The sequence below is a fragment of the Martinezella rhizogenes genome (assembly GCF_007002745.1).
In the GTDB taxonomy this organism is placed as follows: domain Bacteria; phylum Pseudomonadota; class Alphaproteobacteria; order Rhizobiales; family Rhizobiaceae; genus Agrobacterium; species Agrobacterium cucumeris.
In genome coordinates this window covers 845,862-903,532 of sequence record NZ_SGNY01000002.1, presented here as the reverse complement: position 1 = coordinate 903,532, position 57,671 = coordinate 845,862, and the positions used below count along the sequence as shown (strand labels likewise).

The following is a 57,671-nucleotide window of genomic DNA, read 5'->3' as shown; positions in this document are numbered from 1 at the left end:
AAGTTGTCCCTTGATGAAATTCATCGCCGGCGAACCGATGAAGCCCGCGACGAAGGGATTGGCGGGCCGGTCATAAAGCTCGAGCGGCGCCCCGCATTGCTCCACCCGTCCGGCATTCATGACTACGATCTTGTCGGCCATGGTCATGGCTTCCACCTGGTCATGCGTGACATAAACGGTGGTGACCCCCAGACGCTGGTGCAATCCCTTGATTTCACCGCGCATCACCACGCGCAATTTGGCATCAAGATTGCTGAGCGGTTCGTCGAACAGAAAAACCTGAGGATTGCGGACGATTGCGCGGCCCATGGCGACACGCTGCCGTTGGCCGCCGGAAAGCTGGCGGGGGAACCGTTCGAGCAATGGCGTCAGCCCCAATATGTCCGCCGCCCAGCTCACCCGCTCGGCAATCTCGGTCTTGCTGCCGCCGCGATGCTCGAGCGAGAAGGCCATGTTCCTGGCCACGCTCATATGCGGATAAAGCGCGTAGTTCTGAAAGACCATGGCGATGTCGCGGTCTTTCGGTTCGATCTCGTTGACGACACGGCTGCTGATCGAGATATCGCCGCTGGTCACGGTTTCAAGGCCTGCGATCATCCGCAGCAGGGTGGATTTGCCGCAGCCCGAAGGGCCGACGAGGACAACGAATTCGCCATCGGCAATATCGATATCGACACCATGGATGGTGGCGAATGCGCCATAGCTTTTCTTGACGGATCTAAGGGTAACGGGTGCCATAGGTCAGCCTTTCGATTAGCCTTTAAGCCCGGTATGGGCGAGGCCTTCGACGAATTGTTTCTGCGCAACGATGAAGACGATGAGTACGGGAATGGCGGTCATCGTTGCGGCGGCAAGCTGGATGTTCCACATCGGTCCGCCATAGGCGTCGGTAAATTGTGTCAATGCCTGGGGCAGGGTGAACTTATCGGGGCTGGAGAGAAAGACTATGGGTTCGAGATAGAGGTTCCAGCTGCCGAGAAATGTGAAGATCGCAACGGCGGCCAGCGCTGGACGGGCAAGCGGCAGGGCAATGGTCCAGAATATCTTGAACCGGCCGAGGCCATCGACCCGGGCGGCTTCCTCCAGTTCCACCGGCAGGGAAATGAAGAACTGGCGCATGATGAAGGTGGCGAAGACCGCCGGCGCACCGAAGATCGGCACCAGGATCAGCGGCCAGTGTGTGTTGATCATGCCCCATTTGAGAAACATCCGGAACAGCGGAACCAGCGTCACTTCTGACGGGATGAGCAACCCCACCAGCACCACCATGAAGATGGCGTTGGCGAAGGGGAACCTGATGCGTGCAAAGGCATATCCGGCCATCGAAGCCACTGCCATGGTGCCGATGGTGACGATTGCGGCGATATAGGCGGAGTTCCAGTATTGCAGCGCGAAGGGCTGTATTCTGAAAACGTCGGAATAGGACGAAAAATCGAAGGCGCGCGGCCAGATATCAGGCGGAAAGGCAAATATCTGGCTGACGGGTTTGACCGACGACGTGACCATCCACCAGGTCGGAAAAACGAAGGGGACAAGCAGCACACAGAGTGTGAAATAGATCAGCGTCTGCGCGCGTGGGCTGAGTTCAGTTTTCATAGAATACGAACTTTCTGCGCAGGTGCCATTGGATGAAGGTGAGCGCGCCGACAATGACCAGCAGGATGATGGAGAGTGTCGAGCCATAACCGAAGAGGTAGAACTGGAAGGCCTGCTGATAGAGGTAATAAACGAGAACCGTCGTGGAAAAGCCCGGCCCGCCCTGTGTGAGGATCATGATCTGCGCAAAGACCTGCAACGCGCCGACAATGGTGACGATGGAGGCGAGCAGGATCGTCGGGCTGATCATCGGCAGGGTGATGCGATAGAATTGCTTGAAGCGCGGCACACCGTCGACGCGCGCGGCTTCAAACAGTTCCCGCGGCACGCCCTGTAGTGCGGCAAGAAACAGGATCATGTTGAGACCAAGGTTCTTGAGCGCCTGCACCACGATGACCGAGATCATTGCCGTCGTGGGGTGGCGCAGCCAGTTGGGCCCCTCGACGCCGATCATTTGCAGGAGGCCGTTGATGCCGCCATTGTTCTGCAGAAGGAAGCTCCACACGATTGTCCAGGCGACCAGCGACACCACGACAGGTGAAAAGAACAGTGTGCGGAACACGGTCATGAAGGCCAGCTTCTGGTTCAGGAGCAACGCAAGCCCCAGCGCCAGGCTCATATTGAGCAGGGCAAGCCCGGCGGAGAACACGGCGGTCACCGCCAGCACTTCGCCTATGGCCGGATCGCTGAGCAGCTTCTGGTAATTGGCGACGCCGGTGAACCGGAACGATCCCGCCAGCACGTTCCACTCATGCAGCGAATACCAGAAGACCAGCACCAGCGGCACGAGCACGAAGACAACGATACCGATGAGTTGCGGCGCTATGAACAGATAACCGGTGGCGGCGTCACGGCGCGCCATGGTCCAGAAACCGCGCCGGGCCTGTGTCTGCGCTGTCTGGAGGGCAAGCGTCATGGCTTTTCTTCCTTCTGCTTTCGCATCCACGGAAAATCGGATGACTACCAAGCCTCAATTGGCCGCCAGCAACGGGTCAAGACGGCCGCAGAGCGCTTGCAGGACAGCCGTGACGTCGGCATCGGGACGCCAGAGACCGTCAAGGCCAGCGCGAACGGTCTGTTGCAGCCGGGCAAAATTGCGGACCTGCTGCGTTGATTGACCGGTGGCGACGCCACGAATGACCACGGCCTCTATCTGTTTACGCGACAGCAATGGGTTGGCGGCTGCGAGGACATCGGCGGTGAGCAGACTCTGCCGTGCTGGCGGGAAAAACCGCGCGAGCTTGGCCACATTAGGCTTGGAGGAGAAAAACGCCAGGAATTCCGCCGCAAGCTTCGGGTTTTTGCCGCTGGCCATGACGCCAATGCCGGCCCGGCCTGTTACGGCATAGTCACCTGCAGGTCCTGTAGGCAACGGCACGAGATCCCAGTCGAACGCCTTGTCGCCTTTCGGCAGCAGCGCTGCGCGGCTGATCTGGGTGGTCGTCATCGCCGCATCCCCGGCAAAAAAGTCGGCAGAAACACCGGGGCCTGGCATGGCTTTTTTCACGAAGATCGCATCGTGGATGAAGCGCATCGCATCAACCATCTCCGGGCTGGCAAAAGCGCAGGACTTTGTATCCTTCGACCAGGGATAGGCATTCCACCCGGTATAGACTTCGGCAAGGTTTTCCCAGGCCTTGTATTCGAAATCACGAATGATCAATCCCTGTTTGCCGGTGGCCGCGACTTTCGCGGCCGTCGCAATGGCATTGTCCCAGTTCCATTCGCCGGCAGCGATCATCTCGGCGGGCGTCTTTGCGCCTGCAGCCCGGATCATGTTGTTGTTGACGAAAACGCCGAAGGGCGATGTCGAGAAGGGATAGAGATATTGTACACCTTCGTAAGACCAGGCGGTGAGTGTTGCCGGGGGGAAGTCGCCCATGTCGTAACCTTCGGTATTGGCAAAGGTTTCGGTAAGGGGATAAAGCGCCCCAGCCGCCATGAAGTCAGGTGCGGTCGTGTCGAAAAGCCAGGCCAGATCGGGAGGGTTTCCACCGGCGATCTGGGTGGTCAGGGTGGTGGCATAACCTTCGTAGGCAAGCGAATCGTAGGTGATCTTGACGCCGGGATGGCTGGCCTCGAACTCATCGGCGATCTCGTTGAAGAGGGCGAGATGGGCTTCGTTGGCGCTCCAGATGGCCATTCGCAATTCCTGCGACAAAGCTGGCGAAACCAGCCCGGATGTGACCAGAAAACCGGTCAATGCAATTTTGACTATACTCCTGCGCATGAATAATCCTCCCAGATTATACGTTTTGGCTAGTAGCCGCGAATATCAGGCCAATGGCGCTCCACCCCTTGGCGTTCGATGTGGGTGTGAAACTCCGCCAGCCGCTTTTCATCGGCATGCACGCCATGCGGGGTCTCGCCCCTGTCAAGGCAATAGGCGGCCAGCATGCCGGCCACTTCGCCGATGTTCCATTCGACCGGATGCAGCCTGTAACAACCATTGGTGATATGCGTCGTGCCGATATTCTTGGATGCCGCCAGCAGGTTCGTTTTGTGGCGGGGAATAAGAGCACCGAGTGGGATTTCGAAAGGGCAGGCACCGACATCGATATAGTTATCGCCGCCCGTCGAGGGGTGCAGGTCGATGCGGTACATACCGATACCGATACTGTCGGGGTAATGCACCGCGCCGCGATCGCCGCGCACGGCAAGCGACAGATCCTGTTCGACCACCGTGGTCAGAGCACGAATGCGACGGCTTTCACGGATATAGGGCGCCATGGCCAGACCATGCTCCGTGCCGGTAATGTCGCCGCGCAGGCGCAGGCCCGGAAAACCCTGACCACCATCCGGGCGGGGCGCTTCGGTCTGCATCCAGTAGAACATGGAATAGGAGAGGCTTGCCGCATCGGCCAGCCGCTCGGCATATTGTTCGGGGGTAACGTCGATGATCGGCGCCTCGAAATAATCGATCATTGGCCAGTTCACGAGGCAGATATCGCTGGCATAGGCGCCGGGCCGAAATGTATGGCGGGCGGCAATGCGGCGGAATATCCACAGGCTCATATCGCCGGCGCTGTGGCGCTGGTCGGCAACGTCGCGTGTTGCGTTGTCGACCGGGTTGGGATCGAAAAAGCGGCGGCTGCGCTCCAGTGTCCGCGGATTGGGCGAGTCCCAGCTCAATAGCGGGCCGCCCCAGAATTCGGGGGCAACCTGACGCCAGTGGTCATGCCGGGCGGGTTTGTCGATGACATGATTGCCGTCAACCTGATCGACGGCGAAACAGATCGAGACGGCCTGCTGATTATGCGGTTGCGCCTCCGCCGGCGCGCTCGGCTCGCCGGTTTCGGATTGGGATTCGAAACCAGTGACATAGTCGGTTGCGGTCAGCGGCAGCAGATCGCCCAGTTCGGTGGCGTCGATGATATAGCGGGCCGAGCAGGAAACGAGATCACCGGTATTGCAATGGCGCAGCGTCACGGCCTGCACGGTATCACCGTCGACCTCTGCTGATATCGGCTCATAGGGCTTGAGGATGGTCAGCTTGCCGCCCGCTGCGTAAGGCGCCAGCATTGCCTCCATCACCGCCAGCGAAACGCGTGGTTCATGGCACAGGCGAGATACGTTGCCGTCTCCGGGGTTGAGCGTCAGATCGGCCCGGGCTGTGTCGGTGAGCGGATAGTGGTCGCGGTAATATTGCCGCACACCCGTGCGCAGGGCGCGATAGCTGGCGGTGATCCCGAACTGTTCCACCCAGCTGTGTTCGTCGGGCGGTACGGCCTGGCTGGTCAGCTGGCCGCCAATCCATTCGAATGCTTCGGTCAGGATAACGCTGCGGCCGTTGCGCAGGGCCCCGAGCGCCGCCGCCACGCCGCCAAGTCCGCCGCCAACCACAAGAATATCTGCATTGTATTCTCTCACGTCAGGTTCTCTTTCCTTGAGTTGGGCCTTGAGTTGGGGAGGCAAGCGTTTCGCCCGCCACGATGTCGCAGCCCAGCAATATCTGCTTTACGGGGCCGGGGGGGCTGGTGAGGGTCTCGACCAGCATGGAAGTCGCCTGCCTGCCCATTTCTTCGCGGGGGATGGCATAGGAGGTGAAGACGCGTTGCAACCGAAGCGTATGCGTGCGGGTGCCGCTGCCCAGCACCACGATGGAAAGATCGGCGGGGACACTCACCCCCTGGGCACGGGCATGATTGTCGAAGACCACCGCTTCGGCCACCTCGGCAAAAAAAACGACGCTTGCTCCGCTGGCGCGAACAGCGGCCAGCTGCTCGGCCGGATCGCCATTTTCACTTTCGTGGGAATAGACCAGCTCCGCCGCGCCCTTGATTGCGGCGAGAAAACCACGCCAGCGATCGCTGATGGATTCCGCCGGACCCGTCGCGCCGATAAAGGCGAAGCGGCGATGGCCAGCGGCAAGTGCTTCTCGGACAAGTGCATGAGTGGCCGTCACATAATCCGCGCCAACATAACGCACGGGCCCGCCGGCATCGTCACGACGACCGACTGCGACGTAAGGATAGTCACCGGCAACCAGCTGGGCCAGCTCATCGCTGTCGAACTGACTGCCCAGAATGAGGCATCCGTCAGCAAGTCGAAGCCGCCCCGTTTCCCCGAAGATACGCTTGCGGCCGTTATCGTCGCGCGCCGCAGCCGTCATCAGCAGAAGGTCGTAGCTCAACCTCTCTGCTTCCTCCTCTATTCCCATCAGGAAAGGCGTGTAGAAATCCGCCTGCGCAATCGGGAAAGCCGGCTGATAGGTGAAAACACCCAGGATCCGGTTGGCGCCCTTGACCATGCTGCGCGCGATGGGGTCCGCCACATAACCGGTGTCGCGAATGGCCTTCAGCACACGCTCGCGCGTTTCAGGCGGAATGCGGCCTTCCGCGGATTTCGCTTCGTTCAGCACGAGCGAAACCGTTGCCTGACTGACCCCCGCGAAGATCGCAATATCACGTTGCGTCACCCGCCTAACCATCGGAACCTCATCTTCAGTCGAATTGCTAATGCGTATTAGCTGCTGATACGTATAAACAGGGTTTGCGAGAGGATGTCAAGAGTGCGGTGTTGAGTGATGATGTGTCAGAGCGAAGCGTGCCATTTGCGTGGAGCCATCAGACATTTTTCAGCCATAGACCTGGTGCTGCCAGCAGAGGCTGCCGAGGATATAAGAAAGATCTGGCGTATCGATGCGCACGATAAGTCCCGGCTCTGGTGCGCAAGGCTTCGCGTATAATCGACGCCCCGGTTAACGGTCATTCGGCCAAAGTCGAAATTTTCAACAGAGCCCGCGCTTGTCGATAACCCCCCGAGCAACGAATCTGACTTCTATTGAAACTTGGTTCTGAGCCATTGATGCAGGGAAGAGGTTCCAGCCAGCAGTGAGCCGCCATCTGCTGGAATGTCGCCCGTGAGGGAGGTAACGAGAGCTCCCGCTTCCTGAGCGATAAGTTTGCCAGCGGCGTAATCGTAATGGCTGAGACCATCTTCGAAGTAGCCGTCGAGCCTTCCGGCCCCGACATAGGCGAGATCAAGTGCTGCCGAGCCAAGTCTCCGGACGCCTGCTGTCTCGTTAGTGATGGAATCCAGAGCTTGGAAGAAGGTGCTGCGGTCGATTGCCTTCAACTGTCCGTGGATCGGCATGGATAGAGAGATGATAGATTCCTCCGGCCGCTTTTCTTCTAACGGAGCCAGTTTTTCGCCGTTCAGCCGGGCACCCAAGCCGCGAATTGCGGTGAACATCTCGCCACGCAATGGGTCCAGGACGACACCCAGCAGCTCGCCTTCGTCGTCGCAGAGGGCGATGCTGAGGGCAAAATAGGGGATCCCCCAGATGAAGTTGCTCGTCCCGTCGAGGGGGTCCACCACCCAGCGACGTTGCGCGTCCGCCTTACGTGCACCGGTTTCTTCACCGACGAAGCCATAGCCCTCGCCCACTGTCGCCAGAACGGTGGCAATCGCCTCCTCGGCGCGAAGATCTGCTTGGGATGCATAATCTCCCAACGCCTTTCGCTGAACACTATCGCCCGAGACAGCGCCAAAATGCTTCTTCAATTCGGCACCTCCAACAAGGGCCGCGGACGACGCGATCTGCATCAGTTCGTCAAGCGACTGGTCCGCCATTATTCATGCTCCCGAAGGTAGAAAGGTAAAGGTCTCGAAATCGACACCGACGCGCGAACCGAGATCGAGCGCTCTGCGTGTTTCCACCGATAAGATTGGCCCGCTGTCAATCCGAAGGCTCTGCGTCCAGGCTTTGCCCATGAAGCGCTTATCTTCCACTCTGGCGTCTACAAGAGCGCTACCGCATTCGCGGATCATCACCTGTTCGGGACGCACCACAAGCGTGCCTTTACCGTGGTGGCTCTTTCCGGTGATAGGGAGCCTTGATCCGTCTGCCATCAGGAAGCCTGTCTCGTCAAAACTGCCCTCCAGAAAGTTCGCGCTGCCGACGAACTCGGCAACGAAACGGTTCGCCGGTCCCGAATAGATGGTTTGAGGGTCTGCAAGCTGCTGCACGACACCATTTTGCATGACGGCAATCCGGTCTGACATTTCCAGGGCTTCTTCCTGATCATGCGTAACGTAGATTGCTGTCAGGCCGAGTGTCTTCTGCAGGCTGCGTAATTCGTGGCGAAGAGCCACGCGAAGGCGCGCATCGAGGTTGGACATCGGCTCATCCATGAGAAGCAGCGGCGGGTTGATGACGAGTGCGCGCGCCAGCGCAATGCGCTGCTGCATGCCACCGCTCATTTCTGCAGGAAAGCGCTTGTCAACACCATGAAGCTCGACTTGTGCCAATGCGGAGTGAACTCTTTCGGCGATTTCGCCTTTAGGAATTTTTCTTAGCTTCAACCCGTAAGCAACATTGTCGAACACAGTCTGGTTCGGCCAGAGCGCGTAGTTCTGGAACACGAAACCGATATTCCTGTCCCAGGCGGGAAGAGTGGTCACGTTTTGGCCGTTAAACAGGATTTTCCCGCCATCAATCGGGTGAAAGCCTGCAAGCGCGCGCAAAAGCGTGGTCTTGCCGCATCCGGATGGCCCAAGCAGCGTGAAGAATTCGCCAGGCCTGATCGTGAAGCTGATGTCTTTCAAGACTGCGTGATTGCCAAAGGTCTTGGAGACGGCATCAATGACGACCTCGCAGCCTTGGGTGGGAGTTTTGGAAGATGAGGTTTCAACCACCGGATTTTCCTCGAATTTGGCCATAGCGGACAATGAAATAGAGCGGGATATAAATGATCAGCATCAGGAGGATTGTTTGCGCTGCCGAGACACCGAAATCGGCGTCCACAAGTGTGTTTTCGAAGATCACCGCCGTCATAGGCTTCCACGGCGGGCGATAAAGAACGATGGTGGAAGACAGCTCAGTGACGATGTGAAGGAAGGTGAGTGTTGCCCCGGTGACCGCGCCCGCAAGCACCAGAGGTGCGGTGATCGTGAGGAACACCCTGAATGGCCGCGCTCCAAGACTGATCGCCGCCTCTTCCAGTGCAGGGTGAACCCGACGCAGGGCAGCCTCTGATGCTTTTACCGTGAAGGGCAGGTTGCGGATGAGATAGGCAAGGACGAGGATAAACCAGGTGCCGGTCAGTTGCAGCGGCGCCTTGTTGAACATCATGATCAGGCCGATACCGAGCACCGTGCCAGGAATGACGTAAGGCATCATGACGGTAAGGCTGAGAACGGGTGCCAAGACTCGATAGCGCTTGCGGATAATGACATAGGCGATCCCCAGGCCGATTGCGCTTGCAGCCAGCGTCCCGGCAATGCCGAGCGACAAGGTCACCCATGCCGGCCCCATGCCGGTGCGCAGCATGGTCGTGTAGTTTGCGAGGGTAAAGTTTGCTCTGGGCAAGCCCACACGCCATTCCATGAAGCTGGAGATCAGTACCGTTAAATGAGGGGTAAATGCCATCAGGAGTGCAAGGATGACTGATCCAAGCACCAATGCCTGGCCAAGAGGCGAGAGTGGTTTGCGCTCCAATGCGCGCGAAGAGACCACGGCAAAACCGCGCCGCGCCAGATAGATTTGCTGTGCCATGAGAAACAAGCTGGAGATGGTGATGAGCACCATCGATCCCGTGGCCGCAAGCGCCGGATTGCGTCCCGCCTCGCTGAGGAAGGACGTGTAGATCAGAACCGGCAGCGCGTTGACATCGAGGCCGATGATGCGCGGCGTTCCGAAATCTGACAGAGCCGCCATCGTTGCGAGATAAAGACCCGTGATGATGCCGGGAAGTGCCAGCGGAATTTCCACCGACATGCGAACGCGTGGGGGCTTGGCGCCAAGGCTTTCTGCCGCTTCGATATGGCCAGCATCGAGACTTTGGAACGAGCTATGGCTGAGGAGAAAGATGATTGGAAAGACCAGCCAGGTGATGACCCAGATGACGCCATGCAAGCCGACAATGGAGACATCGAGGCCGAAGTAGTTTGTCAGAACGCCGTTGCGCCCGAGAAGCAGCCGCCAGGCATACGCGCCCAGAAATGGCGGCGACACAGAGGCCATGGTGACGAGGAAAACGATAGCCGTGCTCCCCGCGACCCGATAACGCGCAACAAGATAGGCGAGAGACACGCCGATTAAGGCGGCCAACCCGGTAGACGTTAGTGCAATCAGCAGACTGTTTATCGTCGCCGAAAGGGTCTCCGAGCGTGTGAAGAAATCTATATAATGAACGGGAGAGAGCGACAACGCCTTGTTTTCAAAGGTGATGTAGGCGTTTACCGCATGGGACAGCAAAACGGTGTTGGACGATTGCGCCTTGATATCCAAGGGCGCTGGAGCCGTTGTGGCGAAAAGCCCGCGCGGCGCCTGTTGCGACAGGGTAAACCGAGCGGAGCCAAGATCGAGTTCAAGCAGCCCGCCTTCGTCCTTGCCAACCAAAATCGGCTGTTGCGACGAGAGGCGAAGCGTTCGGTCGTCCTCGACATCGACAGTCAGGCCGTCCGTCGTATTCAACGATATGACGAGGCCGTCAGGGAGTTTCGCCACGTCGTAGCGGCTGGTCATTTCCGGGACAGATTGCAGTCCATCCCTGTTGTGCAGCAGGGTGAAACGACCGCCCTCTTCCAGAAGGGAGGCAGCAATGACGCGAATTTGCGGGACGATGATCGTCAGGCCGCAAAGCACGAGCGCGACGATGGAAAAGATAAGCCAGTTGTCGCGCAGCGCCTTCATTTCCCGCGAAGCTCCTGGAACCGGGCAACGACTACGGGCCGCGGATCGACCGCGGAAACGATCGTGAGAGAGGACATGTCGGGCAGAGCGGCCGGCGGCGTTACATCCTTGCGGGCAGAACGGCGAACGGTGGCATCGCGGACGATTTCATGTGCAGCCTTACTTCCGAGAAAATCGATGAAGCTCTTGGCGTCGTCGATGTGTTCGGCACCTTTGACAATGGCCTGAGCATCGATCTGCCCGGTAACGGCATCCGACGGATAGACGATATCTATCGGCAGGCCCTGGGCCTTCCACTTGGCGCCGAGATCCTCGTTGATCCAGCCAATTGCCGCTTCTCCATCGCGCACCGCGTTGAATGCGTCATCGGACCCCGGGGCGATGCGCGCGCCCTTGGCCATTTGGCCGACGAAATCCCAGCCGAAATTGCCTGCAAGAGCCGACAGGATGACATAACCTGTACCGGATTTCCCAGGGTCTGGAATAATCAGGCCACCGTCCTTCGCGAAGTCATGCGAGACGAGATCCTTCTGCGTCTTGGGTATCGATTTCGCCTCGACGCGCTTGGTGCTGACGATCAACGGCTGCAGCAGCACCGTGAACGGATGCCAGATGTGATTGGGATCGGTCGTCATCATGTTGGCGTCCGACTTGCTCTCGTACGCCTGGAAAAGCGTGGCATTTTCTTCGAAAGTCTGGGTCGGTCCGCCCCACATTACGTCCGCTGAGGAGTTGCCACCTTCAGCGCGAAGGCGCTCGATGAGCTCGCCTGTCCCGCCGCGCACGACGGTCACCTTGATATCCGGATTTGCCTTGGCGAAAGCATCGAGGATGGGCGCTGATGTTGCCTCCCCATGAGCGGTGTAGACGACCAGCTCTCCGGCATTTGCGACACTGAAGATTGATGCCGACGCAAAAGCGCCAGCCATAATCCGCCGTAAGGTCCATTTCACCATGACTATGTTCCCCTTTTTTAGTCACTGAGAAGAAGGTAGCCAATTAATTCCATTAACCGGATTAAAAATCAAGCCACCCTTTCGTCGAAAACGCATATTGAGATGTGGTATTTTGATATAAACGTTGTTTTCAGCTGTTTCTGTCTGCTTGACGCGTTTGGCGCACCCTGATAAATTCCATTTAATTGATTAAATAGGAATCGGCATCCATGAGCCTGATGGGAAGCAACCACACATATTCGGGCCGTTATAATCGTCGCCTCGTTTTCGATCTTATCCGGTCCGGCGATGGCATCAGCCGGCGGGACCTTGTTGATGTGACGGGTTTGAAGCCGCAAACTATGTCCAATATCTGCAAGGACCTGATCGATCGCTCGCTGGTGGTGGAAACAATCCAACAGGAGGGTGCGCGCGGTGCGCCGCAAAAAAAGTTACGGATTCGCGCCGAAGCAGGTTGTTGCCTGGGCATTCATGTGGATCGCGATGGACTTGTGGGTATCGTCTGCGATCTGGCGGGGCGGGAGCTGGGACGCGAAACCGCATCGGCATCGCTTGAGGATCCATCTGATACAATCCGCGCCATCGCTGACTTGACGCAGCATCTGCGCTCGGTCTCGGTGGACCGTCCTGCCTGGGGCATCGGCATTGCCATGCCGACACTGCAGGAGGCGGAGTTTGAACATCCTGTCGGTCCGCCAGGTTGGGATGCGTGGAACCGCATACCGGTGGCAGAGGCCATCGAAGATGTATGTGGCCTCCCCACCATCATCGAGAATGACGCGACAGCCGCAGCAGTTGCCGAACTGAGGGCCGGCAGTGCGACAGGATTGACGCATTACGCTCATATTTTCGTCGGTTACGGACTTGGTGCCGGCATCATCAATGACAGCATGCCGCTTCAGGGATTTTGGAACAATGCGGGAGAAATCGGTCTGCTTACATGGCCGGCGGAGCTCGCCAACCCGGATGCGGTCGGGCAGACCCCGTTTTCCATCGACGAGCTCGCAGCGATGCTGTCTTGCAAAAGCAGGGAGATTGCGCGGCCTGGCGTGTTAGAGAAACTTTACGCTCAACGCGACAGTATTCTGATGCGGTGGCTAGATCTCAATTCTAGGCGTTTGCGGTTGCTGGTGTCGCTGCTTGAAAACATCATGGACCCGCAGACCATCGTGGTCGGAGGGCATTTTCCTGCAATCCTCACCAATTCCCTGATCGACCGGGCGTACCCCCTTTTGCCCTCCGTCAGCGCCCGAAGCCACCGGGAAATTCCCCGGCTGTGTGCCGGTGCCCTGGGACCGGAGGCCGCCGCCATCGGCGCGGCCATGCTGCCCGTGATTGCCCATGGCAGCCCGGACTTCAGGCGCCTCTCATCCATGCGCGGACGCAGCCAGGCCATCGATTTCGAAAGACGTTTCGATCGAGTCGCCGGAGCACCAACGGATGATGACACTTCGTCCCGATTTATTTAACTCTCGCAGACAGGACTAAAACATGAAAATCGCAGTTGCCGGGCTTGGGTTTCGGCTTGCTAATGTTATTGCCTCGTTCCGCAAGGCCTGCCCCGAACTGGAAATCGTTGGGCTGATGGATCCCCGGCCTGCGGGACTGCCGGACATTCTATCTTCCGGTCTGCCGGAACCGCGCCGCTTCGAGACGGTGGAGACGATGCTGACGCAGACGCGGCCGGATCTTTTCATGGTCGGCTCGCCCAATTTTCTCCATCTGGATCATATCACTGCCGGATTGCGCGCGGGCGTCCGGGTCTTCACAGAAAAGCCAGTGGTGATCGATGAAGACCAGACGATGAGGATGGCACGGCTGCTCGCTGAATATGGCAGTGATAGCGTTATGGTGGGCCTCGTGCTGCGTTACTCTGATCTCTACAGAGATCTGCATGCAGCACAGGCTGAGGGCCACATCGGCGCGATCATCTCGATCGAGGCGTCCGAGCATATCGCACCCTACCACGGCGCGTTCTTCATGCGCGACTGGCGGCGGCATACGCGCTACGCAGGCCCTTTCATCCTGGAAAAATGCTGTCACGATATCGATCTCTATGGCAGTGTCGTTGGGCAGCGGGCGATGGCCGTCGCTAGCTTTGGAGGACGAAAGTCGTTTGTTGCGGAAAACAGGCCGGATAGCCTTTCCGAATTTCAGAAGCAGGAATTCTATAAGAAACCGAGCGGTTGGCTGCAGGGCGATACCGTGTTCGAGAGCGACGGTGATATTATCGATTATCAGACCGCGATCATCGAATATCAGGGCGGGGCGACGATGTCATTTCATACCAACCTCAACGTTCCCGATCAGTTTCGCCGCTTCTGCGTTATCGGCAGCAAAGGAATGGCCGAGGGTGATTTCATCCGCAATCGCTTCGAGGTTCATTCCGCCGTAACGGGCGAAAAGCTTATCGAGCGACGTTACGAAGGGCATGAAAGCGACCACTATGGTGCCGATGACCAGATGGCCTCGGATATCTACCTGCATCTGACAGAGGGCGCACCGCTATCCGTCGGTATCGTCGCGGCTTTGGAGGCTGGGCTCGTGGCAATCAAGATCGATGAGGCACGTCGTGCACGTCGAACCATTGAACTGGTCGAAACCTGGCAGCGCTTCGACGACGCGCTTCTCACCAAGCATACTGCTGCGTTGGGGCAGCGAGGATGACGATGCCAGACCTTTCATCATCCGTCATCATCCGCAACGCCCAACCATCAGATGAGGCGGCAATTCTCGATATTTGCCTGCGCACCTCTGACGGCGGGCAGGATGGCTCACATCTCTACACCGATCCAAGGCTTCCTGGTCTGCTCTGGGCGTTGCCTTACGTCCGTTTCTGCGCAGTCCATGCCTTTGTGCTGACGAAAGATGCAGCCGTCATGGGTTATTGTGTCGCGGCACCCAATACAATCGCTTACGAAGAATGGTTGAAGGTCGAATGGTGGCCGTACCTGAAGAGCGAGCTTCGCGATTTCTGTGCAGAAACAGCAGAAGATGAGGACATTCTGTCCTACATTGAAGGCGCGCCACGAACACCTCCTCAGGTGACAGACCTCTTTCCCGCTCATCTGCATATCAACCTCCTGCCGGAGATTCAGAACGGTGGACATGGATCGGTGCTGCTGCGCCATCAACTGGACGCTCTGGAGAGAGCAGGAGTGACGGGCATCCATCTGGGTGTGAACCAGAAAAATGAGGAGGTCGCCGCCTTTTACGCTAAATTCGGGTTCGTGGAACTCGACAGGAGACCGTCGATCCTGATGGCAAAACGGATAGCGTGATGAAAAAATAGTCCGCGTAGCGGTCGCAGGCGCGGCGGGCTTTCAGAACAACTAACTTCTGGCGGAGATCGAAAGGCTATTATCGGCTAAGGCTTCCTGCAACCAGTTCGGCAGTTGCAGGAAGCCAGTGGAGTTTCACTTCGCGATATGCGATCTCTTCCGAAGAGCGGGGGCGGCTAACCAGTTTATCAGCAGCGATTACGGTCCTTCCGCTGCCTGGAAACAACAACTGACCGGTTGCGCTGTTCAAGCGCACGACAAAAGAGGACATGACCATGGCAACACCCCGGCGACCATCCAATCCGAAAGACGCAGCCGAGGCGCTGTTCAAACCGGCAAAAAAGGTCGCAGCGCCGGCCGTTGAACGGCCTGCAATTCCTAATACCAAGGAGCTTGTATCATTGAAGATCGACAGCGATGTCCTCGCGCATTTTCAGGCGGACGGTCCGGGCTGGCAAGAACGCATAAACGATACCTTGCGAGCCGCAATGAATGTGTCCAATTGAGCTCTTGAATGGGTTCAAACCACCGACCCATTTAGCGAAGCCATTGATACGAAATAACTCCACCGATGTTGATGGTGACCTGAGCCGGCATTGCCAAGTTGTTTGAGCCGGTCATTTGGATTATCGGTCTGGCATGAGGATGCCTGGCGCATTACTCCGGCTGAAGGTTTCGCTTCCCGCGTGAGATCGTCGCCTATGCGGTCTGGGCCACCACCGCTTCAGGCACAGCGCTTCCTGTCGGCCCACGATCAAATCAACACGATCTTCCGCCCCCGTCGCTACACTCCACCCGCCATTTCATACCGTCACGCGCTGGCTGACGCGTTCAGCCTGTGGGATAAGCAAGGCGCTGAAATGATAGTCTGAAACTGGCGACACCGCGTCGCTGGCACCCAACGCCACTCAACGGGCCAATTCCATTTCAGCGCGATCGCCCAGAATGCGAGCTCACTCGTCGATGAATATGGCACGGGCCGGGGTCGCGCCGGTCTCAAGTTGGTGTCGGTTGTGGTCGAACGCCCCCAAAAAGGGTGAAGCGATTTAACCACCGACGACTTATGGAACTCACGGGCAACGTAGCGCTTACCGATCAAAGGTTAGTCTTCCCTTTGTTCAACGCAGCCCAGAGCGGTATAAACTAAGCGAGAATGGCGTTACCTGCGATCTGCTCCGCCGAGCACTTGAGCGCCACGATTTTTTATTTCCGGCTACATCAATCCAAATTTCCGCTGGATCAAATCTTATTTCCATCACCATATGACAGCATCTTTCCGCCCGACGGATATGTATCGTCTATCAGTTAATCAGCATAATCATTATGCTCCAGATGCAGCGATACAGAAGATGTAAATAAAATATCCTCAAAATCGTTTAGAATTACTTTGCACTCGCAGAGCAGCAGGACTGCCATGCCTGGACAGGCTCGCGGCAAATATAGATCCCTGCCAATAATTCCCCAATACAAAAGCCATGAAAGTCGGCCAATGCTTCTTGAATTTAAGAATATTATTCTTGAAATGATCGCCAGAGGCGTGTCGCTTGAAACAACTATTGAGCGCATCTGTTTGGAAATGGAGGCCCGAGTTCCCGGGATATTGTGTGTCATCACCACAGTTAAAGGAGGGGCCCCGTGCGATCTTACATGCCCTTTGTCGGGCATCAACGGTTTGACAGCGATTACTGATCGAGATTTAGAGGATCCTCTCGCTTCGTTCCCACCTTCGGCCCTTGTTCAAGAAGCTTCGACCAAAGCAGAAAACCAAGAGCTTGCATGGATCGATTTAATGGACTTTGTTCCTCCCGTCGGCTTCAAGTCCTGTTGGCCGGCGCCCGTTCTGTCGGGCAACCGTCTCGTGGCGATGGTCAAATTCTACCATTGGGAAAACCGCGATCCAACCGATCTCGAACAAGAGGCGGCAAATGCAAGTGTCCATCTATGCTTGATCGCAATAGAGCGGCACGAACGAGTTTTGGAACGCCAGAGACTGGCATACACTGATTCCTTGACAGGCCTTCCCAATCGCGCACGGTTCAATGAATTTCTAAAAGAGAAATCCATGCAGGAGAACCGCATTTCCGGTATCCTGCTTGCAGATATCGACAATTTGAAATTGGTCAACGATACGTTCGGTCATGCGGCAGGAGATGCCCTTATCCAGCTTGTTGGAAGTCGCATATCAGCGATCATGACAGCCGAAAATACATTCAGACTGGGCGGAGATGAGTTTGCCATCGTCATCTCCGGTGAAGCCCCTATTGATCTCGCAGCTAAGGCCCACAAAATTCTCGTGGCTATCAAGCCGCCGGCAGAGTGCGGTGGACATGTCATCTTTCCGGCGGTGACGCTCGGGGGCGCCTACAGGGAGCATGAATCAGACCTTTCCCAATTGCGTCAAAATGCGGACATTGCGCTTTATCACGCAAAGGAGCGTAGCCGCGGACAATATGTTGAATTTCATCCCGATCTCGGGACTGCGCTCACTCGTCGTACCAGAGACATCCGAGATGTTTCTGTTGCTCTTGTCGAAGATCGAATTGACGTCCACTACCAGCCGATCATTCGTCTCGATACACGTGAGATCGTCGGATTCGAAGCGCTTTGCCGTATGACCACGGCTTCCGGTCAAATCACAGCCGCAGCCAATTTTCACGAAGCAACCAAGGATGCGCACGTGGCTGCTGAACTAACCGAAAGGATGCTCCTACGCGTTGCACAAGATGTCCGCAATTGGCTCGACAGAGGCCTGCCTTTTCAACACGTAGGGATTAATCTGTCAGCTGCCGATTTTCAGAACGGCAATTTGGAGCAAAGATTATGTACAGTGTTCGCAAATGCTGGCGTCCCACTAAAACACATTGTTCTGGAAGTCACCGAGTCCGTTTATCTTAGCCAACGCGACTATGCTATCGCGGAAGAAATCAAAGGACTGAGAACGAAAGGCATGCGGGTCGCTCTCGATGATTTCGGTACGGGCTTCGCGTCCTTGACGCATCTCCTGACCGTTCCCGTCGATATTATCAAGATCGACAAGTCATTCGTGCATCGCATGGTGCCTGGGGATTCGGCTACTTTCATTATTGAAGGACTGGTGGCAATTGCCAAGAATCTCGGCATCGGTGTTGTTGCTGAGGGCATCGAAACTTCCTCACAGGCTGAACAGCTAGTTGCAATGGGATGTGAACTTGGCCAAGGATTTCTTTATTCCAAGGCTGTCAATCGCACAGCCGCGGGTGCACTGATTGAATCGCCCGGTCATAAATAAACGTCTGAGATTTGTTCTCGCGCGCACTGAAATCACCGAGTCTGTCGACCAGACTCACTGAAAATCGTCAGCGCTCTTTCCGCGATCAGCCGGTTTTTTCAACAGGACCGATGAACGGCCCTGCTTTCAATCGTGTCGGTCGCGCAAGCTCGCAAGTCAGCCGAGAGCCCTTTTTCAAGTGCACTTTGCATGTCGAGAAATAGTTCGGCGCGCCAAAAGATAGCACTTATCCGCCAAGTCGGCGAGTGACCGCAGACTTGGATATGTATCCTGAGAGGTGTACCGAACGGGCACGGCCCGTAGGCCGTGCGCATCCCTGCGCATGTTGACGAAGTTAGTCCAGAGAGGTCCCGCTCCGTCAGAAAGGCTTATTTTGTAAGGGCTCACCAGCTGGCTTTGAAACCGACCATCCCGGAAAGGCTATAGCTTTCCCCCAACTTCGCTAAACCGGAGTCGAGTGAAGCTTTGCCATAGATCGCATATCGGTCATCATTCCAAGCGTAGGTTGCGCCCAGTTCGATCCCGCCCCAGAGTCGTTCCTGCCGTGCAACGGTATCTGTTCCGGATATGGTGACCCGTGTTCCCTGAAAAAACTCGTTGCGGACGTTCGTGGCGCCGAAAAAATCCAAATGGGAGACCGTTCCATCTGCCTCTTTCCAGACGCTAGAATATTCAACCGCAGCCCCGAGCCGACCACGAAGACTTTCACCGTCAGAAAACACAACGGCGGCTCCGAATGGATCCGCAAACTCATCGACTTTAACGCTGGTGTAAACTAGCTGCGCCTGTGGGACCAGCGTCCAGTTGTTGCCAATCTTTATGCGTTGCCCAGCTTCCAGACCTATTGCGGCGCCAAAGCTGTTATTGTCACTTGTGAGCGATTGCCCCAACGTATCGGACGCCAAATCACTTTTAAGCCAAGTTGCCTGCGCCCGTCCATCCAGGTAGAATCCGCCGGATCCATACCATGTCAGTGCTGCGCCTGCACCATAACCTTCGCTCGCGATACTGCCTCTGCTTCCGAACGCACCAATCGTTGCAGAACTTTGATCGCGCCGGAGGTTCGCTCCGCCATTAGCGTTCCATGTTTTCCCTCAAGCAAGATGCCATCGACGCCGACCTGAAATGTGGAAGACTCATACTTATAGTCCGCTTCGCTTGCGGAACTAGCCAAAGCATGTCGCCCGCGTCCACCCTCAAGATGAACCCAAAAGCCACTTCTAGCGGTACAGTGGGTCCCATCGGTAGCGCCGAATTCGACATCCTCCGGTGCGTAACATCTGTCAATTCCGGCGAGATTTCCGCCACGCCCAGTTGTTTCATGTTGTTCTAGAGGATTTATCCAAAGACGATTCCGGCCGCTGTTTGACAGATCTGGAAGCTGTGCCATTTCGAGAAGAACCTGCGGGTAGCTTTCGTAAACGGGGACCGTTGGCGCCAGAGATGCCTTTCGGAGGTACCAGTTACCGTCGGCTGCATCACTCCCAACGCCATTGTGATAGAGGCCGTAGGAGTAAGCTCCCAGTACGATCGACTCCGATTCACCGACCCGGGAATCACCAACGAGCGAGAAAACGTTTGCGCCGGAAGCGTCTTTGTTGCGTACTTCGACGAGGAGAATGCCGTTTCCATCTTCTGATGAGCCGTTGCTTTCGCGTCGGGCAATCCTAATCTTGGTCGGACCGCTTGCAACGCGCGTGCTGTCCACGACGAGAACGTCAGCGTATGATTCCGCCGGCTCTCTCGATGCGCCACCGCCATTTGCCACCGCGTTTAGTACGAGGTGACCGCCATCACTGAGGAAAACACCATTGCCCGCGCCTGAATCGGCGGTGGCATTGCCGGTGATGAGGAGCGTATTGCCTGTTGTTGGTCCTGTCAGATCGATCGAGCCCGAATTTTGAAAAGTGCCTAAATTGACGAGCTGACCTTGAACCACGCCAGGTCTATTCAACGAGTAGATATTGGGATCCAATGGGCTCGTGGCTGATTTAGGTTGATAATAGTTGCCTGCGTCGACATTTGTTTCCCCCGTTACCGAGCTCAAATGGACGGTCGCACCGACCTGATTGTGGAAGATGCTGGTGTTGGAGCCAAAATCGGACACAGAGACCCGCTTTGTATCACGCAAACCATCGACATCAGTGTCGGCGAAGTGCCGAATGCTGAAAACACCGTTCTCACCATTGATAAACTGATTGCCGTCGACGCCGGCGTACACAACAAACCCGGTCAGGCTGCCTTGATTGACAACATCCAAATGCCCGTTTGCTGGATGGAATCGCCCCACGTCAACGACGGCACGGTCGGAGCCAGCTTCAATTCGACCGGTGTTAACAAGTTTGCTCAACGTCGCGGAGCCAATTAAAATTCCGGAAGCGGGTCTTTCCGAGGTTGTGCCTATCTCGGTCAAGCCTGGCTGCCATCCGCCGCTCACCGTCGCCTCCCTCCCCACGACAACAGTTGAGGTGGAGGTCGAGGAGTAGGAGGAAATGCCGATACCGAATTGCCCTGAAGAACGAATTTCGCCATCAAAGCGGCCTTCGGACTTGTTTTCCGCCGTTAAATCTACCCCGAAAGATTGATCCCCGGTCACATGGACCGTGGATTTTCCATCCTGGATCATAACGACGTCACCACCACTTGAGCTTTTTATACCATTGGCCAGTGAACCCGCAGTCGTTATGGCTGTCTCTGGGGCGAGACGAACAATTGCCGCGCCTGTCCCTGGCGTTCGAGTTACGATCGCGTGTGATGCATCGCCTTGGGTCGTAATGCGTCCACCCTTGTTAATAGTAACAGTGGCGTCTTGGGAATTGGCTGCGTCATCGATTTTGGAAATGGCACCATAAGCGTAAGCGCCGCTCGTGGTAACGAATGCGCCCGATTCGATCGTCGCCGATCCGAGAGCTTCGTTACTTGCAAGTAGAGCGTCTGCGGCAAAGCCGCTCGTTTGAATAGTCGCACCTTCAGTGGCGATGATGTGAGCCTGTCCAGGATTGGCCGAACCGAGAATGCGAAGAAAAATACCCTGCCCATTTTCTCCCTGAGTTGTAATGGTGCCCTTTGTGATTGCCAGTGCGTCGCCGCTACCCCAATGCTCACCATAGACCCCGCGCCCCATATGTCCCGTGGCGGTTATGGTGCTGTTTTCCCGCTGAAATATGTCGAGATTGGCATGACCAGCCCCGCTTCTGATCGACCCGGAAAGTCCTGCTGCGGAACCTGTATCTGACGAGGGGATCTGCACGTTAATATCAGCGGCCGAAATTATCGAGATATCGCTGTCACTATCTACAAAGACCGCGTCAGAGTTTAGGCCGGATGTGCTAATCGACGTCCCGTAGTCCAAGTCAACTGTTGAGGGGGAGTTCAAAAGCCGCAGTGTTACTCCTCTGTTTCCGTCCCCATCAATCCTGTCAACGGTGACGCCCCGCTCTAGCCTTATCCAGTTTGCCGCGTTTAGGACATAAGTGATACCGTTAGGGTAGGGATTTAGCGACGTGTCGTTACAGGTTACGACGCCCCCAACTGCTGGTCCGCATTCGCCATCGGCAAAGCTGACACTTGTCGTGCCTGCAACTGTAAAAATAACCATGGCAGTTAAAGAGCAATTTCGATGGAAGCCAGTATTAGTCATATTCACCTGCAGTATCTATTATTAATCTTCTTTTACCGGCTGACTCATAACGAAATACAGTTTATGGTTGTGCCTGGCTTGAGCTACAAGAGTTTGCCTTCAGCTGCGGAAGGGTCGTGCATTACAGCTTTACGGACTGGACGAACTGATATCCCAATCGCCGACATGCACCGCTCATAGCATTTGCTGGAGGAAGAATTGGCTGCGTTGCAGGCACATTGTCTACTGCCATATGATGGGGGTACGCCCACCATATTGAATGTTTGGTATGGCCAAGTTGTTTGAGACTGGCGTGTCCGGTATGAAGGCGCCCTGAAATTGCAGATCGCTTTACCCCGCTTGAAGGGGTTTCGTTTCCACGTGAGATTGTCGCTTATGTGGTTGGAATTGCCACGTGGATTGGCGTTGCGTACCAGCGGCGCGGTGTCGCCAGTTTTAGACTGTCATTTCAGCCACATACTCAGCCCACAGGCTGAACGTATCAGCTCGCGCGTGGCGGTATGAAATGGCGGCTGGAATGTAGCGGCGGGGGCGGAAGATCGTGTTGATTTGATCGTGGGCCGACAAGGAGTACTATGCCTGAAGCGGTGTTTTGAACCGACACATGATCTTCTCGCATTTTCGGGTCTGCTGGTAGGAGTTTTGGCCCAGACTGCATAGGCGAGGATCTCACGCGGGAAGCGAAACTCCATCCAGCCGGAGTAATGAGCCAGGATCTTCATGCCGGACCGATAATCAAAATGACCGGCTCAAACAACTTGGCAACGCCTGCTCCCAGATATTCGCCTCAGAACCGAAATGGAAGCGATAGTAAAGTATGGATAGTTGTAAGCTTAACCGCTGGGTTTTATTATAATTAGTCCTATAGTATTCAATAGTAAAGCTAAAATACACGCGTAATGAGGCCGTTATTTCGTTCGCAACTCACGAGGACGTTACAGGGCCGCATATATCAATCCCTATCATATGGTAGTAGTAGATTTACCCGACTAATCAGAATAATAAATCCACGCACTGTAGAGTATGGAATAAATATTACAATACGACCAACGTGCTTTGCGAGTTATAAATGATTGAACTGGATCGTCGGCGGGGACGTTGGAGTTGGACACTAGTTATTTCTCTGAAAAAATGTACGAGGCTGCTTTCTTTCCGGAGCTGTGGGTGCCGCTGCTTGATGAATTGGCGGCGCAGACTGATTCCGGTTTTGGTGGCATCGGAGTATATTGGCCGACTCCAAGGGGTATTACGACCAGTCGCAGGATCCTCCCGGATTATGAAGATTGGCATCAAACTCCCGAAGCCCAAGAGCGATGGACGAGCTATGTTCGCGCTAAAGGGATAATTAATAAAGGTTTCCTTCAGCTCGATCCGTTTGCTGGCGATTGGTCCGATATTGTCGATTTCCAGGAGAGGGTTAAGCGGCATGCCGAACGTGGCTACGGTGTGCAGGCGGGCATGATTGTTGAGTTATTTAACGGCGAAATTATAACGCTCGAATTTACTCGCCGGCTGGGTGAGCCCGGTTACGGTCCGAAAATCATTGCTCAGCTCAACAAACTAAACCAGCCCTTTTCGCAAGCTGCGTTGTTCGCGTCACGTATGTATTTTGAGCGCGTACGTGGAGGAGTAGAGATGCTTAACAGCGTCGGAGTGGCTGCCGCTTTTATCGCTCGCAATAGAGAAATCGTCCTAACAAACGATCTGTTCCACGATAGCCGTCGATATTTTTCCGCGAATTCGTCAGGTCGCCTCGATCTCAAGGGCAGCGATTCCTTGAGGAAGGCCTTCTCCCAGGCGCTGGATGTTTCCATAAGGAAACCCGTGAGCATTCCCATCCCGGCGGACGAAAGTCGTGACGCTGCGGTTATCCAGATGATTCCATTGTATCGAGAAGCGAGACACATATTCGCCGGGCCGGGGACGATAATGATTGTCACGCCAGTTGCAACGACGAGAGGACTTCCCGGTGCGGAATATGTTTCCCGGCTCTTCGGATTGACGCCCGCGGAGGCTCGATTGGCGCTGGCCTTGACATCCGGCCTCTCCCTACGCGACTCGGCTGCGAACCAACGAATAACTTTCGGAACGGCGCGCACTTATCTGAATGCAATTTTCTCAAAAACAGGAACTAGTCAACAGAGCTCATTGGTGAGTCTCTTGAAGAGTGTGCCTTCAAATGAGTTACATAACTCGAACAATGCTTTGCTGCCTTGAAGGCGAGTTTCTGATGAGCGCGCTTTGTGGCGCGCAGGAATGGCCAGAGTCTATGCCGATAAGCTGAATCGGCTCTTTCTTGTTGGGGCGACGGTGCTCTTCTCATCAAGAGCCCAATCAGGTCATCGTGTCTGTCCATGGACCGCATAGCAGCCGGCAAGCATGGCGGGCACAGTCGAGGGGCAGATCGTGCTGCGAACTCGTAAAAGCGCCTGAAATCGGCCCTCGCAACGATTTTTTTGCCCTCTGTGGGTTGTTGCATAAAACTTGATTGTAGTAATCACGTTAAGCGGATGTTGCGATCCGATCCATCATGTGGGTGGGGCAGATGAATCTCAGGGTTGGTACGGTGTGCAATCCGATCAGGACGACGTGGCGTGCGCGGCCAGGGGAGCGAAAGGCGTGACGGATGTGGTCGGTACCGAGGCGCATGATTTTGCCGGCTCGCTCGAAGATGCTGGCATTCTGGAGGAACGGATGGAGATGCAGGGCGATACACGCCGCTGGCGCGAGGTCAGCCCCGGAATGTTCCTCGGCACCACCGATCTTCGCCTCGACACGCCGCTTGCCTATCAGAGTCACACCTTTCCAGCGATCTGCCTCTCCGTCGTACTGGAGGGCTTTGCCACCAACACGACCGAAGGCATCGAGGGTGGATTCTGCCCGGACGAGGTCTGGATCACTTCCACAGGCGAAAGCCGGCCGACGAGCATGACCATCCATGCCGATCAACCGGTTCGCGTGGTGGAGTTATTGCTGACGCCCGCCTGGAGCGAGCATAACCGTGCCGTCATGGATGGCGATCCCACCTATCAGGCCATGCAACGCGCCATGTGCCAGCCGGTGATGATACGCCGCCATTCGCTCGATGCGCGGCTTCGCCAGATAGCCTGGTCCGTGCTGAACCCGCCGGCGCACGGCGCCTTCACCAATGTGCATCTCGATGCCAGTGCCATGAGCCTGCTGAGCATTCTGGCGGAGGCCTTTCGTCCGGCTGAGGTGGCCGCAGTCGCCAACCTCACCGCGAAATCGCTGGAGCGTATGCTGGAAATCCGCCGGCACATCGATGCGAATGCCGCGGCTATCGATTCGCTCGCCGGCCTTGCTGCCCGCTTCGCCATTGGCCAGAGCAAACTCAAGCAGGACTTCCAGCGCGCCTTCGGCATCAGCGCCCGGGAATATCTTCTGGAGCGGCGGCTGCTGATCGGTCGGAACGCTATCCTGCGCGACGGATTGAGCATCGCGGAGGCGGCCTACAAGGCCGGCTACCAGCATCCCGCAAACTTCACTTCGGCCTTCACCCGGCATTTCGGCTATCCACCTAGCCGATTGAAATCTTGAATGATTTAAAACTGGATAATAATCGTAAGCTTTTTGCCGAAACGCATAAGCCAAGCGCCTCGACCCTTCTTACATCCACCGCGATAATCCGCGCCGAACTGGGGTCCGGGGATTGATCATGAAAACTGCCATACGGTTTGCCACGCTTCTGGCAAGCACCAGCCTGCCTGTCATTGCTCTTGCGCAGGAGGCGACGGAAACGACCGTGCTGAAACCGATCATCGTCACGGCGCAGAAGCGCACGGCGGAAAGCAAGGACGTGCCTGCAAGCATCGTGGTGGAGAGCGGTGAGACGCTGGCGCTTCAGAAGACAAAGCGCCGCGATGATGCCATCGCTGCCGCGCCCAATGCTCAGACCGGTGCCGTCACGGCGAAACTCTATACATCCTTCACCGCTATCCGCGGCGTCGGCTCTGCGCTTATCGAGAGCGACCCGTCTGTCGGCGTCTATCTCGATGGTGTCGGCATCGGTAGCGCACAGGCCCATAGCGGCACGTTGCTCGACGTCGACCGTATCGAGATTCTGCGCGGACCGCAGGGTACGCTCTATGGCCGCAACAATATTGCCGGTTCGGTCAACATCATCTCCAACCTGCCTGATCCCGACCGGACCGGCGGCGAACTCGGAGTTGAATATGGTCGCTTCGGCACGGCGACGGCAACCGGCATCTTCAACACGCCGATTGGTGACAATGGCTGGGCAGCGCGCGGCGCCCTTTCGGTCTCGAAGACCGACGGCTCCCTCTATTCAACCATCAATGACGATGATCTCGGCGGCGGCAAGGATGTGCATGGTCGCGTCAGCATTGCCGGCGACCTCACCGATAACCTCGAATTCCTCGGTATCGTCGATATCGAGCGCCAGGTGCTGGACGGCGAGATGCTCGGTATGCCGGAAGCGGATTTCCTCAAGGGCAGGCGGGGAGTTGCTATTGACGATCCGATCCGCATCGAAAGCGATCTCGCGACTGTCTCAGGCCAGTTCACCTACCACCTCGACAATGGCGACAAGATCGTCTCGATCACCGGCTTTCAGAAAAGCGCGGTGGATGTCGGCGGCAACGGCTTTCCGCTCGGATATTTCGCGGCCTATGACGGACTTTTCCAGTCCCTCGGCTTCCCAAATTTCCGCTACCGTGCAGACAATCCGTTCGACGGCAGCTATCGTCAATGGTCGCAGGAAGTGCGTTATGTCTCCGAGGACAACGAGCGCTTTAACTGGGTCGCCGGACTTTATGGCGAGTTCTCGGAGGGTTCGCGCACCTATGGCGCCAACAGCACGTTCACTGGTGGCGCTGCGACGCTTTCGACCCGTGGAGATACGGACACGGTTTCGCTTTCGGGCTTTGCGGACGGAACCTACGCGCTGAACGATCAATGGAAAGTTTTTGGCGGTCTGCGTATCGGCCATGACCGCAAGTCCTTCGACTACGACTTCACCGCCAACAAGACCGCTGAACTGCTTGGCCTGACCGGAACCTTTGCACGCGGTTACAACGCCCGGCTTTCCGAAACCTACGTCACACCACGCATCGGCCTGCAATTTGCGCCGATGGAGGGGTTGAACCTCTATGGCGGTGTCTCGAGCGGATACAAGTCGGGCGGTTTCAACTCCGGCTTCGTCGGCCTTGGTGATGAAGGGGCCTACGATTCGGAAAGCGTAACCAGCTATGAGGTAGGCCTGAAGTCGGCGACACTGGACGACCGGTTGAGGGTCGAGGCTTCATTGTTCTACATCGACTGGCGAGACCAGCAGGTCCAGGGCTTCAATGGGCTGACGGGCGCCACGCCGATTTCGAACGCGCCACAGAGCCAGTCCTTCGGCGGCGAACTCTCCGCCGCGTTCGACATCGACAATCACTGGTCGCTCACGGCCGGCGCTGGTTACGCGGATGCGACTTACAGGGAATACCGCAATGCGCGTGCGCTGGATGGATCGGGTGCGGTGGATGTCAGCGGCAACCAGCAGCAGTTCGTGTCACGCTTCACCGGGTCGGCCGGTCTCTCCTACCAGTGGGAAACGGGCCTTGACGACCTCGTCGGCAAGGTCGGCGTGAACTACCGTTATCGGTCGAGCTACTATTTCGACGTGCAGAACACGATCCAGCAGAAAGGCTATGGCCTCATAGACGCCTATGTCGGACTGGAGAATGACCGTTATGCGGCCTATGTCTTCGCCAAGAACATCGGCGATACCGACTACCGCACGGTCGCCGCAAATCTCGGTGTCGGCACGCTGGTTTCGCCGGGTGACCCGCTGACCTTCGGCGGCAGCTTCAAGATCAAGTTCTGAGCCCAAGATGGCGAAGAATGCATTAGGTGACATGCCCGAAGAGGCCGGGCAGGGAGACGACGTTGCCGGTGGCGGGGCTGCCGGCCATCTCTGGCGACTGACGGAGGGGTATCGTGGCTGGATGGGTATCGTCATCGCGGCGTCGATCCTCTCCGCGGTGCTCGAAACAGCTGTCGCCGTGCTGGTCGCATTGGCGGTGGCGGCGCTCATCGCGGGAGATCGCGACGGCGCGATCTTTTGGTCGGCCGGGCTTCTGGGATCGGTCGTACTGTCCTGCCTCCTGCAGATGGTATCGAACCTGCTATCGCATCGGGTGGCGATCGACGTGCAGGCGCAGACGCGGCTTGCGATAGGCCGGAAACTCTGGTCCACACCGCTCGGTGCTCTCCAGCGCTTCGAGGCTGCCGAAATCCGCCGCACGCTGATGGAGGATGTCGAGCGCATCGAGGATGGCATCGCGCATCTTATCCCCGACCTCGTTGCGGTGATGATCGCCCCGCTCGCTATCGGCATCGCCATGCTGTTCCTCGACTGGCGACTTGCCATTGCAGCATTCCTGCCGGTTCTGGCCGGCTTTATCGCTTTTTCCATGATCCTGAGGCATGACAGAGGGCTGTCCCGCCGGTTTGTCGCGGCGCAAACGGCGGTCGATGCTGCTTTGCAGGAGGCGATCCGCATGGTGCCCGTCATCAAGGCCTATGGTATCGGCCCGGGCGATCTTCGCCGGGCGGAGGCATCTTTCCAGGAAGTGGACGACGTGGTTGGCCGCTGGCTTACCTTCTCCGCGTCCAGCAACAACTGGTTTTTCCTTGCCATCACCTCGACGCTTTTGATCGTTGCGCCACTTGGCCTGTGGCTCCATCCGCTGCCAGACGGCTATTCCGTACTCGTCTTCTTCCTGCTTGCGAGCTTCACCCTTTCCTCGCTTGGCGCGCGGCTGTTCGGCGCGATGGGGCGGCTGCGCATCCAGCAGGCCTCGCTGGCACGCGTTGATGCACTGCTCCGGTTGCCAGACCTGCCGATTATTCAGGATCGACCGCAAAACGGGCAGGATATCCGCTTCGAAAAGCTTGGTTTTGCTTATGAAGATGGTTTCGCGCTGGAGGATATAGACCTGGATATCAAGACCGGTCAAAGCGTGGCGTTTGTTGGTCCGAGCGGTTCCGGAAAGTCGACCCTTGCGCGGCTCCTGCTTCGCTTTTTCGATCCCGATATCGGCCGCATCACGCTCGGCGGCCGCGATATCCGCTCTTTCCCGCAGCATGAACTCGCTCGGCAATTTGCCCCGGTGTTTCAGGAGTCGTTCCTGTTTTCACAAACGATCCGCGCCAATATCGCGCTCGGCCGGCCAGGGGCGACGCAGGACGAGATCGTCGAAGCCGCACGTCTCGCGCAGGCGGATAGTTTCATAATGGCGCTGCCCGAGGGTTACAACACTATCCTCGACCGGGGCGAAGGGCTTTCGGGTGGACAAAAGCAGCGCATCGCGATCGCCCGGGCCATCCTGAAGGACGCGCCGATCCTCGTGCTGGACGAGGCAACGGCCTATCTCGACCCGGATAGCCAGCACGAAATCCAGCAGGCCCTGGATGCGCTGGCAAAAGGCCGGACCGTCATCGCGATCGCCCATCGCCTCTCCTCCGTGTGCGGCTTCGACCATATAGTCTACCTGGAGAACGGCCGCATCATGGAACAGGGCGACCACGACACGCTGCTTGCCCTCGACGGCGCCTATGCCCGGCAATGGCGTTCGCATACTGCTGCCCGATCCTTCGTCCTTGAGAATGGCAGGGTGCGTTGATGGCGGACCGCGATCCTCTCTTGTACCTCGGCATTCGGTTGGATGCGGCTTCGCTCGGGCGTATGCTCGATGGCCTGTTGCTTGTCGCTCAACCGCTTCTTGCCGCGGTTTTCCTGTGGCAGGGTGCTGGTGGAAATTCGGGACGTTCCGCTCTCTGGTGCGCCGGCATCCTGCTCCTGATCTTTACTGCCCGGCGCCTGCTGCTTTGGCCAGCTTTACGAAAGCTCTATGCTGAAGCCTATGGCGGTGGGCTGCGTTTGCGACGGGCGATCCTTGCACACCTGATCCGCATGCCGCTGGGTGCCTTCCGGGCGATCGAAGGCGGCAAGCTTATCCAGGCCGTGTCGGAAGACGTGCTCTGGCTTGAAAACCATGCATCCTATACCCGGCCGGAGATCGCCGCCAATGCAGCAGCACTCTGCGCCTGCCTGATCGGCGCGCTCTTCTTCTGGCCAATCGCTGGTCTTGCAGTTGTTGCCACCATGATTACCGGATTCGTCGTCCTCGTTTTCGCGCAACGCCGGCTGGCCACCGGGTTGGAGCGCCGTGGGCGCAGCCTAGCTGCCGTTTCGCTGGTGATGCAGGAACAGGCGGAAGGTGTTTCGGTGTTGCGCGCCTTCTCAGGTGAAGACGACATAGGGGAAGACTTTGCCCGAAACGTCGCCCAGCTTCGCCATGGCGCCTGGCGCGGCATCCGTCAGATGACGCCGATTGCCATCTTGTTTCGCATGGCGATCGAGCTCTCGGCCGCCATTGCCATGCTCATCGCCGTTTTCACCTTGGGCGAGACGTCGGGCGCCGATACCATTCACAAGGTTGTCGCCTTACTATTGATCGTTTCGGCGATTGTCCCGGCGCGGAACTTCGCAAGCCTCACCGCCATGCTGGTACTCGCCCGCATCGGGCGGCGGAATGTCGATGCCATCTTTGCTGTGCCGGCGCCTGTATCGCATGCCGACAGCCGTCCTGATACCTTCGACATATGCTATGAGAATGTCTCTTTCACACATGGCGGACGGAAGGTGCCGACACTCTCCGGCATCTCCTTTTCGGCAAAGCAGGGGGAGATGGTTGCGCTGATCGGTGCCAACGGCAGTGGCAAGACCACCTGCCTGCAACTTCTCATGCGTTTTTTCGAGCCGGATGACGGGACGATCTTCATCGGCGGTCGGGATATCCGGCAAATCGATGACCAGGTGCTCGCCTCCATGATCGCTCCGGTCTTCCAGGAAACCCTGCTTTTCAACGAGACTATCGCCGACAATATCCGCGTCGGTCGGCCATCCGCGTCCGACGCCGAGGTCGAAGCAGCGGCAAGGGCGGCTGTCGTGCACGACACGATCATGCAATTCGAGAACGGTTATGACACAATGGTCGGCACGCTCGGCGCCCGGCTTTCAGGCGGCGAGCGCCAGCGCATCTGTATCGCTCGGGCAATCCTCAAGGACGCACCGATCATCCTCCTCGACGAAGCGACCTCGGCCGTCGATCCGGAAAACGAGGAGGCGATCCAGCAAGCAATTTCGGCACTTTCCATCGGCCGTACTCTCTTCGTCATCGCTCACAAACTGCCCTCGATCATCGCTGCCGATCGCATCATTCTTCTGGATGCCGGTGCGATGGTGGCGAGTGACACGCACGAAGTCCTCCTGCAAACCTCGCAGGATTACCGCCGGCTTTGGAACCGCTCGACTGTCATGGAGAGCTGGACGATGGCGATACACCAGTAGTTGTTTCAGACGACCGACGAAGCTCGGCCTGCCAGAGTAGAATATCACCGCCCGCCGGCGGACGAGAACGGATTGGCAGACGCGGGCGTGCAAGCCAATGTCACGAGGGGGAAGATGGCGGAACAGGGGATTTCACGGCGCAAGCTCCTTTGTATGCGCGTAGTCATACCCAGGAGAACACCGCAGACGCTATTTAATCCACATCCGTTCCGGGGGAGCCATGGGGGCTGTTGAAATTTCAGCCATGAAGCGGCTCGGTGGGCTCACATCTAATGTTTCGGGAGGCGGAAAAAGGAGCGGAAAATAACTGAGCTCGGCAGCTTGATGAGCGTTCCACCACCATGCCATGTGACTCGGCTCTCATCCCTTGCTTATGGGCGTGTGCATCGGACATACTGACACTCGAACCACAAGGGCCAAGGGCAAGACGAAGCCGGCATTGCATTGCTGGATCGCGGAGCCATGCGAGAAGATTTTACCTCATGAATACGCGATTTCTCGAAACCTTCCTCTGGGCTGCACGGTTGAACAGCTTTTCGGCAGCGGCGGAACGTTTGCACACCACTCAGGCGTCGGTTTCCAACAGGATTGCCGCTCTGGAACGAGAGCTAGGCGTTGTGTTGTTCACCCGCGATGTGCGCTGCGTCAACCTGACGCCGGCTGGTCGTCTGGCGCTGCAGCATGCTGAAAAGATCGTCAACCTGACCGGGGAATTCCGGCAGATCGTGAGCAGTCGTGAGGCGCTGAGAGGTACCGTGCGTATCGGTGCTGCGGATACCATTGTTTATGCCTGGCTGCCGCTTCTTATTCGTCGAATGAACGAACAATATCCCGGTGTCAGCCTGGATCTGACCATCGATACCAGCCTGAAATTATCCCAGCGCATTCAAAATGGTGAAGTGGATGTCGGTTTCATCATGGGACCGGTCATGGCTGCGAACATCTATAATTCGCCGCTCTGTACGTTCGAGTCCTGCTGGGTTGGCGCGGTTGATCTGCCTTTGCCGGAAACAGGTGTCACGCTTGAAGATATCGCGCATTTTCCGCTACTTACCTTCTCGACGGGTTCTCAGCCGCATCAGGCATTGCGTGCGCTGCTCGATGCCCACGGACTGTCTGACAGTCGTATTTATAATTCCAATTCCCTGTCGATCATGACCCGCCTCGTGGCAGCGGCGGTCGGCGTGGGCGCTTTGCCGCGCGTGCTGGTGGACGGCATCATCAAGTCCGGCGAAGCCCGTATCCTCGATATCGCGCCGTCTGTACCGCCCCTGACATTCCACACCGTTTATCAGGAACGTGGCGACAACGCGCTCGCCCGGGCCATTGCCGACATGGCGACGGAAATCGTCAGTGAAACCACCACACAATGGATGACTGTCGCCGCCTAAATTTTGCGCTGCAACACGAAATGATTAATCTATAAGCTTATCTTATGGGTTCCGATAGAGTTTTTCCGTTTGTCATGAAAACCGTTCCCGTTCTTAATTCTCCTCGCAACATGAGAGGAGAGCAACGTGAAAGTCTCACTTGTTCAAATGAATACCCAGAACGACAAGGCAGAAAATCTTAAGGTTGCTGCCGATCTTATCGAAAAGGCAGTCAAGGCGGACAATCCTGACCTTGTTGTTCTTCCAGAATACTTTGCATTTCTTGGGGATAATCCTCAGGAGATGCATGAAAGCGGGGAAGAATTTCCCGATGGCGAGATTTATACGCTGCTTTCGGGGCTCGCCCGAAAGCACGCGATCACGCTGCATGCCGGTTCCATCGTTGAGAAGGAAGGCAACCGTTTCTACAATTCGACGCTCGTTTTTGGTCCTGATGGCAAGCAGATCGCCCGTTACCGCAAGATGCACCTGTTCGACGTCGATACGCCGAACGGCATCAGCTACCGTGAGTCTGACTCCGTCGCCCGCGGCGAAGACGTGGTGACCTATAAGGTTGGCGACCAGACAGTTGGTTGCGGCATCTGCTACGATATCCGCTTCCCGGAACTGTTCCGCGCCCTGCGGGACAGGGGGGCAGACGTGATCGTTCTGCCGGCCGCCTTTACCCTGATGACGGGCAAGGACCATTGGGAAGTGCTGGCCCGCGCCCGCGCCGTCGAAACCCAGACCTATTTTCTGGCTGTCGGCCAGATCGGCACCCATGCGGGCGGCAAAAAGGCCTGCTGGGGGCATTCCATGGTCATCGATCCCTGGGGCCACATCATCACCCAGTGCTCCGACACTGTCGGGACCGCCGGCGCTGCCCTCGACTTCGACTATTCGGCCAAGGTGCGCGCCAACGTGCCGGTGGCAAACCACCACGTGCTCTGATCGGAGAAAGACTTATGTTTATCGTCAATCCAATGCCGGACCAGATCGACGCTGATATCGTCGAACTTCTGGAAAAGGTCGAAGTCGCAACGATCGGCCACGTGCTTCATTCCGGTTTCGTCGATCCGGAAATCCGCGCGGTCCTTCCGGGCAAGCGGGTGGCCGGCACCGCCGTCACCCTGCGCATCCCGAACGCCGATTCGACCATGCTTCACTACCTGACGCAGATTGTGCGTCCGGGCGATATCGTGCTCATTGATCGCTGCGGTGATACCCGCCACGCCTGCTGGGGCGGCGTCATCACCAACACGATGAAAATGGCCGGCGTCAAGGCTGGCGTGGTCGATGGACCGGCGACTGACTTTTCGGAGTTCGTCAAGGTCGATATGCCCATGTGGTGCCGTGGCCCTTCGCCGATCACCACCAAGATCCTTGGCCTTGAAGGGGCGATCAATGTTCCGATCAGCGTCGGTGGCCAGATGATCAATCCGGGCGATGCGATCCTGTGCGATGAAAGCGGCGTTGTCGCCCTTCATCCGAGCCAGGCCCGCGCCATGGCCGAGCGCGCCATCGGCATGCAGGAAGCTGAACTCGTGCTTCTGGAGCGTCTGCGCAACGGCGAGAAGTTGCCGGATATTTCCGGCGCCAACAAGCTCGTTCAGGCCAAGCTGAGCGCCTGACACCGCCTTACGGGTGGCGGACCAGTCCGCCACTCCCAATAATAATAGAGGAGAACAGGACAATGAAGAAATCTATACTTCTGAGCGGGATTCTCATGCTTGGCGCGGCCGCTCTGCCGGCGCACGCCCAGCAGACCGTAACGTTCCTTGGCTATAGCGGCCTTTTCCAGGAGCGTTACACCAAGGCCGTCATCGAGCCTTTCATGGCCGCCAATCCGGATATCAAGGTTGAATATTTCCCGCAGCAGGGTTCCGCCGCCATGCTTGGTTCGCTGCGCGCCCAGAAGGCTGCGCCGCAGGCCGATGTCGCGCTGATGGACGTCTCCGTTGCCAAAACCGGTACGGATGAAGGTCTGTTCGACAAGATCGATGAAAGCGTGACCAAGAACGTCGCCGACCTCTATCCCAACGCCCGCTTTGAAGGCGTGGCCGGCGTTGGTGTGACGTTCGACAATCTTGTGCTCATCTATAATACCGATGCGATCAAGACCGCGCCGGACAGCTGGAACGCTCTGAAGGACAGTGCCCTCAAGGGGAAAGTCGCCATGTTGAGCGCGCCCGATATTGTCGGTATCGGCACGACGATCATCATGGACCACATGAATGGCGGCACTGACTTCATCAAGAATATCGACGCCGGTATCAATGCGATGGCTGAAGTTGCGCCAAACATTCAGACCTGGGAGCCGAAGCCGGAAGTCTATCCGAATGTCGTCAACGGCCAGGTTTCACTGGGCGTGGGCTGGAATGCCCGCAGCCAGGTGAATGCCGATGGCTCCAAGGGCAAGATGAAGGTTGCGCTTCCCAAGGAAGGTACGATCCTCCAGATCAATACGCTCAATCTCGTCAAGGGCGGCCCATCATCGGAGGCCGGACGTAAATTCGTCGATTATGCGCTGAGCCCTGAAGCGCAGGCTGCCTTTACCGCCGCCATGTATTATGCGCCGACCAACACCAAGGCTACCGTTGCCGACGATGTCAGCGAGCGCACGGTCATCAAGGCGATGGACAAGGTTATTCCGGTTGACTGGATCGGGCTTTCAAAGGTCCGCGATCAGATCACACAGGACTGGCGTCGCAAGGTCATTCCGCTCAGCCGCTAGGGCTCTCGTACAGAATGGCAGATCTTCCGCATCACTCATGCGCTGCGGAAGGACAAAACAACACATTCCCTCTGTCGACACTGGGGTCGGCGGAGGGAAGGGTAAGACGGACATGCATTCCCTTTGGCCTGGCATGTCTGCGATACGGGAAACGCCGTGAAACAGCGCAGCGAAGTTCTGCTGCGACTGTATAGATCAAGGGACAGGCCATTTCCGCGCCTAACCGGCCGGACATGTCCTGAAGAAAGGCAAAAAGCCAGAATGGGAACTTCAGACATCATGCAGCCCGGATTCCTCTCGATTCGTTCACTGACCAAGCGCTACGAGACCATGGTCGCCGTAGATGATCTCAACCTCGAGATTCCCAAGGGCGAACTGGTTGCCTTCCTCGGTCCTTCGGGTTGCGGCAAGTCGACATCGCTGCGCATGATTGCCGGCCTCTCTCCCGTCTCCTCAGGTTCGATCTCGATTGGCGGCAAGGACGTGACGCAGCTTGCCCCTTACAAACGTGACATCGGCCTCGTTTTCCAGAGCTACGCGCTTTTCCCTCACATGACGGTTCTCAAGAACGTCATGTTCGGTCTTGAAATGCGCAAGGTGCCGGCTGCCGAGGCCGAACGCCGCGCGCGTGAAGCCATTGCCATGGTGCATCTGGAAGGGCGCGAGGACCGACGTCCCGCCCAGCTTTCCGGCGGCCAGCAACAGCGCGTCGCACTGGCGCGCGCCCTCGTCATCCAGCCCTCCATCCTTTTGTTCGATGAGCCGCTTTCCAATCTCGATGCCAAGCTGCGCGATGAGATGCGCGCCGAAATCCGCCGTATCCAGAAACAGCTCGGCATCACCTCCATCTTCGTCACGCATGATCAGGTCGAGGCGCTCAGCATGTGCGACAAGGTCGCCGTCCTCAACGGCGGGCGCCTAGAACAGCTCGGCACACCGCACGATCTCTATGAGCGCCCGGCGACGGCTTTCGTCGCTTCCTTCGTTGGCCGCACCAACAGGCTGGTGGGCAACGCGGCCGGCGATCGCATCACGGTCGGCGATGCGGTTTTGCGTGCGCCCGGCTCACACGCCGGCAAGATCGACCTTATGGTACGGCCGCATCGCATGGCCATGACGGTTGCTGGCGACGCTTTGCCTGATTTCGATGGAGCGCCGGTCAACCGCATCGCCGGCGAGGTTCGCGATGTCTATTATGCGGGAGATATTCTCCACTACGAGATCGCCGCAGGCGGGCAGATATTGTCCGTGGAACGTGCGACTTCCGGCGGCGAAACACCGGTAGTCGCCGGTAGCGCAGTCAGTCTCGTCTGGCGCGTGGAGGACACGCTGGTTTTCGGAGCAGACCAATGACAGCGTCGGTCATGATCACGGCTCCCGGCAGCCGCACGTCCTCCATGGTGTTTCTCGCCACCCTGCTTCTCGGGCCGATCATCGCGGTCAATGGTCTGGCCTTTGTCATGCCGGTCTTCAATCTGCTTTTGCTTTCCTTCCGCGAAAGCCTCGGCGGCGGCGGTCTCGGGGAAGCCCACACGCTTGAAAACTGGTCGTCCACGCTCACCGACGGTTTTTATATCGAACTGATCGGCCAGAGCATCCTGACCAGCCTCATGATTACGGTTCTGACGCTCATCGCTTCCTATCCAATCGCTCTTTATCTTCACCGGGCGCAGGGCCGCTGGAAGACACTGCTGCTTGTGCTCGTCATTTCGCCGTTGCTCACCTCGGCGGTGGTGCGCACCTATGGCTGGATCGCGATCCTTGCGGATGACGGGCTCATCAACAACATACTCTTCGCCCTGGGTGCTGAAAGCGGCGTGCGTCTGTTGTTCAACAAGGTCGGCGTCGTCATCGGCCTCACCGAAATCCTGATGCCCTATATGATCCTGGCATTGCTCGCCGGTTTCGGCAGGCTTGATCCGCGGGTCGAGGAGGCTGCCGAAACGCTCGGCGCATCGCCCTGGAGGGTGTTCTGGCGGATTATCGTGCCGCTCACCATGCCCGGTGTGGCGCTTGGTTGCCTACTCTCCTTCGTTCTGGCCGTCAGCTCGTTCATCACCCCCAAGCTGCTTGGCGGCGGCCGCGTCTTCCTTCTGGCGACGGAAATCTACGATCAGGCCATTGTGACGCTCAACTGGCCTCTTGCCGCAACGCTTTCGATGATCATCCTCGTGATTTTCGGGGCTGCCCTGGTGCTCTATTCCCGGCTTCTGCGGGCGGTTCTGTAAAGGAGATCGAAGATGGAAGAACGTCCCGTTCCGTTGGCGCTGAAAATTGTCGCCTTTGTCATGTTCCTCTTTCTGCTTGCGCCCGTGGTGCTCGTCGTGCCGATCTCCTTTTCAGCCGACAGCTACATGACCTTTCCGCCTTCCGGCTGGAGCCTGCGCTGGTATATCGAGCTCATGCACAATTCCAAGATGATTGGCGCACTGGGCACCAGTACGCTCCTCGCCGTCATCGTCACGGTGCTGTCGATGCTGATTGCGCTGCCCGCCTCCTACGCCATCGTCCGCATGCGGGTGATCGGTGCAGATGCATTGCTTGCCTTCTTCACTGCGCCCCTGCTTCTGCCGACCATCGTTCTCGGCCTCGCGATCCTGATCGTTTTTGCCGGTGCCGGTCTGCTCGGCACGTTCACCGGCCTGGTAATCGCGCATCTCATCATCGTGCTGCCCTATGCCCTGCGTGTGCTCACCACGTCGCTCGCCGGCCTGCCGCTGATCTTCGAAGAGGCCGCCTCGACGCTCGGAGCATCGCCGTTCACCGTCTTTAGCCGCATCACCATGCCGATGATCGCGCCGGGCGTTGTCGCGACGGCGGCGCTTTCCTTTCTCGTCTCGTTCGATGAGGCCGTGATTTCGCTGTTCCTCACCGGTCCGCGTATCACAACGCTCCCCGTCGCCATGTATCAGCATGTTGAAACCCAGGCTGATCCGCTCGTTGCGGCCATTTCCGTTCTTCTGATCGTGCTGACGCTTGCCGTCGTCCTGATCGTTGACCGAACGGCGGGCCTGACGAAGACTTTTGTCAAATAAAGGCGGCAGGCATATCGAGAAATATTCCTCGTAAGGCTGGTTGAATTCAAAGCGTCGGCGCCAGCTTTGCCGGACTGAAACCAGCACTAATTTCATTCCCGTTGATGAACGCACGCTGCATCGGCGCGATGCGTCACGTCTGTTGATTTCGTTTTTGAACCACGAAGGTAAGGGAAGCCAATGGTCCAGAACCTCTCCACGGAATTCGACGTTGCCGTCATCGGTGCCGGGGTTGTCGGCTGTGCGGTCGCCCGTCGTTTCGCCCTGGCCGGTGCGAAAGTGGTCGTCATCGAGAAGGGTGCTGATATTCTCTCCGGGGCTTCGAAGGCCAACAGCGCCATTCTTCACACCGGCTTCGATGCGCCGGAAGGCAGTCTGGAACTGGAACTGGTAAAGGCGGGTCGGGCGGAATATCTGTCCATCCACGGGCAGATGGGCCTCAGCCTCGTCGAGACCGGTGCACTTGTCTGTGCCTGGAATCCGGATGAGGCGGAGAGACTTTCGGCGATTGCCGAGCAGGGGCGGCGCAACGGCATTGCCGAACTCGACCTGCTCACGGCCCGGCAGGCCCGCGAAACCATGCCCGGCCTGTCCAGCCATCTTGTCGCCGCGCTCGAAGTTTCGGGTGAACACATCATCGATCCGTGGTCCGCGCCGCTGGGTTATCTCACGCAGGCCGTGGGGTTGGGGGCGCAGCTGGTGCGCAATGCCGAAGTCCTCTCCGGTTCGTTCGATGGCGCGTGGCGGATCGAGACGACGGCGGGTCCGATCCTTGCGGCAAGCGTTGTCAACGCCGCAGGGCTGTTTGGTGATGTGGTCGATACGCGGCTGGGGCTTCTCCCCGAATTCACCATCATGCCGCGCAAGGGACAATTCGTCGTTCTCGATAAGGCCGCCCGCCGGCATGTGCCGCGCATCGTCCTGCCCGTTCCCACCGAAATCACCAAGGGCATCGTGGTTTGTCCCACTGCCTTCGGCAATGTTCTCATCGGCCCGACGGCGGAAGAGCAGGATGATCGCGAGCGTGCGACCGTGGAGACGGCGACGCTGCAAGCGCTGCTGAAGCGCGGCGCGGAGATCGTTCCGGCACTGGCCCCCATTTCCGTGACCGCCGTCTATGCCGGCTTGCGGCCGGCGTCTGACAAGAAACATTACCGGATTTCCGCGCGGCCGGACCGGCGGGCGATCACTCTCGGGGGGGTGCGTTCCACGGGCCTCAGCGCTGCGCTCGGGCTGGCGCAGCATGCGTTGACGCTTCACGCGGGTTTCGGCACCCGCTTTGACCTGCCGTCCTCCGTGCCTGAGGTGACGATGCCCAACCTGACCGAAACCTGCGAGCGGGACTGGCAGCGTGCCAATCATGGCGAAATCGTCTGCCATTGCGAACTTGTCACCCGGCGTGAGATCGATGCGACATTTTCCAGTCCGGTGCCCCCGGGCGATTTTGGCGGGCTGCGTCGGCGCACCCGCGCCGGCATGGGGCGCTGTCAGGGGTTTTATTGCAACGCCCGGCTTGCCGCGATGACGGGTGACCGTCTGGCCGTACCGCTTGCGGTCAGTGCGGGAGACGAGCGATGAGTAGCGTGACGCTTTTTCAGCAAGAGCGCGAAGACGTTTCATGTGCCGATGTCATCGTGGTTGGCGGCGGCCCGGCGGGCGTGGCGGCGGCTCTGGAGCTGAAAGCCCGTGGTATTGCGCGTGTGATGATCCTCGAGCGCGAGCCGACCCTTGGCGGCGCGCCCCGGCATTGCTCACACTCGCCTTTCGGCATGCGCGAATTCGGGCGCGTCTATTTCGGCCCGGCCTATGCGAGACGCCTAGAGAGGGAAGCGCAGGATGCCGGTGTCGATATCCGCACCGGTCATTCCGTGGTTGAACTCGGACAGGATGGCGCATTACTGGTCACATCGGCGCGCGGTGTCGAGAGCGTGAAGGCCCGGCGCATCGTGCTGGCCACCGGCGCGCGGGAAAAACCGCGCTCGGTGCTGCTTCTGCCCGGCGACCGGCCGGTGGGTGTGATCACCACCGGCGCGCTGCAATCCTATGTTGCCTTTCATGGCATCATGCCCTTTCGTCGGCCGCTTATCATTGGTTCTGAACTGGTTTCATTCTCTGCGCTTCTGACCTGTCTGGCGCATCGCGCGCGGCCTGTGGCGATGATCGAGCCTGAGCCGGAACCGCTGGCACGGTCGCCTTTCCAATGGTTTCCGCGACTGGTCGGGGTGCCGTTTCATTGTGGTGCAATGCTTATGGACATTCGCGGGCGCGGCCGTGTCGAGGAGGCTGACATCCGGCTGGCGGATGACCGTCTCCTGACTGTCAAGTGCGATGGTATTCTTCTGACCGGGCGGTTCACGCCGGAGGCGGCGCTTTTGAATGCATCCGCAGTCGATGTGGCGGCAGGCAGCGCCGGGCCGATGATCGATCAGGACGGCCGGATGGCTAATCCCATCTTTTTCGCCAGCGGAAACCTGTTGCGGGCCGTGGAAACGGGCGGCTGGTCGTTTCGCGAAGGTAGCCGCGTGGGTGCTGCAGTTGCCGACGATCTCGCCCGCGAACCCTGCGATGACCGGGCCATAGCCGTCACTTTCGCCGACCCGGTCAAACTCGTGGTACCCACCATGCTCCGCAGGGGAGGGCTTGACCGACCAGCTTTTCGCGACTTTCAGCTGCGTTTTACCAAACGTGTTCGAGGCCGGCTTTCTCTCCATCTTGATGGGATGGAAGTGTGGAGCAAGAGCGGCCTGTGGTTACCGGAGCGCCGTGTGCTCGTGCCCATTCCCCGCTCTGCGTTTGAAGCAAGCCAGGTTGCCTTTGATTTTCTGGAGACAAACTGATGCGCATTGCGGCGATCGATCAGGGAACGACATCGACGCGATGCCTTGTGGTCGGCGATGGCATGGCACAGGTCGTCTCCAGCCTGCGTCATGCGCAGTTCTATCCGGCGCCAGGCCATGTGGAGCATGACCCCGAGGAACTGTTGCGCAATATCCGCGCGGTGCTTGCCGCCGCCGGCCCGGTGGATGCCATAGCCATAGCCAATCAGGGCGAGAGTTGCCTGGCGTGGGACGCCGAGAGCGGTGAGGCGCTGTCGCCGGTTATCGTCTGGCAGGATGCCCGCACCGCCGATGCTCTTGCCGCTCTACCGCCATCGGCGGCGGATCGCTCGAAAGAGATTTGCGGTTTGCCGCTCGATCCCTATTTTTCGGCAAGCAAACTGTCCTGGCTGCTCAAGCATAATCCAGCGGTGACGCAGGCAAGGGCGGCCGGACGGTTGCGGCTGGGCACCACCGATGCGTTTTTTCTGGATCGGCTGGCCGGCTGTTTCCGCACCGATCTTGCGACGGCTTCGCGCACCGGGCTGCTTGATCTGGCAACCGGAGGCTGGAGCCCGGAACTCTGCATGCTTCACGGTGTGCCGCTGGATTGCCTGCCCGCCATCGGCCCCGTCGATGGTGGTTTCGGCGCAATCGAGGCAACGCCCGTACGCGTTTCCATCGTTGACCAGCAGGCGGCGCTTTACGGGCATGGTTGCCGCAAACCCGGTGATTGCAAGATAACCTTTGGCACGGGAGCTTTCCTGCTGGCTGTTGCCGGCAACGAGCGCCTGCCAACGGGAGAGCTCTTGCCGACTATTGGCTGGCAGAGGCAAGGCGCGCCGGCCGTTTTCGCTGTCGAGGGAGGGGTCTACGATGCCGGTGCGGCGCTCGAATGGGCGCGAAAGATCGGCCTGTATACCGATAATGGCGAACTCGACGGTTTCGAGGGACCATCCGCCATTCGGCGCGGCCTTGTATGCGTGCCGGCATTTTCGGGTCTTGCGGCGCCCTATTGGGACAGACAGGCCGTGCCGCTGTTCATCGGGATGGAACATGCCACCGAGCGGCGTGACATGGTGCGCGCGCTGCTGGAAGGTATTGCCATGCTGACGGTGCGATTGATAGAGGCGATGCCGGCTGCAACTCCCATCGGTGACACGATCTCCATCGACGGTGGCCTGTCGAATAGTCGGTATTTCGCCCGTTTTCTGGCGGCCGCCAGCGGCCGGACCATCTGTGTGCCGGCCATGCGGGAGTTGACGGCGCTCGGTCTGGCGGAGTTGTGCGGTGTCGACGTCGCCGCCATGCGAAACGATACCGAGATATTCATGCCCGATGGGTCGGTTGATGCCGCAGATCACGATCGTTTCGCACGTGCCGTGGGCAATGCGCGGACTTGGCGAAATGCTTAAAGCTTTCGCGAGGACGACCTTGTCCATCGGTGTGCCCGTCGTGAATTTCCTCTGCCAGACCGAACTGTCGTGTCTTTGAAATGTAAAACGTGCATCATCCCTGCAACCTGGGGAGGATCAGATGCGCCTTGCTGTCTACAACGTTGAAAACCTCTTTGATCGCGCCAAAGCGATGAACCTTGGGAGTTGGGAAGAGGGAAAGCCGGTTCTTGAGCATTTCGCGGCGCTGAACCAATTGCTTGGTCAGGTCGAGTATAGTGACGCAGACAAGGTCGAGATCGCCCGGCTCGTCGTCGAGTTGGGTATGGAGCAGTCCGACACGGGGCCTTTTGTTATCCTTCGCCGAAACCGTGGCGGTTTGCTCAAGCGGCCGACTGCGGGCGGTGTCGTGGTCGTTGCCGATGGCCGGGCCGACTGGGTAGGGTCGCTGGAACTGCGCGATGAGCCGGTCAACGAGCACGCCATGCGCAACACTGCGCGGGTGATGGTCGATCTTGAGGCCGACGTGCTCGGCACCGTCGAAGTCGAGAGCCGCCCGGTGCTTTCCGCCTTCAATCGCGAGATCCTGCCGGCGATCGGCGGCACACCGTTTCGCCACGTAATGGTAATCGACGGCAATGATGAGCGCGGGATCGATGTCGGCATGATGACCCGCAAGGGTTATCCCATCGGTGCCATGCACAGCCATGTCGATGATTGCACACCGAACGGTGAGGCGATCTTTTCGCGCGATTGCCCGGAATATGAAATCACCACGCCCGCCGGCGCTCAGCTTGTCGTCATGGTCAATCACCTCAAGAGCAAGGGGTATGGCGGAAAGGCCAAGTCGGATGCCAAGCGAAAGGCACAGGCAAAGCGTATCGCCGAAATCTACGAGAAACTGATCGAACGGGGCGTCGAATATGTCGCTGTTATCGGTGACTTCAACGACACCCCCGGCAGTGATCCGCTGGAGCCACTTCTTGGCGGCACCTCGTTAAAAGACATCTTCAAGCATGACGCTTTTGATGATGGTGGTTACCCCGGCACCTATGGCGGGTGCACGGCCTCCAACAAGATCGACTATATCCTGCTGTCTCCCGCCCTTTTTGCAAAGGTCAAGGACGGTGGCGTGTTCCGCAAGGGCATGTGGCCGGGTGTTCGGCCGAAGAAGTGGGAAAGCTATGACGAGGTCAAGCGTCAGGAGGACGCCGCGTCCGACCATGCCGCGCTCTGGGTCGATCTCGATATTTGAATGTTGCCGGGGTGACACCGACTGATCTGGGGCGCAGTGGGCTGATCTGTCGCGCGCGATCAGCGACAGAGAAGGTGTGAAGGTTGCAAGGGTCATGAAACCCCGCGGGCGTATTGCGTCGAATGCGGTCAATTCCTTGAGAAAGGGTGCCACGGCATCGGGCGCGAGACCAAATTTGCTGGCTTCGCCTGATGTGTTGACCTGTACCCCGCCTGGGGCAGGGTGCGAAGTAGCGCCGGCCGCTGCGGCACAGGGGCAATCCGGTAGCTTTGCTGCGTTATCGGATTTTCCTACCGCTGCCCTGAAACGAGGCGCGATAGTCGCGCGGTGTCATGCCGCGCAGACGCAGGAATTGGCGATTGAAATTGGCCAGCGAGGCATAACCGACATCGGCAGCGATATGCCGGATCGGCTGGGTGGTGCCTGAAAGCCGGGAGCAGGCTTCGCCGACCCTGAGGCCGATCAGATAATCGGACATGCTGACCTGCGTATGTTTCCTGAACATGCGGTGCAGGCCGGATTCGCTGAGAGCGGCTATTGCGGCAATCTGCTCCATGCGGAGGGGCTCATGGTAGTGGCGGTGCAGATGGATCAGGACACGGTCAATCCGCGAGCGGTCCCCTTCCACCTGCTGAGGCACGACGGTTGACAGGGGCGCGCCGTTGTCCTCTGCCGCCAGCCGCGCCAGAATATCCAGAAGTCCGGTCAGCTGCCCGACTGGCGGACGGGAAAATATCGCTTCAAAATCATCCGCCAGAGCCCGGCCAAGCGCGGGGTCGAACGCCAGTCCGGTTGCGGCGTTCTGGATGAGACGCCTGACGGGCGCCAGTTCCACCGATCCGTCAGCCAGTCCTTCGATCCATTCTTTCCTGAACCAGAAGACGAGGGCGACATGGGGTTCAGCCGGATCGAGTTTGTCACGCGACGCCCAGGTGTGCGGCAGGTTCGGGCCGATGAGCACGAGGTCGCCATGATCGTAATCGGCAACATGATTACCCACGAACCGCTGCCCGCGGGAATTCAGTGTCAATGTCAGCTCGAACTCGGGATGGTGGTGCCATTCGAACGGAATGGCGTCGTCAAGCCGCCGGTTGAGCCTGCTCCAGGATGACTCCGGCGATGTCGGCAGATGTTCGAGATGTGGTCTCATTCTGCGCTTTCTGGGATCTATACGCTGGAATAGTATCAGTATTGTCCATCTGCGGACAACACTTTCATCGGGAAAACCGTAGCCTTCCTTTCATCGCCTGATGTTCGGGAGATGATGATGGGAGAACGACATGCAATCCACCGCAGCAATCAAACGCGACAGCCATCCGACGACGGCCGCCACGACCCAGCTCAAGGATATCAACAAGACCTTGCCGCTGCGCGTCCTGTCGGAAGCGGACTGGCAGCACTGGACGACGAAGGGATATATCATTGTCCGTCAGGCGGTGCCTGCGGCGAATGTGCAACGCCTTGTCGATCTGCTCTGGAAATTCGATGAGAAGGACCCGGCCGATGCTTCGACCTGGTATGCGCCGCAAAGACGCGAACACAAGATGAAGGAATTGAACAATACCGGCATGCTGGAGATTTATAATCACCAGTATCTCTGGGACAATCGCGTCGAGCAGCGGGTCTACGACGTCTTTGTCGACATATGGGACCGGGAGGATCTGTGGGTCACCATCGACCGCGCCAATCTCAATCCGCCGAAAAAGGTGAAAGGCAATCCCAACGGTTTCATCCACTGGGATGTGGACACGTCCATCCGCCCGCTGCCGATCGGCGTACAGGGCGTGCTGAGCCTGCAGAAACAGGACGGCGATGTCGGCGGGTTTCAATGTGTGCCCTATCTTTTTGAACATTTTGACGAATGGGTGAAGACGCAGCCGGAAGATCGCGACCCGATGCATCCGGATATGGCTGGCCTCTCCGTCGTCAATATCGATATGGAACCGGGCGACCTGATGATCTTCAACTCGCTGCTTGCCCATGGCGTGCGTCCCAACCATTCCGATGGCCGTGTGCGCATGGCGCAATATATCTCCATGCACCCGGCAGAATTCGACAATGAGGCAGAACGGCAGGAGCGAATCCGGCTCTGGAAGGAGCTCGATCATCCGCAGCGCGACGCCTTTCCCGGTGATCCGCGTGAATGGGAGAAACGTCATGCCGAAACCGCCAGGCTCAACCCACTCGGCGAAAAGCTGCTTGGCCTGACCCGTTGGTGAACTGCATCGAACACACAGAGGAAATGACCGTCCCAAGGGCGGTCATTTATCTTGTCGGTGATCCGCAGTAATGCCGATCCGGACGAATTGCCATGCGGGTGGTGGCCTTAAGACTGGCTTAAGGTGGGGGCCGGCTATGTGTCGCCGAATAGGAGACACATCCCAGAATGCACGACATCCCGATTTTCACCACCCGCAGAAACCTTCTTGCCCTTGGGCTTGCGGGCCTGCTGGCAGGTTGCGCCACATCCGGTGAACCGCCCAAGCCGGCGACGTTGTCAAGAAACGACGACCCCTTGCCCGAGACGCCTGCGCCGGTCATGCCGGCAATGTATGCGGCGCTTCCCGATGAGACATTCCCGATCCCGGCGGTGAACATCAAGCAGGTGGACCCACGCTACTGGCGGCAGGTCGTCGATTATCCGACCGACGAAAAGCCCGGCACACTGATCGTCGATACGCCGAACAAGTTTCTCTATCACATTCTGCCGGGCGGCAAGGCGACCCGTTACGGGATTGGCGTCGGCCGGGACGGCTTCTCCTGGGCTGGCCGGGCGATTGTCGCCTACAAGCGGGCATGGCCGAAATGGACCCCGCCGGACGAGATGGTGGCGCGGCAGCCCAGTCTTCAGCCCTACAGCATCGCCAATGGCGGAATGCCACCCGGTCTCAAGAACCCGCTCGGCGCGCGGGCGCTCTACATTCATCAGGGCGGCAGGGACACGCTTTACCGCCTGCACGGAACACCGGAGGCCTTTTCTATCGGCAAGGCGGTTTCCTCCGGCTGCATCCGGCTGCTGAACCAGGATGTCATCGACCTCTTCAACAATGTGCGGGACGGCAGCACCATCGTGGTTATTCCCGACCCCTCGAAACGTCAGCAACTTGCCGCCTGACGACCGATACGGAAAAGAAAGAAGGCCCATCACCATGGCACATGATGTTCGAAACCGCGCGGATGTTTCAGCCCTTGCCGGGCTCAGACGCCGTGCCTTTCTCCTCGGCTCGATTTCGGTGGTCTCGGCCATCGCATCGCCGGCTACGGCTTCACCCAACGGTCTGAAGCTCGAGATGATCCTGCGCGATCCGGCGGCACCCGTCTCCGGCAATCCCGCCGGCGAGCTCACCATGGTCGCCTTTCTCGACTATAATTGCCCCTGGTGCAAAAAGACGGCCGTTCCCATGAGTAATGCGGTCTCGGCAGACGGGGATGTCAGGATGGTCTACAAGGACTGGCCGATCATAACGCCCGACTCCGTCGAGGGAGCGCGACTGGCGCTGGCGGCGAAATATCAGGACGCTTATCACATCGTCCATGATGCGCTGATGGCGATCAAGACGCCGAAGGTGAAGGCCGATGAGATGCGCGACACCGTGCGTGCGACAAGCATCGACTTTGCTCGTCTCGAGCGCGACATGAAATCGAAAGCGGCGGAGATCGATGATCTGCTTGCGCGCAATCATGAACAGGCAATGTCGCTGCAATTGACGGGAACGCCTGCTTTCATCATCGGCAAGTTCCTCGTCCCCGGTGCGGTACAGAGTGCGGAAGCCTTTACAGACCTTTTCAAAAGAGCGCGTGAACAGGCTTAACGTTCGGAGAATGATGGTTTCAGGTCCGGTCGGACTGAAACCATCGTTTTAACATTCCGGTCGGGCATCGCAGTGCCGATGCCCTTTGCCGTCTCGTCCTAGCCCCGTGCCTTGGCGATTGCTTCCTTCAGGCCCTTTCGGTCAAGGACGCCGGCAAAGCTCGTCGTTCCCACCACAAATGATGGCGTGCCGACGAATTTGAAGGCGGCGGCCTGTACCCAGTTCCGGTCCAGCAGGCCGGAAATCCATGCCTGATGCTCGATAACGGCCTTGCCGACGCCGTCGAAGGTCAGGCCCGCTTTCTTGAGGGCCTTTTCGACATCGGCCTGCTGCAGCTTGTTCGGCGTGTGAAACATGGCGTCGAGCGTCTTTTCATATTTGCCAAGCTTGACGCTGGCGAGCACCGCCTGCGCAGCGATGACCGATGCGCCACCGAAGACCGGCCAGTCCTTCAGCACAAGCCTCACCTTGCCATCCTGTTCGACCACGTCGCGCACCATGCCGTAGGACGATTTGCAATAGGGGCACTGGTAGTCGAAATATTCCACCACCGTCACGTCGCCTTTCGGATTGCCGAGGACCGGGGCGTCCGGATCGTGCAGCACCATCTGCCGGCTTGTCGGGTCTGTCTCGGCAAAAACAAGCGAGGGGGGAGCAATGGCGGCAAGGCCGGCCATTGCGACAAGCTGTCGGCGTGTAAGGGTCATTGGCGGGCTCCTGCGGTATTGTCGATTGCCGGTTTTGCAAGCGCCTGATGCGTTTGCGCCGCCGCATCGATGAGTGAACGGGCCGAAATCTCGCCCACCATGCGGATGGAGGGGAGTTCGGTTCCTTTTTTGTCGAAGAACAGCATGGTCGGCGGGCCGATGACATTGCTGTCCTTCATCAATTGCTGTTTGTCTGACGTCATGTCCGAAAGATCGACGGAGACGAGGTTCGTATCCTTAAGGCTTTCCGCGACCTGCGGATTGCTTAGAACAGAGCGCTCGATGACGCGGCAGGAAACGCACCAGTCCGCGGTGAAGTAGATGAGGCTTGGCTTTCCTGCTTCAGCGACCGCGGCTTTCAGTTCTTGATTGGAACTCACCGTTGCAAAACTCGCCTTTGTCAGGCCGGGCAGGGAGCGGCTGGCGACCGGGCTGCCGGAGAATTGCAGCGGCTGGAGCATGCTGGTGCTGCCGCTTGCCGCGCCGAAAGCGAGAAACGCTCCGTAAAGCATGGAAAGAAGGCTGGCCGATTTCATCAGCCGGCGGCCAATGCCGGCCTGTTGCGGCAGTGCGTCGAGAGCACCGAAGAAAACACCGATTGTAACGAGCAGCGCTGCGGAAAGCGCAAGCGTTGCGGATGGAGGAATGAGCCGGTCGAGATACCAGATCGCGGTGGCAAGGAAGATAAAGCCGAACAGCCAGCGTATCTGCGCCATCCATGCGCCGGCCCGCGGCAGCAATGCCGCGCCGGAGGTGCCGATGAGGATGAGGGGAATGCCCTTGCCGATGCCGAGCGCAAAGAGCGCTGCTGCGCCGAGCAGCAGGTTGCCACTCTTGGCGATATAGAGAAGTGCGCCTGCAAGCGGTGCCGTCACGCAGGGGCCGATCAGCAGCGCCGAGCTGAAACCGAGAATGGCGGTCGAGCCGAACGATCCGCCGAGCGAACGCTGCGATCGCGCCAGCCAGTCGCGAAGGCCGGCCGGAAGCTGGACCTCGACCATGCCGAAACTGGCGATCGCCAGAATGATAAAGACGGCGGCGGTGATGAGAATGGCCGGTGGTGACTGGAGGGCAATCTGGAAGCTTTGGCCAAGCCATGCGGCCAGTATGCCGAACAGGCTGAAGGCGGCGGCAAGCGCGACGACATAGGTTGAGGAGAGGAGAAAGCTGCGACCGGGTGACAATGAAGCGCCCTGCCGGCCGAGCGTGGCCGCGAGGATGGGGTACATGGGAAATACGCAGGGCGTGAATGCAAGGAGTACGCCAAGACCCATGAAGGAGGCGAGAAGCAGCGCCGTGCCGCCTCGGGCAAGAAAACCTTCCACCATGCCCGGCTCGGCCGGGGGTGCGGGTGAGGGTACTGACTGCTCAGCCTTTTCCGGTTCTGCGGACGGCGCGATCAGGGCGAAGGACTGAAATGAGGGTGGATCCTGCGGCCTTATGCCGAACGGCGCCTCTGCTTCGATCCGCAAACCGTCGATGGCGACCGTTCTGAAGGGATAGCAGATGCCGCCATCCTGGCATCCCTGAAATGTCAGTTTCATCGTCTGCGGCGCGTCGGCAAGCGTGGCGGCGGCTTGCCCGAAATAGACTTCGGTGTTGCCGAAGCCGGGATCATCCTTCATCTCCCCGGCCGGCGTCCTGAGATCGAGCTTCGTTCCGTCCTCAGTGCTGGCCTGCAGGCTCTCCCGATAGAGATAATATCCCTCGGCGACTTGCCAGCGGAAGGTGGCCGCCGTTCCCGTGCGGTCTATCGAAAGCTTGAACGCATCCGTCATGTCCATCGGCGGACCGAGCGCGAGCGCCGGTCCACAAATGGACATGAGAACGAGGAGCACGAACGAAAAATTGAAACGCATTCTCTTTCCTTATGGGGTAGGCCTTGTGGGATAAGCCATGGATGGCGCAGGCTTCCGGCCGGAAGCTTAAGCCAGCCTTAAGGTTCGGTTTTCAGGTTCCCGCGCATCAAAATACCCCTGTGCCGGAATGATGGAGTGCTCAATGCGTCTGTTGGTGGTCGAGGACGATGATGTCCTGCTTGATGGTCTGCGTGTCGGGCTGCAGCTTGCCGGCTTCACCGTCGATGCCGTCATGACGCTTGGCGACGCAAAAATCGCCCTCGAGAATTGCCGTTTCGATGCCGTTGTCCTTGATGTGATGTTGCCTGACGGGTCAGGTCTCGATCTTCTGCGCCACACGCGCAATGAACGCAACCGGGTGCCGATCCTCCTGCTCACCGCCAAGGATGCGACCACGGACAAGATTTGCGGCCTCGATGCCGGCGCGGATGATTATCTGGGCAAGCCTTTCGATCTTGATGAGGTTGCCGCCCGGCTGCGGGCGATCATCCGCCGTGGCGAGGGCCGTTCCGAGGGCACGCTGTCGGCGCTGGGCGTAACGCTCGATCCGGCGAAGATGGTGGCGAAGAAGGATGACAATGTCATTGCGCTATCACGCCGCGAATTTGCGATCATCCATGCCCTCATGCAGAATCCTGGCATGATTTTTTCAAAGCCGGTTCTGGAAGAAAAGCTTTATGGCTGGCAGGAGGATGTGGAAAGCAACACCATCGAGGTCCACATCCACAAGCTTCGTTCCAAACTGGGCGCCGGTTTCATCGAGACGGTGCGCGGCGTCGGTTACCGCGTCGGGAGGGTTGCGTGATGTCGATCCGGGCAAGATTGTTTACCGTGCTTCTGTTGATGACGGGCCTCGTCTGGCTGTCGGCCTGCGTGTGGATCTACACCAGCACGAAGGCGCGGCTGGAGCATGTTCTTGATGCGCGGCTGGTGGAATCGGCAAGAATGGTCGGATCCCTCGTCGGCGACCCCCCGGTCGATATCCGCCTGATAGACGGCCATTCACCGACGCATGATGAGGACGCGGACGCTGATGCGGCGGCGATACCCTCCTATGAGCGCCAACTCGCCTGCCAGATTTGGTCCATCAGCGGCCGTCTGCTCAGCAAATCGGACAGTGCCCCGGATGCTTCCCTTTCGGATCATGCCTCGGGCTTCCAGAATACGGTCATCAACGGCATCGAATGGCGCGTCTATGCGGTCGTGAAACCCGACCTCGGTGTCAGGGTTCTGGTGGGCGACAGTGTTGAGGTTCGCGACCGGCTGGTTGACGATGTTATCAAGGGGCTTCTTTATCCGGCGCTTTTCATCATGCCGCTGATGGCTGGCCTTATCTGGCTGTGTGTTTCCCGGGGGCTTGCGCCGTTGCAAAAGCTCGCAAACGGCATGAAAGCACGCGACGCGACTGAACTCCACGGCTTTGCCGACAAGGGAACGCCATCGGAGCTTCGGCCGATGATCCATGCGCTGAACAGCCTTCTGGCGCGTGTTCAGGCGACGCGGGAAAGGGAACGCGAGTTTACGACCTATGCCGCACATGAATTGAAGACGCCGCTTGCCGGGCTGAAGACGCAGGCGCAGGTGGCCATGCGCTCCACCGATCCTGAGGTGCAGCAACAGGCGCTGCGGCGCATCGAGCAAAGCGTCGACCGGACAAGCCGGATGGCGAAACAGCTTATCGACCTGGCTGCCGTCGATGCCACCGAAGCGCAGGCGACGAAAGCCGGCGTCGACATTCCCCGTCTGATCCTTGATGTCATACAGGAGCTGGAGCCGCTCAGGCGAGCGCGCGAGGTTGAAATTACCTGCCGGCTTTCGCAAGAGGCGGATACGATCCTCATTGAGGCTGATCGCTCCCTGCTTCGTCTTGCGATCCGCAACGTGATGGAAAACGCCGTGCAGCACTCGCCGAAGGGATCGACGGTGGAGTGCCGGGCGGAACTGGCAAACGGCAAGGTGAACGTCGTGGTTATCGACGAAGGGGCGGGGATCGCGGTGGAGGAACAGGAACGGGTGCTGCAGCGCTTTTACCGTTCGCCGCGATCGGAACCGGGTGGAAGCGGCCTTGGGCTTGCCATCGTCAAGATGGCAATCGACCGGCTGGGCGGGCGATTGCAGTTTTCGCAATTCGGTCAGCGGTTCGCGGTATCGCTTGAGTTATGAAGGAGGCTGCCACCGGGCAGCTCTCTCTCTCTCAGAGGTCCTTTGCGAGGCGCAGCGCGTCATAGATTGCCGCATGGGTGTTGCGCGCTGCGACTGCATCACCAATCCGGAACAGCCGGTAAGCGCCGGCAGGACTGCGCTCGACGGTCTGGGCCGCGCCCGCAATCAGCGCGTCATAGGATATTTCGCCGAGGTTCTTTGAGCCGGGCTTGAGCTCGAAATAAAGCTCGTCCAGCGGGATTGTGCCGTGATTGACGACGATCTGGTCGACAACGCGCTGTTTCGAAACGCCGCCATAATCGCTGCCGACATGGGCGATGATCTGGTTGCCGCTTCTTTCCGCCGCCTCCAGCCGGTAGGTGACGGTGAATGTCGTGTCGTATTTCTGCAGCGAACGCATATAGGGCACGAGATTCATGGCCATGACTTCCGGGGCGAAAGAGCGATCCGGCGTCATGATCTCGACCTTGCCGCCCGCCTTGGCGATGAATTCGGCGGCCTGAAGCCCGGTGTGGTCGCCTGCATCGTCATAGACGAGAACATTGGTGCCCGGCTTGACGTCGCCGGAAATGATATCCCATGCGGAGACGACCAGCTCGTTGCCCTTCGAAAGCACCTCGGTATGCGGCAGTCCGCCGGTAGCGATAATCACCACGTCGGGTTTTTCGGCGACAACCGTATCCGCCTCCGCCCAGCTGTTGAAATGGAAGATGACGCCGAGCTTCTCGCACTGGCTCATGCGCCAGTCGATGATGCCGATCATTTCGCGGCGGCGTTCGCTCTGTGCGGTCAGGCGGATCTGGCCGCCGGGGTCGCTTGCGGCTTCGAAGACCACGACCGCGTGGCCGCGCTCGGCGCAGACCCTTGCGGCTTCAAGGCCTGCCGGGCCAGCGCCGACAATCACCACCTTCAGGCTTTTCTCAGCCCGGGTGATTTCATGCGGCATGGTTTCCTCGCGGCCGGTTGCCGCATTGTGAATGCAGAAGGCGAGGCCGCCCTGATAGATGCGATCAAGACAATAATTGGCGCCGACACAGGGGCGGATGTCCTCCTCCCGCTTTTCCATAATCTTGCGGACGATATGCGGATCGGTCATGTGGGCGCGGGTCATGCCGACCATGTCGACCTTGCCGGCGGCAATCGCATGCCGGGCGGTGGCGACATCCTGGATCTTGGCGGCATGGAAGATGGGGAAGCTGGTCGCCGCGCGGATTTCGCCTGCGAAATCAAGATGCGGCGCGCTGGCCATGCCCTGAATGGGGATGACGTCGGTCAGGCCGGGATCGGTGTCGATATGCCCCCTGATGACGTTGAGATAGTCGATCAGGCCGCTCTCCTTTAGCCGTCTGGAGATTTCGATGCCTTCCGCCTTGCCGGTGCCGTTCTCAAGACATTCATCGGCGGTGTAACGAACCCCGAGGATGAAATCGTCGCCGACGCGTTGGCGTATCGCCCTGAAGACGTCGAGACAGAAGCGCATGCGGTTTTCAAGCGAGCCGCCATAGGGGCCTTCAAGCTCGTTGGTCAGGGGTGAGACGAACTGGTCGATGAGGTGGCCATAGGCTTCCAGTTCCACGCCATCCATGCCGCCCGCCTTCATTCGTTCGGCAGCGTCGGCGAAATCCTTGATGATGCGCTCGATATCCCAGTCCTCGATCTTCTTCGGAAAGGCGCGGTGCGCTGCTTCCCGCTGATGCGATGGCGCGAGGACCGGCAGCCAGTCGCCCTTGTCCCAGCGGGTGCGGCGGCCAAGATGCGTCAGCTGGATCATGATCGCCGAACCGGCCTCATGCACGGCGTCGGTCATTTCCCGGATCCACGGAACGATTTCATCCTTGTAGGCCAAGAGATTGTTGAAAACAGGCGGGCTGTCTTTCGATACGGCGGCAGAGCCCGCCGTCATCGTCAGCGCCACGCCGCCCCTGGCCCGCTCGACTGTATAGGCGCGGTAGCGCCCTTTCGGCATGCCGTCTTCGGGGTAGGCGGGTTCGTGGGAGGTGACGATGATGCGGTTGCGCAGCGTCAGATGCTTGAGCTGATAGGGCTGAAGAAGGGGATCGTTCGACATGTGCCTGCTCCAAAACGGTTATGACACAAGGCTAAGAGAAAATGTACATATGTGTCAATTAAGAAAACACTGGTGTTTGTGAGTTCGACAAGAGTGTACGCTTTGCCTTGTCGTGCAGGGACTGATTTGCTACGCAATTGTCATGGAAGCGACATTGAATGAAACCGGTTGGCGTGGATCGCAGGAGGGCTGGCTTGAGGCTGCCTACGAGGCGCTGCTGGAATCCGGGGTGGATTCCGTCAAGATCCTGCCTCTGGCGAAAAAGCTCAATCTCTCGCGCACCAGCTTCTACTGGTTCTTCAAGGACCGGGAGGAATTGCTGGCGGCGCTGTTATCCCGCTGGCGCGAGAAGAACACGGGAAGTATCCTCAGGCAATCGGAGGCCTATGCGGAAACCCTGGCCGAGGCGATGCTGAATGTTTTCGATTGCTGGCTGGATTCCTCGCTTTTTGACAGCAAATTCGAATTCGCGGTTCGCAGTTGGGCGCTGCAGTCCGATGATATTCTTGCCGAGCTTCGCAAAGCCGACCAGGTGAGAATGGAGGCGCTTTCGCGCATGTTCATGCGTTTCGGCCACCCTGAAAATACGGCAGACGTGCGCGCCCGCACCACTTATCTCGTGCAGATCGGTTACATTTCCATGCAGGTCGAGGAAGATGTGGCGGTGCGGATGGGAAGGATTGCGGACTATATCGCGATCTATACCGGCGAGGTGCCGCAGCAGCGCGAGCTTGACCGCTTTTATGCGAGACACGGATACAGGCCAAACCCCAAGGCCTGACGACTGTTTGCTGATCACAACATGCCCGGACGACACACGGGACAGCAATAAGTGGAGTCGCCAAAACACCTGCGATGCCAGTCGGATTATGTTGGTTGCGGTGCTACAAGAAGAAGGGCCGGCCCGCCTGCAATCTACCTGCAACCTTCACCGAACAGTGGTGAGGATGGCAAGAGTTCGTCTTTGGGGGAAAGTCATTGCGAATCCTGCTTCTTGAGGATGAACCCGAAATGGCGCGTGCGCTGCTCGAGGCCCTGCGCCGGCGTGATGTGCTTGCCGACCATGTCAGCACCATCAGCGATGCCGATGCCCTTGCGCGGGATGGCTCCTACGATGTGCTGGTTCTGGATCGCCGCCTGCCTGATGGCGAGGGACTGAGCCTCGTATCCTCGCTTCGCCGCCGGAAACATTCCGTACCGATATTGGTTCTGACGGCGCTTGGAAGCGTCGATCACCGGGTTGATGGGCTGGATGCGGGGGCGGATGACTATCTCGCCAAGCCTTTCGCAATCGAGGAATTGCTTGCCCGCCTAAGGGCCCTTCACAGGCGCGGCCCTTCGATTTCCGACAAATATACCAGCTTCGGAAATCTCAGTATCGATCCGAAAAGCAATGAAGTCAGTGTTGCGGGTTCCGTCCTCGAGCTGCGGCGTCGGGAATATCTGGCCCTTGAAGCGCTGATGCGGCGTCCGAACCGCATCGTGACACGGTCGAGCCTGATCGAAGCGGTTTATACGCTTGACGATGAGATCGAGTCCAATGCGCTCGATGCGCATATCTCGCGCATCCGTAAGAAGCTGGCGCAGGCGGAAGCGACGGTGGAGATAAGAGCCGTGCGCAATATCGGTTATCTCATCCGGGCAAAAACATGAGACCGGAGCGCAACCGATCCCTGCGATGGGGGCTGATGAAGCGCCTTTTCGCCTTGCAGGCATTTTTTCTCGTTCTTTTCGTCATTCTCCTCGTCGGCTGGATCTGGATCATCGATCCGCGGCTGGAAGGCGCCAATGAAGAGGCCGCGCGCATCATTGCGGAAAGCGTGACAAAGGATGGGCAGGGCCGGCCACAGGTGTCGGCGACACCCGATCTGGAGGCGCTGAAGCAGCGCTACCCCAATCTCTGGTTTGTCGTGCGGGACGCCGACGAAATCGTCCTGCAATATGGGGATGTCCCGGCACCTGCTCTGGAAGCGGTGTTTCCCCGGGGCATCGAAAGGGCGCGTCTGGAGGCCGGGGAAACAGTCCGGGCCACCATGGAAAACCGCGATACGCCGGCCGGGCGGCTGCAGTTCATTGCCGGGACGGAAAAAGGTTTCCCGAATGACGGCATCAGTCTGTGGATCAATGTGCAACTGGATCTCGAAAAGGATGCCGATGGTGCCATCCGCTGGCTGACCGTTCTGCCCGGCGTGGGCTTCATCATCCTTGTCGCCGTCGTGCCCATGCTGCTGTTGACGGGTATTGCGACATTGCTGGTGACGCCCCGTGCGGTTGGCCGTTCGCTGAGCGGTCTCATGGAAACGGTAGCCGAGGCACAATCGATCAATTTCGAAAACCGCTCCGCGCGGATCGATCGTTCGAAGGTGCCGAATGAAATCATTCCGCTGGTGGATGCTTTCAATGTTGCGCTCTCGAAACTGGACGAAGGCTATAATCGCCGCAACCGCTTTTTGGCCGATGCCGCCCATGAACTGAGGACGCCGATTGCGATTGCGCGCGTCCGGGCCGATCTTCTCCCCGATGACGAGCTGAGTCGGCAGCTGCGGGCAGATATCGACCGCCTCACCCGCGTCGCGCACCAGCTTCTCGAAATGCAGGCGGTGGGCGCGGTGGAACTGCCTGCCGAAGAGCAGGATCTGAACGTTCTCGTCGAACGCATCGCGACCGATCTTGCGCCGATTGCGATGGATGCCGGTTATGAGTTCGATTTCGAACCCAGCGAAGGAAAGGCTCTCTTCACGGTCCAGACCTCGATCATCGAGATGGCGGTCGTCAACCTCATTCGCAATGCCATCGATCATGGTGGCGGCAAAGGCGCAATCGTCATCCGGATTGGCGCAGCGGGAACCATAGATGTCTGTGACGAGGGACCGGGCATACCCGTTGCGGAACGCGAGCAGGTATTTGAACCGTTCCATCGCATCAATACGAACTCTTCCGGTGCCGGTCTGGGTCTCAACCTGGTCCAGAAGGCGGCGGAGCTTCATCGCGGCCGGGTTACGTTCCTCGACCTTGATCCCGGCTTTGGTGTTCGGCTGGAAATTCGATCGATAATTTTGCGCGATAAGGCTGTTACCGTTGTCTAGAAATATCAGGCATCAGGCTGCGCCGGCATGGGGAAATTTCTTACAATTTAGTTAAGGAATTTCATTTAACTATATTAAATTACTGGATTATTTTTCAATAAATTCGTTTC

At 58.3% G+C, this 57,671-nt stretch carries 45 protein-coding genes and 2 pseudogenes (1 of these 47 only partly in view); 30 read left to right on the top strand and 17 right to left on the bottom strand.

Annotated elements, in window-relative coordinates; all coding sequences use genetic code 11:
- The 10 genes from EXN68_RS10050 to EXN68_RS10005 all read right to left on the bottom strand — a co-directional run.
- On the bottom strand, positions 1 to 738 hold the 5' portion of the coding sequence (locus tag EXN68_RS10050) for an ABC transporter ATP-binding protein (protein WP_142840648.1). Its footprint begins 306 nt before the window's first position; 738 of the gene's 1,044 nt are visible here — the first part of the coding sequence; it begins with the start codon at positions 736 to 738; its stop codon lies off the left edge, out of view.
- Between the two features lie 15 nt (positions 739 to 753).
- Complete coding sequence (locus tag EXN68_RS10045; protein ID WP_142840647.1) at positions 754 to 1,596, bottom strand: carbohydrate ABC transporter permease; 843 nt, start codon at positions 1,594 to 1,596, stop codon at positions 754 to 756.
- On the bottom strand, positions 1,586 to 2,512 hold the full coding sequence (locus EXN68_RS10040) for a carbohydrate ABC transporter permease (protein ID WP_078052173.1): 927 nt from the start codon (positions 2,510 to 2,512) through the stop codon (positions 1,586 to 1,588). The genes EXN68_RS10045 and EXN68_RS10040 overlap by 11 nt, the downstream gene beginning before the upstream one ends.
- A 54-nt stretch (positions 2,513 to 2,566) precedes the next feature.
- Positions 2,567 to 3,826 (bottom strand): ABC transporter substrate-binding protein, encoded by a 1,260-nt coding sequence (locus EXN68_RS10035; RefSeq protein WP_142840646.1) that lies wholly within the window; start codon positions 3,824 to 3,826, stop codon positions 2,567 to 2,569.
- 29 nt (positions 3,827 to 3,855) lie between these two features.
- Positions 3,856 to 5,466, bottom strand: a complete 1,611-nt coding sequence (locus EXN68_RS10030) for an FAD-dependent oxidoreductase (protein WP_142840645.1) — start codon at positions 5,464 to 5,466, stop codon at positions 3,856 to 3,858.
- Between the two features lies 1 nt (position 5,467).
- The gene (locus EXN68_RS10025) at positions 5,468 to 6,526 is read right to left on the bottom strand and encodes a LacI family DNA-binding transcriptional regulator (protein WP_142840644.1); all 1,059 of its coding nucleotides are present in this window, start codon (positions 6,524 to 6,526) and stop codon (positions 5,468 to 5,470) included.
- A 350-nt stretch (positions 6,527 to 6,876) separates the two neighbouring features.
- Entirely contained in the window at positions 6,877 to 7,671 is a 795-nt protein-coding gene (locus EXN68_RS10020) for an inositol monophosphatase family protein (protein WP_142840643.1), read from the bottom strand.
- A 3-nt stretch (positions 7,672 to 7,674) separates the two neighbouring features.
- On the bottom strand, positions 7,675 to 8,736 hold the full coding sequence (locus tag EXN68_RS10015) for an ABC transporter ATP-binding protein (RefSeq protein WP_142840642.1): 1,062 nt from the start codon (positions 8,734 to 8,736) through the stop codon (positions 7,675 to 7,677).
- Positions 8,729 to 10,735, bottom strand: a complete 2,007-nt coding sequence (locus EXN68_RS10010) for an ABC transporter permease (RefSeq protein WP_142840641.1) — start codon at positions 10,733 to 10,735, stop codon at positions 8,729 to 8,731. Before EXN68_RS10010 ends, EXN68_RS10015 begins: the two co-directional genes overlap by 8 nt.
- Positions 10,732 to 11,691 (bottom strand): extracellular solute-binding protein, encoded by a 960-nt coding sequence (locus EXN68_RS10005; RefSeq protein WP_142840640.1) that lies wholly within the window; start codon positions 11,689 to 11,691, stop codon positions 10,732 to 10,734. Before EXN68_RS10005 ends, EXN68_RS10010 begins: the two co-directional genes overlap by 4 nt.
- Positions 11,692 to 11,900: 209 nt before the next feature.
- Between EXN68_RS10005 and EXN68_RS10000 the strand changes: the two genes are divergently transcribed.
- From EXN68_RS10000 to EXN68_RS09975, 6 genes and pseudogenes are all read left to right on the top strand, one after another.
- Positions 11,901 to 13,160: an ROK family protein gene (locus tag EXN68_RS10000; protein WP_142840639.1), complete on the top strand. Its 1,260-nt coding sequence runs from the start codon at positions 11,901 to 11,903 to the stop codon at positions 13,158 to 13,160.
- Between the two features lie 22 nt (positions 13,161 to 13,182).
- A complete protein-coding gene (locus EXN68_RS09995) occupies positions 13,183 to 14,358 on the top strand; it encodes a Gfo/Idh/MocA family protein (RefSeq protein ID WP_142840638.1) in 1,176 nt (391 codons plus the stop codon).
- Entirely contained in the window at positions 14,355 to 14,972 is a 618-nt protein-coding gene (locus tag EXN68_RS09990) for a GNAT family N-acetyltransferase (RefSeq protein WP_142840637.1), read from the top strand. Before EXN68_RS09995 ends, EXN68_RS09990 begins: the two co-directional genes overlap by 4 nt.
- A gap of 275 nt (positions 14,973 to 15,247) precedes the next feature.
- Positions 15,248 to 15,478, top strand: coding sequence for a BrnA antitoxin family protein (locus EXN68_RS09985; protein ID WP_142840636.1), 231 nt, complete (start codon positions 15,248 to 15,250; stop codon positions 15,476 to 15,478).
- A gap of 219 nt (positions 15,479 to 15,697) precedes the next feature.
- A pseudogene (locus tag EXN68_RS09980) lies at positions 15,698 to 15,844 on the top strand (IS6 family transposase); the annotation flags it as partial.
- Between the two features lie 617 nt (positions 15,845 to 16,461).
- Positions 16,462 to 18,240 (top strand): putative bifunctional diguanylate cyclase/phosphodiesterase, encoded by a 1,779-nt coding sequence (locus tag EXN68_RS09975; protein ID WP_142840635.1) that lies wholly within the window; start codon positions 16,462 to 16,464, stop codon positions 18,238 to 18,240.
- A gap of 383 nt (positions 18,241 to 18,623) precedes the next feature.
- On the opposite strand, the gene EXN68_RS09970 is transcribed toward EXN68_RS09975, so the two are convergent.
- The 3 genes and pseudogenes from EXN68_RS09970 to EXN68_RS27880 all read right to left on the bottom strand — a co-directional run.
- Positions 18,624 to 19,247: an autotransporter outer membrane beta-barrel domain-containing protein gene (locus EXN68_RS09970; RefSeq protein ID WP_333780244.1), complete on the bottom strand. Its 624-nt coding sequence runs from the start codon at positions 19,245 to 19,247 to the stop codon at positions 18,624 to 18,626.
- Positions 19,211 to 21,880, bottom strand: a complete 2,670-nt coding sequence (locus EXN68_RS09965; protein WP_142840633.1) for an autotransporter outer membrane beta-barrel domain-containing protein — start codon at positions 21,878 to 21,880, stop codon at positions 19,211 to 19,213. The genes EXN68_RS09970 and EXN68_RS09965 overlap by 37 nt, the downstream gene beginning before the upstream one ends.
- Positions 21,881 to 22,315: 435 nt before the next feature.
- Positions 22,316 to 22,540, bottom strand: a pseudogene (locus tag EXN68_RS27880) (IS6 family transposase); the annotation flags it as partial.
- Positions 22,541 to 22,984: 444 nt separating this feature from the next.
- On the opposite strand from EXN68_RS27880, the gene EXN68_RS09955 reads away from it, so the two are divergent.
- The 16 genes from EXN68_RS09955 (at position 22,985) to EXN68_RS09880 (ending at position 43,866) form a co-directional block, all read left to right on the top strand.
- Positions 22,985 to 24,097, top strand: a complete 1,113-nt coding sequence (locus EXN68_RS09955) for a helix-turn-helix transcriptional regulator (protein ID WP_142840632.1) — start codon at positions 22,985 to 22,987, stop codon at positions 24,095 to 24,097.
- A gap of 402 nt (positions 24,098 to 24,499) precedes the next feature.
- Complete coding sequence (locus tag EXN68_RS09950; protein ID WP_142840631.1) at positions 24,500 to 25,438, top strand: AraC family transcriptional regulator; 939 nt, start codon at positions 24,500 to 24,502, stop codon at positions 25,436 to 25,438.
- A gap of 118 nt (positions 25,439 to 25,556) precedes the next feature.
- Positions 25,557 to 27,731: a TonB-dependent receptor gene (locus tag EXN68_RS09945; protein WP_142840630.1), complete on the top strand. Its 2,175-nt coding sequence runs from the start codon at positions 25,557 to 25,559 to the stop codon at positions 27,729 to 27,731.
- 7 nt (positions 27,732 to 27,738) lie between these two features.
- A complete protein-coding gene (locus EXN68_RS09940; protein ID WP_142840629.1) occupies positions 27,739 to 29,532 on the top strand; it encodes an ABC transporter ATP-binding protein in 1,794 nt (597 codons plus the stop codon).
- A complete protein-coding gene (locus EXN68_RS09935; protein WP_142840628.1) occupies positions 29,532 to 31,262 on the top strand; it encodes an ABC transporter ATP-binding protein in 1,731 nt (576 codons plus the stop codon). Before EXN68_RS09940 ends, EXN68_RS09935 begins: the two co-directional genes overlap by 1 nt.
- 482 nt (positions 31,263 to 31,744) lie before the next feature.
- A complete protein-coding gene (locus EXN68_RS09930) occupies positions 31,745 to 32,653 on the top strand; it encodes a LysR family transcriptional regulator (RefSeq protein ID WP_142840627.1) in 909 nt (302 codons plus the stop codon).
- 147 nt (positions 32,654 to 32,800) lie between these two features.
- Complete coding sequence (locus tag EXN68_RS09925; RefSeq protein WP_237681385.1) at positions 32,801 to 33,583, top strand: carbon-nitrogen hydrolase family protein; 783 nt, start codon at positions 32,801 to 32,803, stop codon at positions 33,581 to 33,583.
- 14 nt (positions 33,584 to 33,597) lie between these two features.
- A complete protein-coding gene (locus tag EXN68_RS09920; RefSeq protein WP_142840625.1) occupies positions 33,598 to 34,263 on the top strand; it encodes an RraA family protein in 666 nt (221 codons plus the stop codon).
- 62 nt (positions 34,264 to 34,325) lie between these two features.
- Positions 34,326 to 35,366 (top strand): ABC transporter substrate-binding protein, encoded by a 1,041-nt coding sequence (locus EXN68_RS09915; protein ID WP_142840624.1) that lies wholly within the window; start codon positions 34,326 to 34,328, stop codon positions 35,364 to 35,366.
- Between the two features lie 279 nt (positions 35,367 to 35,645).
- Positions 35,646 to 36,719 carry an ABC transporter ATP-binding protein gene (locus tag EXN68_RS09910; protein WP_142840623.1) on the top strand — a complete coding sequence of 358 codons (1,074 nt, stop codon included), beginning with the start codon at positions 35,646 to 35,648 and terminating at the stop codon, positions 36,717 to 36,719.
- On the top strand, positions 36,716 to 37,594 hold the full coding sequence (locus EXN68_RS09905) for an ABC transporter permease (RefSeq protein WP_142840622.1): 879 nt from the start codon (positions 36,716 to 36,718) through the stop codon (positions 37,592 to 37,594). The genes EXN68_RS09910 and EXN68_RS09905 overlap by 4 nt, the downstream gene beginning before the upstream one ends.
- 12 nt (positions 37,595 to 37,606) lie before the next feature.
- Positions 37,607 to 38,401, top strand: coding sequence for an ABC transporter permease (locus EXN68_RS09900; RefSeq protein WP_142840621.1), 795 nt, complete (start codon positions 37,607 to 37,609; stop codon positions 38,399 to 38,401).
- A gap of 180 nt (positions 38,402 to 38,581) precedes the next feature.
- Complete coding sequence (locus EXN68_RS09895) at positions 38,582 to 39,979, top strand: NAD(P)/FAD-dependent oxidoreductase (RefSeq protein ID WP_142840620.1); 1,398 nt, start codon at positions 38,582 to 38,584, stop codon at positions 39,977 to 39,979.
- A complete protein-coding gene (locus EXN68_RS09890) occupies positions 39,976 to 41,238 on the top strand; it encodes an FAD-dependent oxidoreductase (protein WP_142840619.1) in 1,263 nt (420 codons plus the stop codon). Before EXN68_RS09895 ends, EXN68_RS09890 begins: the two co-directional genes overlap by 4 nt.
- Positions 41,238 to 42,632, top strand: coding sequence for an FGGY family carbohydrate kinase (locus EXN68_RS09885; RefSeq protein ID WP_142840618.1), 1,395 nt, complete (start codon positions 41,238 to 41,240; stop codon positions 42,630 to 42,632). The genes EXN68_RS09890 and EXN68_RS09885 overlap by 1 nt, the downstream gene beginning before the upstream one ends.
- A gap of 121 nt (positions 42,633 to 42,753) precedes the next feature.
- The gene (locus EXN68_RS09880; protein WP_142840617.1) at positions 42,754 to 43,866 is read left to right on the top strand and encodes an endonuclease/exonuclease/phosphatase family protein; all 1,113 of its coding nucleotides are present in this window, start codon (positions 42,754 to 42,756) and stop codon (positions 43,864 to 43,866) included.
- A gap of 277 nt (positions 43,867 to 44,143) precedes the next feature.
- Here the strand turns inward: EXN68_RS09880 and EXN68_RS09870 are convergent, their stop codons facing one another.
- The gene (locus EXN68_RS09870; RefSeq protein WP_142840616.1) at positions 44,144 to 45,016 is read right to left on the bottom strand and encodes a helix-turn-helix domain-containing protein; all 873 of its coding nucleotides are present in this window, start codon (positions 45,014 to 45,016) and stop codon (positions 44,144 to 44,146) included.
- A gap of 130 nt (positions 45,017 to 45,146) precedes the next feature.
- On the opposite strand from EXN68_RS09870, the gene EXN68_RS09865 reads away from it, so the two are divergent.
- From EXN68_RS09865 to EXN68_RS09855, 3 genes are all read left to right on the top strand, one after another.
- A complete protein-coding gene (locus EXN68_RS09865; protein WP_142840615.1) occupies positions 45,147 to 46,085 on the top strand; it encodes a phytanoyl-CoA dioxygenase family protein in 939 nt (312 codons plus the stop codon).
- A 167-nt stretch (positions 46,086 to 46,252) separates the two neighbouring features.
- Entirely contained in the window at positions 46,253 to 46,981 is a 729-nt protein-coding gene (locus tag EXN68_RS09860; RefSeq protein WP_142840614.1) for a L,D-transpeptidase, read from the top strand.
- A gap of 34 nt (positions 46,982 to 47,015) precedes the next feature.
- Positions 47,016 to 47,678: a DsbA family protein gene (locus EXN68_RS09855; protein WP_237681383.1), complete on the top strand. Its 663-nt coding sequence runs from the start codon at positions 47,016 to 47,018 to the stop codon at positions 47,676 to 47,678.
- A gap of 98 nt (positions 47,679 to 47,776) precedes the next feature.
- On the opposite strand, the gene EXN68_RS09850 is transcribed toward EXN68_RS09855, so the two are convergent.
- Together EXN68_RS09850 and dsbD are read right to left on the bottom strand one after the other, a co-directional pair.
- Positions 47,777 to 48,385 (bottom strand): DsbA family protein, encoded by a 609-nt coding sequence (locus tag EXN68_RS09850; protein WP_205125318.1) that lies wholly within the window; start codon positions 48,383 to 48,385, stop codon positions 47,777 to 47,779.
- A complete protein-coding gene (dsbD, locus tag EXN68_RS09845; RefSeq protein WP_142840612.1) occupies positions 48,382 to 50,244 on the bottom strand; it encodes a protein-disulfide reductase DsbD in 1,863 nt (620 codons plus the stop codon). Before dsbD ends, EXN68_RS09850 begins: the two co-directional genes overlap by 4 nt.
- 142 nt (positions 50,245 to 50,386) lie before the next feature.
- Between dsbD and EXN68_RS09840 the strand changes: the two genes are divergently transcribed.
- Positions 50,387 to 51,049, top strand: a complete 663-nt coding sequence (locus tag EXN68_RS09840; RefSeq protein ID WP_142840611.1) for a response regulator transcription factor — start codon at positions 50,387 to 50,389, stop codon at positions 51,047 to 51,049.
- Positions 51,049 to 52,407, top strand: coding sequence for an ATP-binding protein (locus EXN68_RS09835; RefSeq protein WP_237681382.1), 1,359 nt, complete (start codon positions 51,049 to 51,051; stop codon positions 52,405 to 52,407). Before EXN68_RS09840 ends, EXN68_RS09835 begins: the two co-directional genes overlap by 1 nt.
- Before the next feature lie 31 nt (positions 52,408 to 52,438).
- Here the strand turns inward: EXN68_RS09835 and EXN68_RS09830 are convergent, their stop codons facing one another.
- Positions 52,439 to 54,475: an NADH:flavin oxidoreductase gene (locus EXN68_RS09830; RefSeq protein ID WP_142840609.1), complete on the bottom strand. Its 2,037-nt coding sequence runs from the start codon at positions 54,473 to 54,475 to the stop codon at positions 52,439 to 52,441.
- A gap of 142 nt (positions 54,476 to 54,617) precedes the next feature.
- Between EXN68_RS09830 and EXN68_RS09825 the strand changes: the two genes are divergently transcribed.
- The 3 genes from EXN68_RS09825 to EXN68_RS09815 all read left to right on the top strand — a co-directional run bounded on the left by EXN68_RS09825 (position 54,618) and on the right by EXN68_RS09815 (position 57,561).
- On the top strand, positions 54,618 to 55,256 hold the full coding sequence (locus EXN68_RS09825) for a TetR/AcrR family transcriptional regulator (RefSeq protein ID WP_161991271.1): 639 nt from the start codon (positions 54,618 to 54,620) through the stop codon (positions 55,254 to 55,256).
- Positions 55,257 to 55,453: 197 nt separating this feature from the next.
- Positions 55,454 to 56,128, top strand: coding sequence for a response regulator transcription factor (locus EXN68_RS09820; RefSeq protein ID WP_110756374.1), 675 nt, complete (start codon positions 55,454 to 55,456; stop codon positions 56,126 to 56,128).
- A gap of 35 nt (positions 56,129 to 56,163) precedes the next feature.
- A complete protein-coding gene (locus EXN68_RS09815; RefSeq protein WP_193559511.1) occupies positions 56,164 to 57,561 on the top strand; it encodes a sensor histidine kinase in 1,398 nt (465 codons plus the stop codon).
- The last annotated feature ends 110 nt before the right edge of the window (positions 57,562 to 57,671 follow it).

Bases quoted from the DNA above. Each gene is read 5' to 3' on its own strand.
- EXN68_RS10045 (WP_142840647.1), bottom strand. From the start codon at position 1,596: ATGAAAACTGAACTCAGCCCACGCGCGCAGACGCTGATCTATTTCACA.
- EXN68_RS09990 (WP_142840637.1), top strand. From the start codon at position 14,355: ATGACGATGCCAGACCTTTCATCATCCGTCATCATCCGCAACGCCCAA.
- EXN68_RS10040 (WP_078052173.1), bottom strand. From the start codon at position 2,512: ATGACGCTTGCCCTCCAGACAGCGCAGACACAGGCCCGGCGCGGTTTC.
- EXN68_RS09930 (WP_142840627.1), top strand. From the start codon at position 31,745: ATGAATACGCGATTTCTCGAAACCTTCCTCTGGGCTGCACGGTTGAAC.
- EXN68_RS09935 (WP_142840628.1), top strand. From the start codon at position 29,532: ATGGCGGACCGCGATCCTCTCTTGTACCTCGGCATTCGGTTGGATGCG.
- EXN68_RS10025 (WP_142840644.1), bottom strand. From the start codon at position 6,526: ATGGTTAGGCGGGTGACGCAACGTGATATTGCGATCTTCGCGGGGGTC.
- EXN68_RS09910 (WP_142840623.1), top strand. From the start codon at position 35,646: ATGCAGCCCGGATTCCTCTCGATTCGTTCACTGACCAAGCGCTACGAG.
- EXN68_RS09915 (WP_142840624.1), top strand. From the start codon at position 34,326: ATGAAGAAATCTATACTTCTGAGCGGGATTCTCATGCTTGGCGCGGCC.
- EXN68_RS09880 (WP_142840617.1), top strand. From the start codon at position 42,754: ATGCGCCTTGCTGTCTACAACGTTGAAAACCTCTTTGATCGCGCCAAA.
- EXN68_RS09865 (WP_142840615.1), top strand. From the start codon at position 45,147: ATGCAATCCACCGCAGCAATCAAACGCGACAGCCATCCGACGACGGCC.
- EXN68_RS09890 (WP_142840619.1), top strand. From the start codon at position 39,976: ATGAGTAGCGTGACGCTTTTTCAGCAAGAGCGCGAAGACGTTTCATGT.
- EXN68_RS09985 (WP_142840636.1), top strand. From the start codon at position 15,248: ATGGCAACACCCCGGCGACCATCCAATCCGAAAGACGCAGCCGAGGCG.
- EXN68_RS09835 (WP_237681382.1), top strand. From the start codon at position 51,049: ATGTCGATCCGGGCAAGATTGTTTACCGTGCTTCTGTTGATGACGGGC.
- EXN68_RS09900 (WP_142840621.1), top strand. From the start codon at position 37,607: ATGGAAGAACGTCCCGTTCCGTTGGCGCTGAAAATTGTCGCCTTTGTC.
- EXN68_RS09895 (WP_142840620.1), top strand. From the start codon at position 38,582: ATGGTCCAGAACCTCTCCACGGAATTCGACGTTGCCGTCATCGGTGCC.
- EXN68_RS09860 (WP_142840614.1), top strand. From the start codon at position 46,253: ATGCACGACATCCCGATTTTCACCACCCGCAGAAACCTTCTTGCCCTT.
- EXN68_RS09905 (WP_142840622.1), top strand. From the start codon at position 36,716: ATGACAGCGTCGGTCATGATCACGGCTCCCGGCAGCCGCACGTCCTCC.
- EXN68_RS09945 (WP_142840630.1), top strand. From the start codon at position 25,557: ATGAAAACTGCCATACGGTTTGCCACGCTTCTGGCAAGCACCAGCCTG.
- EXN68_RS09840 (WP_142840611.1), top strand. From the start codon at position 50,387: ATGCGTCTGTTGGTGGTCGAGGACGATGATGTCCTGCTTGATGGTCTG.
- EXN68_RS09995 (WP_142840638.1), top strand. From the start codon at position 13,183: ATGAAAATCGCAGTTGCCGGGCTTGGGTTTCGGCTTGCTAATGTTATT.
- dsbD (WP_142840612.1), bottom strand. From the start codon at position 50,244: ATGCGTTTCAATTTTTCGTTCGTGCTCCTCGTTCTCATGTCCATTTGT.
- EXN68_RS09850 (WP_205125318.1), bottom strand. From the start codon at position 48,385: ATGACCCTTACACGCCGACAGCTTGTCGCAATGGCCGGCCTTGCCGCC.
- EXN68_RS09825 (WP_161991271.1), top strand. From the start codon at position 54,618: ATGGAAGCGACATTGAATGAAACCGGTTGGCGTGGATCGCAGGAGGGC.
- EXN68_RS10020 (WP_142840643.1), bottom strand. From the start codon at position 7,671: ATGGCGGACCAGTCGCTTGACGAACTGATGCAGATCGCGTCGTCCGCG.
- EXN68_RS09815 (WP_193559511.1), top strand. From the start codon at position 56,164: ATGAAGCGCCTTTTCGCCTTGCAGGCATTTTTTCTCGTTCTTTTCGTC.
- EXN68_RS09830 (WP_142840609.1), bottom strand. From the start codon at position 54,475: ATGTCGAACGATCCCCTTCTTCAGCCCTATCAGCTCAAGCATCTGACG.
- EXN68_RS10035 (WP_142840646.1), bottom strand. From the start codon at position 3,826: ATGCGCAGGAGTATAGTCAAAATTGCATTGACCGGTTTTCTGGTCACA.
- EXN68_RS09940 (WP_142840629.1), top strand. From the start codon at position 27,739: ATGGCGAAGAATGCATTAGGTGACATGCCCGAAGAGGCCGGGCAGGGA.
- EXN68_RS09925 (WP_237681385.1), top strand. From the start codon at position 32,801: ATGAATACCCAGAACGACAAGGCAGAAAATCTTAAGGTTGCTGCCGAT.
- EXN68_RS10000 (WP_142840639.1), top strand. From the start codon at position 11,901: ATGAGCCTGATGGGAAGCAACCACACATATTCGGGCCGTTATAATCGT.
- EXN68_RS10010 (WP_142840641.1), bottom strand. From the start codon at position 10,735: ATGAAGGCGCTGCGCGACAACTGGCTTATCTTTTCCATCGTCGCGCTC.
- EXN68_RS09870 (WP_142840616.1), bottom strand. From the start codon at position 45,016: ATGAGACCACATCTCGAACATCTGCCGACATCGCCGGAGTCATCCTGG.
- EXN68_RS09965 (WP_142840633.1), bottom strand. From the start codon at position 21,880: ATGACTAATACTGGCTTCCATCGAAATTGCTCTTTAACTGCCATGGTT.
- EXN68_RS09920 (WP_142840625.1), top strand. From the start codon at position 33,598: ATGTTTATCGTCAATCCAATGCCGGACCAGATCGACGCTGATATCGTC.
- EXN68_RS09855 (WP_237681383.1), top strand. From the start codon at position 47,016: ATGGCACATGATGTTCGAAACCGCGCGGATGTTTCAGCCCTTGCCGGG.
- EXN68_RS09975 (WP_142840635.1), top strand. From the start codon at position 16,462: ATGCTTCTTGAATTTAAGAATATTATTCTTGAAATGATCGCCAGAGGC.
- EXN68_RS09885 (WP_142840618.1), top strand. From the start codon at position 41,238: ATGCGCATTGCGGCGATCGATCAGGGAACGACATCGACGCGATGCCTT.
- EXN68_RS10005 (WP_142840640.1), bottom strand. From the start codon at position 11,691: ATGGTGAAATGGACCTTACGGCGGATTATGGCTGGCGCTTTTGCGTCG.